The 55,120-nt window shown below is 73.3% G+C and carries 60 protein-coding genes and 1 pseudogene (2 of these 61 cut by a window edge); 31 read left to right on the forward strand and 30 right to left on the reverse strand.

Annotated features, from left to right (window positions below):
* Positions 1-508 carry the 5' portion of a GGDEF domain-containing protein gene (locus tag A6A27_RS40850; protein WP_198940670.1) on the reverse strand. Its footprint begins 1,706 nt before the window's first position, so only the first 508 of its 2,214 coding nucleotides appear in the window; the start codon lies at positions 506-508; the stop codon falls past the left edge of the window.
* Positions 509-591: 83 nt separating this feature from the next.
* Between A6A27_RS40850 and A6A27_RS40855 the strand changes: the two genes are divergently transcribed.
* Positions 592-1,221 (forward strand): 5-formyltetrahydrofolate cyclo-ligase, encoded by a 630-nt coding sequence (locus A6A27_RS40855; RefSeq protein ID WP_073840005.1) that lies wholly within the window; start codon positions 592-594, stop codon positions 1,219-1,221.
* A gap of 31 nt (positions 1,222-1,252) precedes the next feature.
* A pseudogene (locus A6A27_RS46710) lies at positions 1,253-1,459 on the forward strand (FmdB family zinc ribbon protein); the annotation flags it as partial.
* Between the two features lie 14 nt (positions 1,460-1,473).
* Here A6A27_RS46710 and A6A27_RS46715 read toward each other — a convergent pair.
* A complete protein-coding gene (locus A6A27_RS46715; RefSeq protein WP_241825713.1) occupies positions 1,474-1,641 on the reverse strand; it encodes a hypothetical protein in 168 nt (55 codons plus the stop codon).
* Positions 1,642-3,048: 1,407 nt separating this feature from the next.
* Here A6A27_RS46715 and A6A27_RS40870 point away from each other — a divergent pair.
* On the forward strand, positions 3,049-3,567 hold the full coding sequence (locus A6A27_RS40870) for a flagellar biosynthesis protein FlgA (protein WP_338013339.1): 519 nt from the start codon (positions 3,049-3,051) through the stop codon (positions 3,565-3,567).
* Between the two features lie 52 nt (positions 3,568-3,619).
* On the opposite strand, the gene A6A27_RS44025 is transcribed toward A6A27_RS40870, so the two are convergent.
* Positions 3,620-3,802 (reverse strand): hypothetical protein, encoded by a 183-nt coding sequence (locus A6A27_RS44025; protein ID WP_143194448.1) that lies wholly within the window; start codon positions 3,800-3,802, stop codon positions 3,620-3,622.
* A gap of 113 nt (positions 3,803-3,915) precedes the next feature.
* On the opposite strand from A6A27_RS44025, the gene A6A27_RS40875 reads away from it, so the two are divergent.
* Entirely contained in the window at positions 3,916-4,434 is a 519-nt protein-coding gene (locus A6A27_RS40875) for a hypothetical protein (RefSeq protein ID WP_143194441.1), read from the forward strand.
* Positions 4,435-4,636: 202 nt separating this feature from the next.
* Positions 4,637-5,458, forward strand: coding sequence for an IS5 family transposase (locus A6A27_RS40880; protein WP_073840008.1), 822 nt, complete (start codon positions 4,637-4,639; stop codon positions 5,456-5,458).
* Positions 5,459-5,479: 21 nt separating this feature from the next.
* Here the strand turns inward: A6A27_RS40880 and A6A27_RS40885 are convergent, their stop codons facing one another.
* Positions 5,480-5,962 carry a DUF2231 domain-containing protein gene (locus A6A27_RS40885; RefSeq protein ID WP_073840095.1) on the reverse strand — a complete coding sequence of 161 codons (483 nt, stop codon included), beginning with the start codon at positions 5,960-5,962 and terminating at the stop codon, positions 5,480-5,482.
* A gap of 204 nt (positions 5,963-6,166) precedes the next feature.
* Here A6A27_RS40885 and A6A27_RS40890 point away from each other — a divergent pair, with 204 nt between their 5' ends.
* Together A6A27_RS40890 and A6A27_RS40895 are read left to right on the forward strand one after the other, a co-directional pair.
* Complete coding sequence (locus tag A6A27_RS40890) at positions 6,167-6,595, forward strand: Fur family transcriptional regulator (RefSeq protein ID WP_073840009.1); 429 nt, start codon at positions 6,167-6,169, stop codon at positions 6,593-6,595.
* 93 nt (positions 6,596-6,688) lie between these two features.
* Entirely contained in the window at positions 6,689-7,543 is an 855-nt protein-coding gene (locus tag A6A27_RS40895) for an oxygenase MpaB family protein (RefSeq protein ID WP_073840010.1), read from the forward strand.
* An 85-nt stretch (positions 7,544-7,628) separates the two neighbouring features.
* On the opposite strand, the gene A6A27_RS40900 is transcribed toward A6A27_RS40895, so the two are convergent.
* Positions 7,629-7,931: a helix-turn-helix transcriptional regulator gene (locus A6A27_RS40900; protein ID WP_073840011.1), complete on the reverse strand. Its 303-nt coding sequence runs from the start codon at positions 7,929-7,931 to the stop codon at positions 7,629-7,631.
* Positions 7,932-7,998: 67 nt separating this feature from the next.
* On the opposite strand from A6A27_RS40900, the gene map reads away from it, so the two are divergent.
* Entirely contained in the window at positions 7,999-8,781 is a 783-nt protein-coding gene (gene map / locus A6A27_RS40905; RefSeq protein WP_073840012.1) for a type I methionyl aminopeptidase, read from the forward strand.
* Positions 8,782-8,819: 38 nt separating this feature from the next.
* Here the strand turns inward: map and A6A27_RS40910 are convergent, their stop codons facing one another.
* From A6A27_RS40910 to A6A27_RS40955, 11 genes are all read right to left on the reverse strand, one after another.
* Complete coding sequence (locus A6A27_RS40910) at positions 8,820-9,653, reverse strand: RecB family exonuclease (RefSeq protein ID WP_241825711.1); 834 nt, start codon at positions 9,651-9,653, stop codon at positions 8,820-8,822.
* Positions 9,654-9,822: 169 nt separating this feature from the next.
* On the reverse strand, positions 9,823-10,437 hold the full coding sequence (locus A6A27_RS40915; RefSeq protein WP_073840014.1) for a MarC family protein: 615 nt from the start codon (positions 10,435-10,437) through the stop codon (positions 9,823-9,825).
* A 31-nt stretch (positions 10,438-10,468) separates the two neighbouring features.
* Entirely contained in the window at positions 10,469-11,335 is an 867-nt protein-coding gene (locus A6A27_RS40920) for a PHP domain-containing protein (protein ID WP_073840015.1), read from the reverse strand.
* 55 nt (positions 11,336-11,390) lie between these two features.
* Positions 11,391-12,659: a hypothetical protein gene (locus A6A27_RS40925; RefSeq protein ID WP_073840016.1), complete on the reverse strand. Its 1,269-nt coding sequence runs from the start codon at positions 12,657-12,659 to the stop codon at positions 11,391-11,393.
* A 67-nt stretch (positions 12,660-12,726) separates the two neighbouring features.
* Positions 12,727-13,413: a SigE family RNA polymerase sigma factor gene (locus A6A27_RS40930; protein ID WP_073840096.1), complete on the reverse strand. Its 687-nt coding sequence runs from the start codon at positions 13,411-13,413 to the stop codon at positions 12,727-12,729.
* 102 nt (positions 13,414-13,515) lie between these two features.
* The gene (locus tag A6A27_RS40935) at positions 13,516-14,391 is read right to left on the reverse strand and encodes a PH domain-containing protein (RefSeq protein ID WP_073840017.1); all 876 of its coding nucleotides are present in this window, start codon (positions 14,389-14,391) and stop codon (positions 13,516-13,518) included.
* Positions 14,392-14,397: 6 nt separating this feature from the next.
* On the reverse strand, positions 14,398-14,556 hold the full coding sequence (locus A6A27_RS45485; protein WP_007455302.1) for a hypothetical protein: 159 nt from the start codon (positions 14,554-14,556) through the stop codon (positions 14,398-14,400).
* 114 nt (positions 14,557-14,670) lie between these two features.
* Entirely contained in the window at positions 14,671-15,369 is a 699-nt protein-coding gene (locus A6A27_RS40940) for a DUF6758 family protein (protein ID WP_338013340.1), read from the reverse strand.
* A gap of 62 nt (positions 15,370-15,431) precedes the next feature.
* On the reverse strand, positions 15,432-16,055 hold the full coding sequence (locus A6A27_RS40945) for a TrmH family RNA methyltransferase (RefSeq protein WP_073840019.1): 624 nt from the start codon (positions 16,053-16,055) through the stop codon (positions 15,432-15,434).
* Between the two features lie 49 nt (positions 16,056-16,104).
* Positions 16,105-16,566: a hypothetical protein gene (locus A6A27_RS40950; protein WP_073840020.1), complete on the reverse strand. Its 462-nt coding sequence runs from the start codon at positions 16,564-16,566 to the stop codon at positions 16,105-16,107.
* A gap of 93 nt (positions 16,567-16,659) precedes the next feature.
* Complete coding sequence (locus tag A6A27_RS40955; protein WP_073840021.1) at positions 16,660-17,175, reverse strand: MaoC family dehydratase; 516 nt, start codon at positions 17,173-17,175, stop codon at positions 16,660-16,662.
* 544 nt (positions 17,176-17,719) lie between these two features.
* Between A6A27_RS40955 and trxA the strand changes: the two genes are divergently transcribed.
* The 3 genes from trxA to A6A27_RS40970 all read left to right on the forward strand — a co-directional run bounded on the left by trxA (position 17,720) and on the right by A6A27_RS40970 (position 19,584).
* Positions 17,720-18,082 carry a thioredoxin gene (gene trxA / locus A6A27_RS40960; protein WP_073840022.1) on the forward strand — a complete coding sequence of 121 codons (363 nt, stop codon included), beginning with the start codon at positions 17,720-17,722 and terminating at the stop codon, positions 18,080-18,082.
* Between the two features lie 162 nt (positions 18,083-18,244).
* Positions 18,245-18,685 carry a hypothetical protein gene (locus A6A27_RS40965; protein WP_073840023.1) on the forward strand — a complete coding sequence of 147 codons (441 nt, stop codon included), beginning with the start codon at positions 18,245-18,247 and terminating at the stop codon, positions 18,683-18,685.
* Positions 18,682-19,584, forward strand: coding sequence for an MFS transporter permease (locus tag A6A27_RS40970; RefSeq protein WP_241825703.1), 903 nt, complete (start codon positions 18,682-18,684; stop codon positions 19,582-19,584). Before A6A27_RS40965 ends, A6A27_RS40970 begins: the two co-directional genes overlap by 4 nt.
* Here A6A27_RS40970 and A6A27_RS40975 read toward each other — a convergent pair.
* From A6A27_RS40975 to A6A27_RS40985, 3 genes are all read right to left on the reverse strand, one after another.
* Complete coding sequence (locus A6A27_RS40975; RefSeq protein WP_073840025.1) at positions 19,498-20,964, reverse strand: dynamin family protein; 1,467 nt, start codon at positions 20,962-20,964, stop codon at positions 19,498-19,500. The genes A6A27_RS40970 and A6A27_RS40975 overlap by 87 nt on opposite strands.
* Entirely contained in the window at positions 20,961-22,820 is a 1,860-nt protein-coding gene (locus A6A27_RS40980; protein WP_073840026.1) for a dynamin family protein, read from the reverse strand. Before A6A27_RS40980 ends, A6A27_RS40975 begins: the two co-directional genes overlap by 4 nt.
* 106 nt (positions 22,821-22,926) lie before the next feature.
* Positions 22,927-23,889, reverse strand: coding sequence for an IniB N-terminal domain-containing protein (locus A6A27_RS40985; protein ID WP_073840027.1), 963 nt, complete (start codon positions 23,887-23,889; stop codon positions 22,927-22,929).
* A gap of 289 nt (positions 23,890-24,178) precedes the next feature.
* Here A6A27_RS40985 and A6A27_RS44030 point away from each other — a divergent pair, with 289 nt between their 5' ends.
* The 6 genes from A6A27_RS44030 to A6A27_RS41015 all read left to right on the forward strand — a co-directional run bounded on the left by A6A27_RS44030 (position 24,179) and on the right by A6A27_RS41015 (position 31,666).
* Entirely contained in the window at positions 24,179-25,438 is a 1,260-nt protein-coding gene (locus A6A27_RS44030) for an Hsp70 family protein (RefSeq protein WP_073840028.1), read from the forward strand.
* A gap of 8 nt (positions 25,439-25,446) precedes the next feature.
* On the forward strand, positions 25,447-28,017 hold the full coding sequence (locus A6A27_RS40995) for a helix-turn-helix transcriptional regulator (RefSeq protein WP_073840097.1): 2,571 nt from the start codon (positions 25,447-25,449) through the stop codon (positions 28,015-28,017).
* The gene (locus tag A6A27_RS41000; RefSeq protein WP_158074149.1) at positions 28,014-30,062 is read left to right on the forward strand and encodes a sensor histidine kinase; all 2,049 of its coding nucleotides are present in this window, start codon (positions 28,014-28,016) and stop codon (positions 30,060-30,062) included. Before A6A27_RS40995 ends, A6A27_RS41000 begins: the two co-directional genes overlap by 4 nt.
* A 17-nt stretch (positions 30,063-30,079) precedes the next feature.
* On the forward strand, positions 30,080-30,505 hold the full coding sequence (locus A6A27_RS41005; RefSeq protein ID WP_241825704.1) for a roadblock/LC7 domain-containing protein: 426 nt from the start codon (positions 30,080-30,082) through the stop codon (positions 30,503-30,505).
* Complete coding sequence (locus tag A6A27_RS41010) at positions 30,483-30,863, forward strand: DUF742 domain-containing protein (RefSeq protein ID WP_073840031.1); 381 nt, start codon at positions 30,483-30,485, stop codon at positions 30,861-30,863. The genes A6A27_RS41005 and A6A27_RS41010 overlap by 23 nt, the downstream gene beginning before the upstream one ends.
* Before the next feature lie 62 nt (positions 30,864-30,925).
* Complete coding sequence (locus tag A6A27_RS41015; protein ID WP_073840032.1) at positions 30,926-31,666, forward strand: cellulose binding domain-containing protein; 741 nt, start codon at positions 30,926-30,928, stop codon at positions 31,664-31,666.
* 81 nt (positions 31,667-31,747) lie between these two features.
* Here A6A27_RS41015 and A6A27_RS41020 read toward each other — a convergent pair whose 3' ends face one another.
* The gene (locus A6A27_RS41020; RefSeq protein ID WP_073840033.1) at positions 31,748-32,128 is read right to left on the reverse strand and encodes a thiol-disulfide oxidoreductase DCC family protein; all 381 of its coding nucleotides are present in this window, start codon (positions 32,126-32,128) and stop codon (positions 31,748-31,750) included.
* Between A6A27_RS41020 and A6A27_RS41025 the strand changes: the two genes are divergently transcribed.
* The 3 genes from A6A27_RS41025 (at position 32,127) to A6A27_RS41035 (ending at position 35,212) form a co-directional block, all read left to right on the forward strand.
* A complete protein-coding gene (locus A6A27_RS41025; RefSeq protein WP_241825705.1) occupies positions 32,127-34,283 on the forward strand; it encodes an intein-containing Rv2578c family radical SAM protein in 2,157 nt (718 codons plus the stop codon). The two genes, A6A27_RS41020 and A6A27_RS41025, sit on opposite strands and share 2 nt — an antisense overlap.
* Before the next feature lie 211 nt (positions 34,284-34,494).
* A complete protein-coding gene (locus A6A27_RS41030) occupies positions 34,495-34,758 on the forward strand; it encodes a hypothetical protein (protein WP_198940671.1) in 264 nt (87 codons plus the stop codon).
* Positions 34,759-34,804: 46 nt separating this feature from the next.
* Complete coding sequence (locus A6A27_RS41035) at positions 34,805-35,212, forward strand: CoA-binding protein (protein ID WP_073840035.1); 408 nt, start codon at positions 34,805-34,807, stop codon at positions 35,210-35,212.
* A gap of 9 nt (positions 35,213-35,221) precedes the next feature.
* On the opposite strand, the gene A6A27_RS41040 is transcribed toward A6A27_RS41035, so the two are convergent.
* Positions 35,222-35,875, reverse strand: coding sequence for a TetR/AcrR family transcriptional regulator (locus A6A27_RS41040; RefSeq protein ID WP_073840036.1), 654 nt, complete (start codon positions 35,873-35,875; stop codon positions 35,222-35,224).
* 98 nt (positions 35,876-35,973) lie between these two features.
* Here A6A27_RS41040 and A6A27_RS41045 point away from each other — a divergent pair, with 98 nt between their 5' ends.
* Positions 35,974-36,630: a hypothetical protein gene (locus A6A27_RS41045; protein ID WP_241825706.1), complete on the forward strand. Its 657-nt coding sequence runs from the start codon at positions 35,974-35,976 to the stop codon at positions 36,628-36,630.
* A 107-nt stretch (positions 36,631-36,737) separates the two neighbouring features.
* A complete protein-coding gene (locus A6A27_RS41050) occupies positions 36,738-37,478 on the forward strand; it encodes a hypothetical protein (protein ID WP_143194442.1) in 741 nt (246 codons plus the stop codon).
* A 12-nt stretch (positions 37,479-37,490) separates the two neighbouring features.
* Here the strand turns inward: A6A27_RS41050 and A6A27_RS41055 are convergent, their stop codons facing one another.
* Positions 37,491-38,687 carry an acyl-CoA dehydrogenase family protein gene (locus A6A27_RS41055; RefSeq protein WP_073840038.1) on the reverse strand — a complete coding sequence of 399 codons (1,197 nt, stop codon included), beginning with the start codon at positions 38,685-38,687 and terminating at the stop codon, positions 37,491-37,493.
* 181 nt (positions 38,688-38,868) lie between these two features.
* On the opposite strand from A6A27_RS41055, the gene A6A27_RS41060 reads away from it, so the two are divergent.
* The gene (locus tag A6A27_RS41060; RefSeq protein WP_073840039.1) at positions 38,869-39,282 is read left to right on the forward strand and encodes a DUF4190 domain-containing protein; all 414 of its coding nucleotides are present in this window, start codon (positions 38,869-38,871) and stop codon (positions 39,280-39,282) included.
* Positions 39,283-39,285: 3 nt separating this feature from the next.
* On the opposite strand, the gene A6A27_RS41065 is transcribed toward A6A27_RS41060, so the two are convergent.
* Entirely contained in the window at positions 39,286-40,176 is an 891-nt protein-coding gene (locus A6A27_RS41065) for an SDR family NAD(P)-dependent oxidoreductase (protein ID WP_073840040.1), read from the reverse strand.
* Positions 40,177-40,292: 116 nt separating this feature from the next.
* Here A6A27_RS41065 and A6A27_RS41070 point away from each other — a divergent pair, with 116 nt between their 5' ends.
* Positions 40,293-40,862, forward strand: coding sequence for a DUF4190 domain-containing protein (locus A6A27_RS41070; RefSeq protein ID WP_073840041.1), 570 nt, complete (start codon positions 40,293-40,295; stop codon positions 40,860-40,862).
* Between the two features lie 46 nt (positions 40,863-40,908).
* On the opposite strand, the gene A6A27_RS41075 is transcribed toward A6A27_RS41070, so the two are convergent.
* On the reverse strand, positions 40,909-41,865 hold the full coding sequence (locus A6A27_RS41075; RefSeq protein WP_073840042.1) for an HpcH/HpaI aldolase/citrate lyase family protein: 957 nt from the start codon (positions 41,863-41,865) through the stop codon (positions 40,909-40,911).
* A gap of 126 nt (positions 41,866-41,991) precedes the next feature.
* Between A6A27_RS41075 and A6A27_RS41080 the strand changes: the two genes are divergently transcribed.
* Both A6A27_RS41080 and A6A27_RS41085 read left to right on the forward strand, forming a co-directional pair.
* Positions 41,992-42,816: an SDR family NAD(P)-dependent oxidoreductase gene (locus A6A27_RS41080; protein WP_073840043.1), complete on the forward strand. Its 825-nt coding sequence runs from the start codon at positions 41,992-41,994 to the stop codon at positions 42,814-42,816.
* A gap of 49 nt (positions 42,817-42,865) precedes the next feature.
* Positions 42,866-43,579: a GNAT family N-acetyltransferase gene (locus A6A27_RS41085; protein WP_073840044.1), complete on the forward strand. Its 714-nt coding sequence runs from the start codon at positions 42,866-42,868 to the stop codon at positions 43,577-43,579.
* Positions 43,580-43,582: 3 nt separating this feature from the next.
* Here A6A27_RS41085 and A6A27_RS41090 read toward each other — a convergent pair whose 3' ends face one another.
* Positions 43,583-45,763, reverse strand: a complete 2,181-nt coding sequence (locus A6A27_RS41090; protein ID WP_241825707.1) for an APC family permease — start codon at positions 45,761-45,763, stop codon at positions 43,583-43,585.
* 91 nt (positions 45,764-45,854) lie between these two features.
* Positions 45,855-46,820, reverse strand: coding sequence for a DMT family transporter (locus A6A27_RS41095; RefSeq protein ID WP_443190042.1), 966 nt, complete (start codon positions 46,818-46,820; stop codon positions 45,855-45,857).
* Positions 46,821-46,916: 96 nt separating this feature from the next.
* On the opposite strand from A6A27_RS41095, the gene A6A27_RS41100 reads away from it, so the two are divergent.
* The gene (locus A6A27_RS41100; protein WP_073840047.1) at positions 46,917-47,621 is read left to right on the forward strand and encodes an HAD family hydrolase; all 705 of its coding nucleotides are present in this window, start codon (positions 46,917-46,919) and stop codon (positions 47,619-47,621) included.
* 3 nt (positions 47,622-47,624) lie between these two features.
* Here the strand turns inward: A6A27_RS41100 and A6A27_RS41105 are convergent, their stop codons facing one another.
* A complete protein-coding gene (locus A6A27_RS41105; RefSeq protein ID WP_073840048.1) occupies positions 47,625-48,140 on the reverse strand; it encodes a hypothetical protein in 516 nt (171 codons plus the stop codon).
* A 44-nt stretch (positions 48,141-48,184) separates the two neighbouring features.
* Positions 48,185-49,054: a PhzF family phenazine biosynthesis protein gene (locus A6A27_RS41110; RefSeq protein WP_073840049.1), complete on the reverse strand. Its 870-nt coding sequence runs from the start codon at positions 49,052-49,054 to the stop codon at positions 48,185-48,187.
* 32 nt (positions 49,055-49,086) lie between these two features.
* Between A6A27_RS41110 and A6A27_RS41115 the strand changes: the two genes are divergently transcribed.
* From A6A27_RS41115 to A6A27_RS41125, 3 genes are all read left to right on the forward strand, one after another.
* Positions 49,087-50,373: a magnesium transporter MgtE N-terminal domain-containing protein gene (locus A6A27_RS41115; protein ID WP_073840050.1), complete on the forward strand. Its 1,287-nt coding sequence runs from the start codon at positions 49,087-49,089 to the stop codon at positions 50,371-50,373.
* Positions 50,366-50,971: a DUF1003 domain-containing protein gene (locus A6A27_RS41120; RefSeq protein WP_073840051.1), complete on the forward strand. Its 606-nt coding sequence runs from the start codon at positions 50,366-50,368 to the stop codon at positions 50,969-50,971. The genes A6A27_RS41115 and A6A27_RS41120 overlap by 8 nt, the downstream gene beginning before the upstream one ends.
* 211 nt (positions 50,972-51,182) lie before the next feature.
* The gene (locus tag A6A27_RS41125; protein WP_073840052.1) at positions 51,183-52,328 is read left to right on the forward strand and encodes an Mrp/NBP35 family ATP-binding protein; all 1,146 of its coding nucleotides are present in this window, start codon (positions 51,183-51,185) and stop codon (positions 52,326-52,328) included.
* A gap of 170 nt (positions 52,329-52,498) precedes the next feature.
* Here A6A27_RS41125 and A6A27_RS41130 read toward each other — a convergent pair whose 3' ends face one another.
* Positions 52,499-52,921 carry a preprotein translocase subunit TatB gene (locus A6A27_RS41130; RefSeq protein WP_073840099.1) on the reverse strand — a complete coding sequence of 141 codons (423 nt, stop codon included), beginning with the start codon at positions 52,919-52,921 and terminating at the stop codon, positions 52,499-52,501.
* 73 nt (positions 52,922-52,994) lie between these two features.
* Positions 52,995-54,413, reverse strand: coding sequence for a S1C family serine protease (locus tag A6A27_RS41135; RefSeq protein ID WP_443190045.1), 1,419 nt, complete (start codon positions 54,411-54,413; stop codon positions 52,995-52,997).
* Between the two features lie 213 nt (positions 54,414-54,626).
* On the opposite strand from A6A27_RS41135, the gene A6A27_RS41140 reads away from it, so the two are divergent.
* Positions 54,627-55,120 carry the 5' portion of an O-methyltransferase gene (locus A6A27_RS41140; protein WP_274534635.1) on the forward strand. 157 nt of this gene lie beyond the right edge of the window, so only the first 494 of its 651 coding nucleotides appear in the window; the start codon lies at positions 54,627-54,629; the stop codon falls past the right edge of the window.

Consider the following 55,120-nt stretch of genomic DNA (forward strand, 5'->3'; position numbering starts at 1 on the left):
GGGTGACCGCGACCCCGGTCACCGCGGCGAGCCGCGCGACGAAGGCCGGGTCGACGGGCTGCGCGGCGGTGACCGTGCCCAGGTCGGCGCCGGCCGGGTCACGGAGCTGGACCTCGGCGGCGAGGGCGCGGACCGAGCCGGCGGCGGGCGGCTCGCTGGAGCACTCCTGCCAGGGCCGCGCCGGACCGCCGGGGGTGGCGTAGCTGGTCGTGCCGGCGCTGTCGATGGTCAGCACGGCGGCGGCCAGGCCGCGGCCCACCACCTGGTCGGCCGCGCGGTGGCGGGCGGCGGGGTCGGTGACCAGCGCGACCGCGTCGGCCGCGGCGCGCAACTGCTGGCAGAGGGCGTCCACCGAGGTACGCACCCCGGCGGCGGCCAGGCCCAGCCGCTCGGCGGCGCGGCTGTCATCGACCGCTGCCATCGTGGCCCCGACGAAGAAGGCGCCGAGCAGGACGGGGCCGAGCACCACCGCGAGGAAGGCCGCCGTCAACCGCCCGCGTAGCGTCAAGCTTCCCCCCGGAAGTTCTGCGCCCCTTGCTGCGATGCTGACACAGAGCGACGGGGAGACAAGCGTTGCGTCAGGAGTGTTGCGTGCCGGAATTTACGGATGAAGTGGATGCGACGCATGCTGCGAAGCGAGAGCTGCGGGTCACCCTGCTCGCCCACCGCCGGTCACTACCGGCACCGGCCCGGGCGGCAGCGGCGGCGCGCGTCCAGGCCGAGCTGACCTCCCTGGTACGCCGGCTCCGCCCGGCCCGGATGACCGCCTACGTGCCGGTCGGCTCGGAGCCGGGCGGGAGCGATCTGCCGGCGGTGCTGCGCGCCGCGCTGCCGCCCAAGGCGGAACTGCTGCTCCCGGTGCTTCGCGACGACCTGGACCTGGACTGGGCCGGCTACACCGACCCGGGGTCGCTGCGGGCCGCCGGGCGGGGCCTGCGGGAGCCGGCCGGGCCCCGCCGCGGCCCGGACACGGTGGCCGAGGCCGCTCTGGTGATCGTCCCGGCCCTGGCAGTGGACCGCCGGGGGATCCGGCTAGGCCGGGGCGGCGGCTCATACGACCGGGCACTCGCCCGGGTGCCGGCGGACACCCTGACCGTGGCGCTGCTGCACGACGGCGAGCTGGTCGAGGCGCTGCCCGCGCAGCCGCACGACCGACCGGTCCGCGCCGTGATCACCCCCACCGACGGCCTGCGTACGCTGGCCCGGGCGACGGTTGTCTGACGGCACACTTCCGCTGGACGAATCCTCGCCGATGACGCACCATTGGCACTCGGAAGCGTCGAGTGCCAACCGACCGTGCCAAGATCCGGAGGAGAACGTGCCCACGTACCAGTACGCCTGCACCGCGTGCGGCCACCAGCTCGAGGCGGTGCAGTCCTTCTCTGACGAGCCGCTGACCGAGTGCCCGGCGTGTGAGGGGCAGCTGCGCAAGCTCTTCAACTCGGTCGGCATCGTGTTCAAGGGCTCCGGCTTCTACCGCACCGACTCGCGATCGTCGGGTTCCGACACCGGCACGAGCAGCACGAGCAAGCCGGCCACGTCCGAGTCGTCGTCCAGCAGCTCGACCAGCTCGTCGAGCACGTCGAGCACGTCGAACGGCTCGAGCAACGGCTCGTCCGCCAAGACCCCGGCCGCGAGCACCTCTTCTTCTTCCTCCTCCTGACCCGAGGCGCCGCCCTCCCGTGGGGCGTCGCGGGGCCCAAGATCCGCAAATTCCCCGAAAGAGTGGCGTTCCCGCGGGAATGGCCACTCTTTCGTGACTGGGCCGCCGGGGTGGGTGGTGGCTCGGCCGGGCGCTAGCAGAGCCGGGCGAGGTTCGGGGGTTATCCACCGGCGGGTGAGTTTTCCACAGGGCGGCCTGCGGAGACTGCCGCTGCGCACATCGGGTTCCTAGCGTCTCTGGTCAGCTTAGTGATCCTGAGTCGGATTGAGTTTCCGGGATCGTTTCCCACCGTGGTGGGGATGCATGGGCGTGCAGGTGAAATCCTGCGCCCAAGGCGGCTCCTCGTGGCCGGTGGCCGGTGGTGGGTGTGCTGATCGTGTTCACGACCTGGTGTCGGTGGGCTGCGCGGGGCAGCCGGGTCCGGTCCGTTGGTGCGTGTCCCTCCGGACGCTTTCCCGCTCGGCTTTGGGGCCGGGTGGGGGAGGGTGCCCTGCGTCGCCTGGGCGCGGGGCGTGTTGCCTTGTGCCGGGTAGGGCCGGTCTTCGACCGGTCCCCCCGACTGGTCCTGGTGATGACGGCTGTGGCTTCGACCTCGGCGACGACCGAGCGGATGACCATGTGCCCGCTGGTCTTGTCGATGACGGTCTTGCCCTGGTGGGTGAGGCCGCGGGCGGCGATCCGGCGCCAGGCGCCCTGGTCGCGGTCGCCCTGCCAGCCGCGGTGCGCTTGCGTGGATCGGCCGGCCAGGTCGCCAGGACCCCGGCGGTTACATCGGCACGCCACCCCGCCGAGCGAAGAGCACGCCCGGCCTGCTCCTGGACCATCCGCACGACCCGGTCATTGACCTTCACACCCACAGGGGCGGCGACGGTCCACCCCAGGCGCCGCAGCGCCATCCACGCGTGCGACGGAAGTTTCCGGCCGCCCGCGTCCTGCCCGGAGGCCAACACCTCCACATCCGCGGCGTTCCAATGCTCACCGACCAGAGCGCCCACCATGCCCGCCACCAGATCGGCACACCAACCGATCCGTTGCGCAAGCACCGCCGGGGACAGCACCTCACCGGCCGTCTCGTCCACACCCCCACGCACCAGAGTGCGGACACCCGCGGTCCGGGCAACCTCGCCATCGGCCAGCGGCAGCCTCCCACTCACCGGCCCACCGCCTCAACACCAATCCACGAGAACCGGCGCTCACGGTCGACCCAAGCCACCGGAATCCTCCCCGACCCAACCCAAAGACCAAGCGTCACCAGGTGAACACACCCAGACGCTTCACGACCTTTGAAAGCCGAAGAAATTCCACCTATATGATCACTAACGATTCCTAATCAAGTTGGTGAGCCTGCGGCAAGTTGGTGAGCCTGCGGCATCTGATCGGGTGTCGTGCGGGTGGGAGGGGCGCGGGTGGCGGCGGGCGAGGAATCACTGCAGCCGGTGCGCTGGCGCGGGCTGCCGCCCGGCAGGACCCTGCTCCGGGTGGCGCTGGTCGCGGTGCTGCTCGGCCTGGCCGCCGCCGTCCTCCAGACACCCGTTGGCTGTCCGCCCGGCAGCGCTCCGGCCGGCCCCACCCCGGCCGCGAGTCCCGCGAGCCCTGCCGCAAGGCCGTCGAGCGTGGCGCTGCCCCTGCCCAGCGGGTCGGTCGGCGTACCGGTCCGGCTGGCCGAGCCGGCCGCCCTCGCCGTGCTCCGCCCGGGTGCCCGGGTGGACCTGCTGGTCATACCGGCCGATGGAGCCGGCAGGGAGGCGACCCTCCTCGCGCCGCGGGCGCTGGTGCTCGACGTGGTCGGTGCCGGTTCGGTCGACGGCTCCTCCGCGCTCTACCTGGCGCTCCGGCCGGAGCAGGCGCAGCAGGCCGTCGGCGTGCCCGAAGGCAGCCGCTTCGCGGTGGTGGTACGCGGATGACGGCTCGGCAACCCGTGCCGGACGTCACGGCGCCGGTCCTCGAAGAGGCCGGTCAGCCCCAGTGCGGCGGCCGCTCGGCCAGCAGCCAGTCGTCGTTGCCGCTGGGCCGCTCGCCCCAGCCGCGGTCCGTGTCGTCGGTGGTCTGCTCGGGCAGCACCACGAAGTCGTCGCTGAGGTCGACCACGCGGTCGTCGTCGCCGCGCGCACCACGCATCCCGGGATCCTCCACGAGCAGCAAGGATACCGGCGAAATCGGCACGGCTCGACCAGCCCGCGCACCACCCGGGCGTGGCTCGCCCGTCGCGTCCGGCGGGCCGAGCGGCCGGGGCGTTGGTAGCGTCGGACGGCGTGACGACGCCGAGCGGTGGCAGCCCCGAGGACGAGTTCTGGCGACGCCCGACACCGGACCAGACAGTTGGCGAGGTCAACGGCGGTCAGTCCGGCGATCCGGCGTCGAGTTCCGGGCCGTCCGCCGGGGCGGGCACCCCCGAGTTGACCGGCGCGAGCCCGGACGGCAGTCCCTGGTCCGGCGCGTCGGCAAGTCCGTGGTCCAGGCCGGCCGCGACCGGCGAAACAGGCCCGGCGCCGGCCGGCAGCAGCGGCCAGCCCGGTGCGGGTGGCTGGCCCGCGAGCAACGCGGCGGCCGGCGGTTACCCGGGGCCGCCGCCGACCACCCCACCCCCACCCGGTTGGCGACCCCCGATGCACGTGCAGCCCGCGCCGCCCCGGCGGCTGCCTCCCCAGGACATGGCCGCCATGGATCAGGGGGAGCAGCAGGCCCAGCGGCTCACCTACGGCATCGGAGCGGTCGCCGGGGTCGTGCTGGTGATCCTCATGTGCCTGCTCTGCTCGCGGGTGATCTTCTGACCCGGCCGTCCGGTGTCAGTGAGCGTCCGGGAACTCGGCAGGGCGCATGGTCACAAGGCGATGAAGCACGGCGTGTAGTGGATCGATATGGAGCGAGCTCCTGGTAGATCGGCGGTTGTCTAGGCCAACCGTTCACCAGGAGCTCGCTGTGTCATTGTCGCCTGCGTGTGTCTGCTCGTCATGCCCAGCCCACCCGGTGGGCGTGTCAGCACCGCCAACCTGCGGGTTCTACCCGTCTTCGTCGCTGACCGACGCCCAGTGGGCGATCATCGAGCCATTGCTGCCCGCGCCGGGCAACACTGCCGGGCGGGGCGGGCGGCCGGAGAAACATCCTCGTCGCCTGGTGTTGGACGCGATCTTCTACCTGGTGCGGGGCGGGATCGCGTGGCGGCAACTGCCGGTCGGGTTCCCGCCACCGACCACCGTCTACGACCGGTTCCGCGCCTGGGCCAAGGCCGGTGTGTGGCAGGGCATCCATGACGCGCTACGCGACCTGGTCCGCCTCTACGAGGGCCGGGACCCGCAACCGACCGCCGCGATCATCGACTCCCAGTCGGTGCGTGCAGCGGACACCGTGCCCCGAGCCGGCCGAGGATACGACGCCGGCAAGAAGATCAACGGAACGAAACGGCACCTCGCCGTGGACACCGGCGGCCTGCTGCTGGCCGTGATCGTCACGATGGCCGGACTGCAAGACCGCGACGCCGCCCACCGACTACTGGCCGGACTCCGCGAACGCTTCACCACCATCGCCCTGGTCTGGGCCGACGCCGGATACGCCGGACGGCTGCTCGTCTGGGCCCGCAACGTCCTGCACCTGACCGTCCAGATCGTCAAACGCACCGAGCCGGGCTTCGTCGTCCTGCCCCGCCGGTGGGTGGTAGAGAGAACGTTCGCCTGGATCAGCAAGCATCGGCGCTGCGTACGCGACTACGAGACCAAGCCCGGCCACCACGAAGCCATGATCTACATCGCCATGATCATGACCATGTCACGCCGACTCGCCCGCACCGGCAACTGGTAACCCAAGTTCCCGGACGCTCACTCAGACCTGGCCGCTCCACACCAGTTGGGCACCGCTGTCGCCGGTCAGATAGACGTAGACCAGCGCGAACACGGACAGCACGAGCACGACACCGGTCACCAGCCAGCTGAGCCAGGAAGGCAGCCGGGCCGCCCAGGGGGTGTTCCAGGTCACCGCCAACAGCACCAGGGCCGCCACCGCGAGGCCCAGGGTGAACCAGAGCAGCGTGTCGCCGTACTCGGAATGCTCGCGGATCTTCTGGAGGAATTCCCCAGCCACGCCCCTCGTCCGCTGGACTTCCTCGAACGCCTCGCCCGATTCGGTGGCGAGGAAGGTCGCGATCGGGGCCACCACGGCGAGGGCCGCCACCGCCCACCCGAAGCGGGACCGCCACCGGGGCAACAGCCCGTAGGCGGAGGCCAGCAGCGCCAACAGCGGGACGAACACCACGACGGCGTGCACGATCAGGACGTGGCCCGGCAGACCGTTGATTTCCTTGAACACCGACACCTCCGGCAGTGGATGCGGCTTCCGCGGCAGCCAGCGTACGTCGGTCAAATGTGCGTGACGGAGCTGACGAACCGGTACACGCGCAACCCGTCCGACCGGTTCAGTCCACCCCGGCGGCGTCTCCGCCCGGCCTGTGGTCGCGGCCACCCCTACGAGACTTCACTTGTCGGCCGTCGGGGCCCGTGCTGTCATTGCTGCATGTCCAGCGGTGAGGAACTGCTCCGGTCGAAGGGCCTGCGGGTCACCCGACCGCGGCTCGCCGTGCTGGAGGTGCTCGCCGCCGGCGGTCACCTGGAGGTCGACGAGATCACCCGTCGGGTCCGCGAGCGGCTCGACTCGGTGTCCACCCAGGCGGTCTACGACGTGCTCGGCGCGCTCTCCCGCGCGGGGCTCTCCCGCCGGATCGAGCCGGCCGGCAGCCCGGCCCGGTACGAGGCCCGCGCCGGCGACAACCACCACCACGTGGTGTGCCGGGGCTGCGGCGAGATCGCCGACGTCGACTGCGCGACCGGCCTCGCGCCCTGCCTGGACCCGAGCCCCGCACACGGCTTCGAGGTGGACGAGGCGGAAGTGACCTTCTGGGGGCTCTGCCCCGCCTGCCAGGCCCGCCGCTCCGCCGACGACTGACAGAGACGCACCCTCGTCGGGCCGCCGCCCCTGTTGTTCGGCGACTGCGGCCCGGGACCGCGAGGGCGGCCCGGAGCGTGGCACTCTTGGGCGGTGGACTCGGATGACCTCGGCCTCTTCGGTCCCGGATCGGTCACGTGGAAGGTGCACGAGGAGCCGGTCCTGATCGTCGCCGGCCTGCGCTCGCTCTACCTCCAGGCGCTGCACCCCCGGGCGATGGCCGGGGTCGCCCAGAACAGCAACTACCGCACCGACGCGTGGGGCCGGCTGGTGCGTACCGCCACCTACGTGGCCACGACGATCTACGGCACCACCGACGAGGCGGAGGCCGCCGGCCGGCGGCTGCGTACGCTGCATGCCCGGATGCGAGCCACCGACCCGTTCACCGGGGAGGAGTTCCGGATCGACGACCCGGAGCTGCTGCGCTGGGTGCACGTCACCGAGGTCGAGTCGTTCGTCAGCACCGCCCGGCGGGCCGGGCTCGCCCTGACCGATGCCGAGATCGACGGCTACTACACCGAGCAGCGCCGGGCGGCGGCCCTGGTCGGGCTGGACCCGACCGACGTGCCGGGCACCGCCGCCGAGGTGGCCGACTACTACCGGCGGATCCGTGCCGACCTGCGGATGACCAGGGAGGCGGCGGAGACGGCCCTCTTCCTGACCGCCCCGCCGATCCCGTGGAAGCTCAGCCTGCCGGTGAAGCTCGGCCTGCATCTCGGACCGGCGCGCTGGGCGTACCTGGGGATCGCCGGCACCGCGATGGCGCTGCTGCCGGCGTGGGCCCGCCGGCTGTACGGCGGCCTGGGCCTGCCCACCACCGCGCTCTCGGCGGATCTCAGCGTCCGCGCGCTGCGGCTCGCCCTGGCGGCACTGCCGCGCCGCTACCGGGTGGGGCCGTTGCAGCAGGCCGCGAAGGAACGTGCCGCCCGCCTCGGCCTCGCCGCCTAGTTGTCCGGACCGGGGACGTTGGTTGCGAACGGCGCCCAGGTGATCTCCATCGTCGGCAACGGCAACGTCGCTGCGGGATCGAGCCTCACGAGGCCAACCGCTCACCTTCGTAGCGACCTGATCTTGCGAGTTCGACCCCGCCGGCCGACTGGTTGATCTCCGACCACACCGCATCGAGGGAAAGGCCGAGGACGTCGGCGATCGCAGCGATGGTTGGGAAGGCAGGGGTGGCTACGCGACCGGACTCGATCTTCCGAAGAGTCTCCGGCGAGACACCTGCGTCCAGCGCGGTGCCGAGCATCGAACGCTCTCCCCTGGCTCGACGCAGGAGGGCGCCGAGGCGCTGTCCGCGTTCGACCTCCGCGGGAGTGAGCGGCAACCTGACCATGGCCCCGATTCTAGTACCGGGATAATATGGCCGGGATATTTATTGGTTGCACGAGTGAAGGCGCCCCGTGATCGAGATCCTGAACCCCACCGAACTGCCCCGAGCCAGGGAGGCAGGCGCCCTGGTCGCCGGCATCTTGCAGACGCTGAGGAGTCGCTGTGAGGTCGGCACGAACCTCCGGGACATCAACCGGTGGGCCCAGGCCATGATCACCGAGGCCGGAGCGCAGTCCTGTTACGTCGACTACGAGCCGTCCTTCGGACGTGGGCCGTTCGGCCACTACATCTGCACGTCAGTCAACGACGCTGTGCTCCACGGACTGCCGTACGACTACCCGCTTGCCGACGGCGACCTGCTGACGCTCGACCTCGCCGTCTGCAAAGGCGGAGTTGTCGCTGACTCCGCCATCAGCTTCATCGTGGGCGACTCGAACCCCCCGGAGAGCGTTGCGATGATCAGCGCGACCGAACGCGCATTGAGCGCAGGGATTGCCGCGGCCGGCCCAGGGGCTCGCATCGGTGACATCTCCCATGCCATCGGCTCGGTCCTCAGCGAGGCGGGATACCGGATCAACACCGAGTTTGGCGGTCATGGCGTCGGATCGACGATGCACCAGGACCCGCACGTCCCGAACACGGGGCGGCCAGGTCGCGGATACCGGCTGCGCCCTGGGCTGTTGCTGGCATTGGAGCCCTGGGTCATGGCGGACACCGCCGAGCTCGTCACCGATGCCGATGGCTGGACACTCCGAAGCGCGACAGGCTGCCGGACAGCGCACAGTGAGCACACCATCGTCATCACCAACGACGGAGCCGAAGTTCTCACCTTGCCGAAGCAGGCGCAACCGTGAGGTGACCGCCCTCCGCGTCCCCCGCGCCCAGCAATTCATCACCCGTCGCTGGAGTGGCGGTCCATGGCCGCCCAGGGGTCCTTGCCCGGGGTCTGCGCGCCGGCTGGGCAGGTGCGCCGGTAGTCGCACCAGCCGCAGCGGGGCCCCGGGGTGGCCGGGAACTCCTCGTCGGCGTCGGCGCCGTCGGCGACCGCCCGCTCGGCGGCCATGATGTCCCGGGCGGCCTCCTCGGCCCGGGTCAGCTGCCGCTGCAGCGACTCGGGCGTGTGCTCGTGCGCGGCGACCGTGCCGGTGGGCAGGTGGTGCAGCTCGACCCGGTGGCACGGCCGGCGGAACACCCGCTCGGCCGCGTACGCGTAGAGGGCCAGGGCCTGCGAGCCGCGGGCGTCGTCGGCGTCCAGCCCGGTGCGGCCGGTCTTGTAGTCGACGATGACCAGCTCGGGTCGCCCGTCGGGGCCGGGACGCGAGTCGATCCGGTCGGCGCGGCCGTTGAGCGCGAGCACGGCGGTCTTCACGGCGACGACCCGCTCCACCCCGACGGGCTCGTCAGCCGGGTCGAGGCCGGCGATGTACGACTCCAGCCAGGCCAACGCCCGGCGGAACGCGTCCCGCTCCTGCTCCTCGTCGCGGTAGCCCTCGCGCACCCAGGTGCCCTTGAGCAGGGTGGCCAGCACCTCGGGGCGGCGGCGGTCCGGCGCGAGCGCGTACCAGTTCTTCAGGGCGGTGTGGACGCTGGCGCCCAGCGAGTTGTGCGCCCACGGCGGCCCCTTGGGCGGCGCGGGCCGGTCGACGTACGCGTAGCGGTAGCGCCGGGGACAGTCCACATACGCCCCGAGCTTGCTGGGGGTGCAGACGAAGAGCCGCTCCGGCATGCCCTCGAAGCCGAGCTGCTCGGCCTGCTCGGCGCGGGGCCGGGGCGGGTGGCCACCGGTCGGTCGTCCGGTCGGGGAGGGTCGTCGCACGCCTGCGATCCTGCCATCCCGGTACGACAAGCCCGCCGCCGGCGGCCCGGGGACGCAGCCGGCAGCAAGGCGCCGGGGGTCAGCCCGTGGTGATGAAGTGGGTCACGAATGCGGCGATCGCGTCAGCGATGAGCTGCACCGCGATGGCGGCCAGCAGCAGGCCGGCGATCCGGGTGAGCACCTCGATGCCACCCGGCCGCAGGATCTTGACGATCACGCCGGAGAAGCGCAGCGCCAACCAGACCGTGACCATCACCGCGACGATCGCGAGGGCGATCGCGAGGTAGTCGGTGGGCCCGCCGGCCCGCTGCACGAAGAGCATGGTGGCGACGATGGCGCCCGGTCCGGCCAGCAGCGGGGTGCCCAGCGGAACCAGGGCGATATTGGACGTGGCCGGCTGGCTCGGGTCGTCGGCCTTGCCGGTCAGCAGCTCCAACGCGACCAGCACCAGCAGCAGCCCGCCGGCGGCCTGCAACGCCGGCAGGGAGACGTGCAGGTAGGCCAGGAGTGTCTGCCCGGCCACGGCGAACACCACGATCACCCCGAGCGCCAGCGCCACGGCCTGCCAGGCGGCCCGGTTCCGGTCCCGGGCGGCGAGCGGGCCGGTGAGCGCCAGGAAGATCGGCAACATGCCGGGCGGGTCGACGATCACCAGCAGGGTCACGAAGACCTCGCCAAAGAGCTTGAGATCCACGCGGACACGGTAGCCGCGCCGCCCGGAGGCTTCAGCCTGAAGCGATCGGGGTCACTCCGGTGGCAGCGGCCACGATCCGCTCGTACGCCTCGGGACCGGTGGTGTGCGCGCCGAGCCGGACCGTCTTGTGCGTCCCGTGGAAGTCCGACGACCCGGTGACCAGCAGGCCCAGCTCGGCGGCGAGCCCGCGGACGTGGGCGCGCTCGGCCGGCGTGTGGTCCTCGTGGTCGGCCTCCAGGCCGGCCAGTCCGACCGCGGCCAGCTCCGCGACCAGCTCGTCCGGCACGATCCGGCCGCGCCGGCTCGCCCGGGGGTGGGCGAAGACCGGCACCCCGCCGGCCGCCCGGACCATCGCCACCGCCCGGAACACGTCGATGTCCTCCTTGGGCAGCCGGTACCGCTCCCCCAACCAGTCCGGCCCGAACGCCTCGCTGGTGGTGGCGACCAGCCCGGCCCGGATCAGCGCCTGGGCGATGTGCGGTCGGCCGACGGACCCGCCGGCCGCGCCGGCCAGAATCTCCCGCCAGCTCACGTTGATCCCGTCGGCCTGCAGCAGCCGGACGATCCGCTCGCCGCGCTCCTCCCGGGCGCGCCGGACCCGGGCCAGCTCCGCGACCAGTTCCGGCTCCGCCGGGTCGAAGAGGTACGCGAGCAGGTGCAGCGGGAGCGCCGGCTCGACGCCGTGCCAGCGGCAGGAGAGCTCCGCGCCCCGCACCAGGGTGAGCCCGGACGGCAGCGCGCGAGCCGCGGCTTCCCAGCCGGCCGTGGTGTCGTGGTCGGTGATCGCCACGACGTCGAGACCGGCCTCGGCGGCGGCCCGGACCAGCTCGGCGGGGCTGAGGGTGCCGTCGCTGGCGGTGGAGTGCGCGTGCAGGTCGATCCGGGCGGCCGAGGTCACCCCGCCGACGCTACCGCCCGACCACGCCGCCCGCCGCCGTGGGCGGCACGCCGGGTCAGGGGCGGGTGTCGGCCACCACCACCGGGCGCTCGCCCGCGCCGACCCCGTCGACCGGCAACCCGGTGGGGCGCTCGCCGGCCAGCACCCGGTCCGGTCGTACCCGGACCAGTTGGCCGGTGGCGTCGACGTGCAGGGCCACCCCGGCACGGCTCCACGCCACCGCACCGGCCACCGCCGGCCCGGCCGGGCGGCCCGACACAGCCGCGCCCAGGGTGTTCAGGTCGACCAGGAGGGCGTTCTTCCGCGTGCCGTTCACCAGCAGCCACCGCCCGTCGGCGGAGACCCCGCCGAGGCCGTCGGTGGCGAGTGCCGGCCCGCAGCCGGTGCGGACGGTGCTGAGGGCGCGGGCCGGGTCGAGCAGGGCCAGGCAGGGGCGTCGGGGCGTACCGGCGGAGACCTGCCCGACCACCCGGCCGTCGGGCAGCGCGCCGTAGACGTTCAGCACGTCCCGGTTCGCGGCGCCCGGCACGCCGCCGGCCGCCCGGCGCCAGACGCTGAATCCGCCCGTGCCGGGCTGCCGGATGAGGACCGCGTCGCCGGCGAAGCCGACCGGCACCGCCCCGTCCGGGGCCGCCGCCCCGGTGGTCGCGACGAGCTGGCCACCGACCAGGCCGGCGGCGCGGAGTTCGGCACCGTCGCGCCAGGCCACCTGCCGCCCGTCCACCGCGACCGCGACGGCGTCCGCGCCGGCCAGCAGCACCTGCGGAGGGCTGCCGTTGGGCGGCAACCACCAGAGGGTTCGGCCGGCCGCGGTGGCCGCCGAGGTGATCAGCCAGCCGCCGTAGTCGGGGACGCGCTGCGCCCGTTCGATCGGGCCCGCGCCGGTCAGCTCGCGGCGCTCGCCCCCGCTGGTGTGCAGCCAGGAGCCGATGAGCAGGTCCAGTTCGGCGCGGACCGGATCCGGCGGGGCCGGCGCGACGGTGGACGCGGTCGAAAGCGGGGAGGGCGTGAAGCCGCGCGGGTCGCCGAGCACCACGGTGGGGGTGGTCCCCTGGCCGGCCGGCCCGCCGAGCTGTGCCATGCCGGTGGTGACCAGCACCGTGGCCATCCCGGCCAGGGCGAGGCCGGTCAGCGCGCGGCGCCGGCCGGTCCGGCGGGCCCGCCGGATGGCCAACCCGGCCGGATCGGCGGCGAGCGGGCGCGGCGTCTCGGCGCGACGGGTGAACGTCTCCCGCAGCGCCCGCTCCAGCTCGTCCTCGCTCACGGGGAATGAACGCTCCAGGCCGCCCGTCCGGTTGTCGCAGGAGTTCGGCGTACTGCTCATGACTTTTCCTCGCCGCGCTGGGGAGCGCCGTGCGGCACCACCGCGCTGAGCCTGATGGATCGCTCGCTCATCGGGTCTCCACCGGGACGGTGGCGGCACGGCGGACGGCGGCCGGGCCGCCGGAGAGCGGCGCCGGCCGGACCACCGGCGGGTGGCTGGCCGCCGGTGGTTCGACCGGCGACGGCTGCACCGGCGCGGCGGCGGTACGCGGCGCGGGCCGGGCCGGTGCCTCCGCCGGCTCGGCGGGCAGGCCCAGGGCCGCCTCGGAGCCCAGCCGGCGGCGCAGGGTGTTCAACGCGCGGGAGGTCTGGCTCTTCACGGTGCCCGGCGAGATCTCCAGCAGTGCGGCGGTCTGCGCCTCGGACATGTCCTCGTAGAAGCGCAGCACCAACACAGCCCGCTGCCGGGCCGGCAGCGCCTGGAGGTGTCGCCAGAGCGCGTCCCGGTCGAGCTGCTGCTCGATCTCGTCGACCCCGGCCCGTTCGGGCAGCACCTCGGTCGGGCGCTCACCGTGCCACCGGCGCCGCCACCAGCTCGTCGAGGTGTTGACCATGACCCGGCGGGCGTACGGCTCGATGGCCTCGATCCCGCCGAGCCGCTTCCAGGCCAGGTACGTCTTGGTCAGCGCGGTCTGGAGCAGGTCCTCGGCCGTCGCCCAGTCCCCGGTCAGCAGGTACGCGGTGCGCAGCAGAGCGCCGGAGCGGGCCGCGACGAACTCGCGGAACTCCTCCTCCAGCGGATCCCTGCTCGCCACGCTCACCTCCGCGCCCCGTCCTGCCTCGCAGGTTGCCACGTGCCGGGGTGTCAGGTCGACGGCAAAAGGTGTGCAGTTCATCCGATGTTCGGACGAAAACTTTCAGGCGCCGTCGTCGGCCTTGGCCTCGTCCGCCTCCTTGCCCAACCGGGCCTCGACGGCCTGCGGCTCGTACATCTCCTCGACGACGCGCAGGTAGAGCTCGTTCGGGTTGGGCAGGCTCTTGATCTCACGAAGCGCCTGCTCCTGGCCAGCCGACTCCAGCACGAAGGTGCCGTAGTTGAGCGCCCGGCCGGCCGGGGACTGCTCATACTTCATGTCGGTCACCCGGACCAGCGGCATCATCGCCACCCGCCGGGTGACGATGCCGTCCACCACCATCACCCGTTTGTTGGTCAGGATGAAGCGGTTGTACCACCATTCGGCGACCTGCCAGGCGACCCAGCCGATCACGAGGAACCAGAGCAGCACGGCGACGGTGGTCAGCGCGCCGGTCTGCCGCCCGGCGAGGAAGCCGGAGAGGTAGCCGAGGATGAAGGTGGCCAGGATGCCGATGATCAGCGGCTTGGCGATGTAGACCCAGTGCCGCTTCCACTCGCCCCGGAACCGCTCGGTGGGGAACAGGTAGCGCGCGGCCAGCGGGCTCGGCTCGTCCTCCAGCGGCAGCACCCGGCGGGGTGCCCCGCCGGAGGCGTCGCCGCGCAGGCCGGCCAGCTCCTCCTCGCTGATCGGGGGCGGCTGGTAGCCACCCTCGGGGTCGCGGATCCAGGCGCGGCCGGAGCGGCCTTCGCCGGCGTAGCCGGGGCCGTCACCGAAGGCGACGCCCTCCGAAAGGGAGGGGCCCTCGCCGTAGCCGGCCCCCGCGGCGAAGCCGGGACCGTCGTCGGGGTCGATTCGGGGGATGGGCTCGGTGTCGTGTTCCCGGCGCTCCCGATCGGGGTCGTCGGGGTCGAAGGGCGGACCGGAGGGGTTTCCCATCGGTGGCTAGGCGACCAGGCTGGTGAAGAAGTCGCCGAAGCCCTGGGCGATGTCCATGATGCCGCCGCCGAGGGACTTGAAGACGTCGGCGGCGGAGTTCGGCCGGTAGGCAACAAAGAAGATCAAGAATGCGATGCCGGCCCAGGTGAGGACCTTCTTGACCATGGCGGGCCATCCTCTCGCGCGGCGCCGGGTTTACCGCAGTGGCACCCAGAGTATCAGTATGGTGTCGTACAGTGAATATCTGCGTACGTTCCCCGACCCGTCCGTGCTGGCCGGTCAGGCCCGCCCGTGCAGGTACGGGGATGGTGCGCCGTACACGAGTTCGGGCGGAGTCCACTCGGTGAGGTCGCGCAGCACGACTTCTTCCGCGAGGAGGTGACCCGCACTCGCCGGCCAGGCTATCGCATGCAGCCACATTCCCCGAGCCTCGCCGGCGTACGCACTTCGATCCGTGGGGGAATTCACGAGCCACAGTGGAGTGGGGTGGCCGCCCACCCGGATCTTGGCGTGCGGCACGCGTTCGGGGTGGCCCGGGCCGGGGTCCGTGAGTGCCTCCGCGACCTGCGGCCCCGGATCAGGCCCAGGCAGCCCGGCGAAGCGGGACCCGAGCCCGACGCCCGGCTCCTCGGCCACGAAGAGCAGGTCGGCCGGTCCACCGTCGAGGGGAGCCGGTCCGGCACAGGCCACCGCCGTGGCACGCACCCCACTCCGGTCGTCCCCCGCCCAGGCCACCCCGGTCAACGTCCACCCGGCCGGCAGCGGCCACGGGCACCACAGCGGCACCCCCCGCCGGTCGGTCGACTCACCGTCGGCGGCCACCCGCTCCACCACGCTGGTCAGGATCCCGGCGCCGATGTGCTCGGGAACGTGCAGCGGCGGCACGGGACCGCAGCGCAAGCACCGGGACTCACCGTGCATCAGGTCCGGCTCCCGGACCGGGCCCGCGCACCTCGGACAACTCACCGCGACACTCACGTTCCCACCGTCACCCCAGGGCGGCGGGGCGTCAAGCGGAGCGGCGGGATCCGGGAAACCGGTCAGTCCGGCGGCGGCCCGGCGTATGAGCGGATCCACGCGTGCATGGCGATGCCGCTGGCCACTCCGGCGTTGATCGACCGGGTCGAGCCGTACTGGGCGATGGAGAAGAGCTGGTCGCAGGCGGCACGGGCGACGTCGGACAGCCCCGGCCCCTCCTGGCCGAAGAGGAGGACGCAGCGACGCGGCAGGGTGCTGGTCTCCAGCGGCTTCGAGCCGGGCAGGTTGTCGATGCCGACCACCGGCAGGCGCTGCGCCGCCGCCCACCCGACGAACTCGTCGATCGTCGAGTGGTGCCGGACGTGCTGGTAGCGGTCGGTCACCATGGCCCCGCGCCGGTTCCACCGCCGCCGCCCGACGATGTGCACCTCGGCGGCGAGGAAGGCGTTGGCGTTGCGGACCACCGTGCCGATGTTGAAGTCGTGCTGCCAGTTCTCGATGGCCACGTGGAAGTCGTGCCGGCGCCGGTCCAGGTCGGCCACCACGGCCTCCCGCCGCCAGTAGCGGTAGCGGTCCACCACGTTGCGCCGGTCGCCCTCGGCGACCAGCTCCGGATCGTACCGCGGGTCCTCCGGCGGGTCGCCGGGCCACGGCCCCACACCCACGTCGAGCTGGTCGTCGGTCACGGTTTCCAGAGCGTACGGCCCGGACCGGCCGCGCCGCCGGTGACCCCGGTCAGCGCAGGTCGAGCGCGCCGGCGAGCCGGTCGAGGAAGCGCCGGTCGGCGGGACTCGCCCCGGCGTCCCCGGCCCGGCAGACCCGGGCCGCGACGGACTCCACCCACTGCCGGTAGGCCGCCCCGTCGGCGGGATCGGCGCGCCGCCGGAGCACCCGGACCGCGGCCCGGCAGGCGGCGAGCAGGTCGACCAGGTCGGTGAGGCGTTCGTCGCGGTCGGCGGCGCCGTCGTGGCGCGCGTAGATCGCGGAGACCACGGCCCGGACCAGGTCACTGTCGAAGGCCCGGCCGGCGGCCACGGCGTCCAGGCCGGCGAGCCCGGCGGCGACCCCGCGCGGCGGGCGTCCGGGCCCGGGCGAGGCGGCGGCGACGAGGACCCGACCCGGCAGGTCGGTCAACAGGTCCCACTCCGCCGTGGAGTAGACGGCGGTGGTCAGGATTCGCGCGCTGCGCTCGCTCATCGGGGGACCTCCGGCGCCAGCATAAGCCCCGGAACGGGAAAAGGACCCCTTCCCCACGGATCGGAAAGGGGTCCTTCGCCGTACGTCGGCAGGTCAGCGCGGCTCGGGGAAGCTGGGCCGCTCCGGATCGACGCCCTCGGGCACGGCGGCGGCCGCGTACTCCTTCTTCGGGACCATGACCTTGCGGCGGAAGACGCAGACCAGGGTGCCGTCCTGGTTGTAGCCCCGGGTCTCCACCGCGACCACGCCGCGGTCCGGCTTCGAGGAGGACTCCCGCTTGTCCAGCACCGTGGTCTCGCCGTAGATGGTGTCGCCGTGGAAGGTCGGGGCGACGTGCCGCAGCGACTCGATCTCCAGGTTGGCGATCGCCTTGCCGCTGACGTCCGGCACCGACATGCCCAGCAGCAGCGAGTAGATGTAGTTGCCGACCACCACGTTCCGCTTGAACTGGGTCGCCGACTCCGCGTAGTGGGCGTCCAGGTGCAGCGGATGGTGGTTCATGGTGAGCAGGCAGAAGAGGTGGTCGTCGTATTCGGTGACCGTCTTGCCCGGCCAGTGCCGGTAGACCGCACCGACCTCGAACTCCTCGTAGTAGCGGCCGAACTGCATCCTTGTCCCCTTCGACGGGCGGCGATGGAGTTCGGCACAGCATGCCTTACCGCTTGTTAAGGCGGCGACAGGGGCGCTGGCGGCGAAGTAATGTCACACCGGGACCACCCGGGGGGAGACGCAATGAGCGGCGGGGCCCTCCCCGGCACCCGCCGCCCACGCTCTGATGCCCAAGATTCTGCCGTACGGCAATGCCGCGCCGACAGAGACCGCCGTCACATTTACCTTTTTGTAACAACACCGTGCGTGACCGACGTACGCTCCGGAAGCGATCTCTGCACGTCGGATAGCTCCTTGTCAAGCGGCAAATTGCTGATTCGCGCGGCCCGATCGTGTCGATCTCTTTGGAAGCGCTCCCATTACGCGTGGTCACGCAAGTGCGACGTGCACTTGCGATCCGCACGGCCGATGGAAGAGATTGGGTTCGTTATCCCCAGGGTCACCGAGGCACTGCGCTGCGTTTCGTCGCGTACGTCACGGGAATGGAAGGACGTCCGCCCTGGTTCCACCGGACGTAGGCAATCCGCGCTGATCGGAGAGTGCAATGGCAACGGTTGAGCTGACCACAGCCAACTTCGACGAGGTGACCGAGAGCGACGGCATCGTCCTGCTCGACTTCTGGGCAGACTGGTGCGGTCCGTGCAAGCGCTTCGCCCCCGTCTACGAGCGCTCGTCCGACACGCACCCGGACATCGTCTTCGGCAAGGTCGACACCGAGGCGCAGCCGGAACTCGGCGCCAAGTTCAACATCCGCTCGATCCCCACGGTGATGGCGATCAAGGACGGCGTGATCGTCTACGCCCAGCCGGGCGCGCTGCCGGAGTCCGCCCTGGAGAACCTGATCGAGCAGGTCGAGAAGCTGGACATGGACGAGGTTCGCAAGCAGATGGCCGAGCACAAGCACTGACCCACCGCTGACTCCGGTGAGGGCCGGGTCCCGGAACGGGGGCCCGGCCCTCGCCGTCTCGCGGCACCCGGCGCGGGTACGACAGGCAGCGACACGGCCAGCGAGGACTGGACGACGGACGGAGGCCCCGGAAGGGTCCCGATCCCGTATCGTGACCAGCCGATGGAGACCTTGACCACCCGCGGGCGCGCCGTCCGGCTGGGCGCCACCGTGCTCGGGTTGGCGCTGCTCCTCGCCGGCACCGTTCGGGGCACCGACGACGACTTCCCATTCGGGCCGTTCCGGATGTACTCCACCTCCGACCCGCCGGACGCACCCGCGCCGGACACCCGGGTCGAGGGGGTCGACCGCACCGGCGCGCTGGTTTCGCTCGGCCAGGACGCCACGGGCATCCGCCGCGCCGAGATCGAGGGCCAGCAGGATCGCTACGCCGCCGACCCGAGCCTGCTGCGCCGGGTCGCCGACGCGTACGCCGAGCGGCACCCGGCCGCCCCCGCCGTGGTCGAAGTCCGCATCGTGATCCGCTGGTACGACATCCAGGGCGGCCGCCCGACCGGCCGCTGGACCGACCAGACCGCCGTCCGCTGGCAGGCCAACCCGTGACCCGCTGGCTGACCGAGGCGGTCCCGCGCGGCCGGATCGCCGCCTTCCGGACCCTCGTCTACCTCTTCGTCGCCGCCGACCTGGTCGTCTTCACCCCCTGGGTACGCACGCGGGTCGACGTGCCCGGCGACCTCTACCAGCCGCTGCTGCTCGGCCGGCTGCTCCCGCTGCCCACCCCCACCCCGGCCCTGGTCGGCGTGATCTTCTGGGTGCTGCTGGTGGGCTCCCTGCTCGCCGCGACCGGGCGGGCGCCGCGACTACTCGGCTGGACGGTCTTCGCCCTCTATTTCGAGTGGATGATCGTGGCGATGAGCTACGGCAAGGTCGACCACGACCGGTTCGGGCTCCTCGTCGCGCTGGCCGCCCTGCCCACCGCCGGCCGGGCCCGGCACGGCGACCCCACGCGTACCCAGGCGGGCGGCTGGGCGCTACGGGTCACCCAGATCGCGGTGATCTGCACGTACTTCCTGGCCGCCTGGGCCAAGTTCCGCTTCGGCGGCCTCGACTGGGCGACCGGCTCGGTACTGGCCCGGGCGATCATCCGACGCGGCACCGACCTGGCCGACCTGATCGCCCAGGTGCCGCACCTGCTGATCGTCGCCCAGTTCGGCATCCTCGCCTTCGAGCTGCTCAGCCCGCTGGTCTTCGTGCTGCCGGAGCGGTGGCGGCTGGCCGTGGTCGGCTTCTTCTACTCGTTCCACCTGGTGACCATCGCGACGATCACCATCTCGTTCGCGCCGCACCTGGTGGCGATGACCAGCTTCCTGCCGCTGGAGCGGGTCCGACCGGTCAGCCTGCTGCGCCGCCGGCGGTCACCGGCCTCCCTCGGCCAACTCGGCGATCATCCCCTCGCAGCTGCGGACGACGACCTGAGCGCCGCGCCGCTGGCCCAGTCGTAGCAGCGGGTCCTCCGCGCGTTTCCGCCACCGCCACTGTGCCTCGGCGGCAACCTCCCAGAGCCGCTGCACGGTCGCGTCGTGCTCCACGCCGAGCCGGGCCGCCAGCCCGACCCCGTCGCCGCCGACCAGCCGCTGCGCCTCGGCCGCCAGCTCGGTGTCGAAGCCGAGCCGGTTGGTGCGCAGCGTGGCCAGCAGGCGCAGCTCACGGAACTCGTGCGCCCCGGCGAGGATCTGCTCGACCCGGCCGAGCAGCTCGTCCGCGCCCCGGACGGGCTCGGCCCGCAGCAGCGCCTCCACGGCGGCCAGCGCCGAACGCGCCTTGAGCGTGTCCCGGCGGTCGATGAGGGAGCGGGCCATCGACTCGCGCAGCTCGGTCAGGCCGCTCCGCCGGATCAGCTCGGCGGAGAGCTTCGCCCGACTGTCGCAGCCGGTACGGACCAGCGTGGTGGCCAGCCGGAGCCCGAAGAGCCCGAGCCGGTCCAGCAGCGCGGCGCGTACCCCCGGGTCCAGCCGGATCGGCAGCTCGCCGCGGACGAAGCGGTCGGCGGAGAGCAGGTGCGGGTCCAGCTCCGGACGAGCCACCCGGGCCAGCCCCGCGAGCACGGCGTAGTCCGACTCGCTGAGGATCCGACCGGCCAGGCCGAGCAGGCCGCTGCACGGCACGACCTGCACACAGAGCGCGTTCACTCGCGGGTCGCGCTGCTGCCGCCGGGCGAGCTGGCGGGCGGTGAGCAGCCCGTCGATCCGCCCGCCGCCGGTCTCGTCCACCCGGGACAGCACCATCACGACGTTCACGGCGGCGGCCTGCCCGACGGCACTCTCCCGGCTGGTCTCCAGCGCCCGCAGGTCGCTCTCGCGGCCGTCGCGGGTCAGGTACAGCACCGCGTCCGCGTCCCGCAGCACGCGCTCCATCACCGGCGCCCGGCCCTGCTCGTCGAGGCCGGTGGCCGGCGTGTCGATCAGCGTCACCTGGCGCAGGGTCCGGGTCGGCCACTGCACCACGATGTCCCGCAGCTCGCCCGCCCGCCAGCCGACGAGGTCGACCCGCATCCCGGTGGCCGACTTGGCGATCGCCAGCTCCTGCGGCGGATGGCTGGTCGAGTACGCGGTGGCGCTCGGCTGCGGTCCGTCCTCGTACCAGGTGAAGACGGTGCTGCCGTCCACCCCGTCGACCGGCGCGACCTCCTCGCCCATGATCGCGTTCAGCAGCGTCGACTTGCCGGACCGCCACGGGCCGACGACCGCGATCCGCAGCGGTTCCTCCAGCCGGGCCAGCTGGTGCCGGAGATGGTCGACCGCCCGCCGGTCGTCACCGTAGAGCTGGAGGGCCTGGTTCAGCAGCCCCCACACCGCCTCGTCCAACCGCAGCCCGACGGTCATGCCCGGGGCCCCAGCGACGCCGGGGCGGGCCGCCCGCCGGTCAACTGCTGGGCCTGTTCGAAGAGCGTGGCCAGCCGGGTCATCTTCAGCCGGATCTCGCGCTGCCGCTGGTCGCGGGCGGCCGCGTCGGTATCGGCGGCCTGCTTGGCGCTGCGGAACGACCGGATGATGGCCTCCTGCAGCTCCTCGGTGAGCGCGCTGAAGTGGTCCCGCAGCATCCGCTGCACCTGCCGGGCACCGTCCCGGCGCTCCTTGGTCACCCGGACGAAGAAGTCGTCGACGTGCCGCTGGATCGCCGTCTTGACGGTCGCCTGGCGGCGGCGGAGCAGCTGTCGACTCTCGTCGTGGATGCTCTTGCCACCGAACAGCGCACCGACGCCGATCGAGAGCGGATTGATCATGGGCATCCCGGCCAGCGTCGTCGCGAGACCGACCATCAGCAGGCCGCCGTACGAGCCGCGCATGCCGGTGATCAGCTTCTGGCTCGGGGTGAAGCGGTCGATCTGCGGCCGTTCGATCTCCGGCAGCCGGTCAGCGAGGTCCGGTGGTGTCGCCAGGGACCACGGCGGCAGCACGTCACCGCCGTACCGGGCGAAGGTGTCGGCCACCCGGCGGGCGGCCCAGTCGCAGCGCTGGACCAGCCACTCGTGGTTCGCCTCCGCCGCCTCCACCAGGCTGCGCTCCAGCCACTCCTGGAAGGCGTCCCAGCCGACCAGCGGGTCGGCCTCGTCGAACGCCTCCTCGACCTGGCGCAGGACCTGCCGGGTCCGGTCGCGCAGGTCGTACTCGATGTCGGAGAGCAGGTCGGCCATCTCGTCGGCGAGCGTGTTCTGCCACCTCATCGAGCAGCGACGCAGCTCGTCGACCTCGCGCTGGGCCGCGTGCAGCCGGGAGATCGGACCGGACTGCTCCTCGGCCTCCTGGCTCGCCAACTCGGCCCGCAGCGGCGCGGCGAGCTGCTCCACCACGGTCCGGGCGACCACGCCGACCGCGGTCCGGGCCAGGCGGTCGGACTTGCCGGCAAGGTCACGCTGCAACCGGGCGATCAGCACGGGGAAGCCGGACTCGGCATTGAGCTCCCGGTCGTCGACGACGGCCGCACGCAGCCGCAGGACCGCCGAGACCGGGATGACCGGCGCCGGCACACCCGCGTCGGCCAGGTGCTGCCGGTTGCGCTCGGCGACCGCGCGCCAGTCCGGCACGAGATCGGTCTTCGTCTGCACCACCACCACGTTCGGGTGCGACCGGGCCAGGTGCAGCAGCATGGTCAGCTCGCCGGCCGAGAGTTCCCGGGTGGAATCGGAGACCAGCAGGACGGTGTCCGCCCAGGCCGGCGCGGCGGTCGGGCCGGCCGCGCCGAGCGCGGCGACCTCGTCGGTGCCCGGCGTGTCCACCAGCACCAGTCCGGTGCCGAGCAGGGCCCGGGGCAGTCCGATCTCGACATGCGCGGGACCGCCGCCGGCCCGGCGGCCAAGCGTGCCGGCAACCCCCGCGGCGGCCTTGTCCAGCGGTACCGGGATCCGCTCGGTGGTCACCGGGACCGCGCCGCCGGCGGACCGACCCGGGGTCGCCAGCGGGGCCTGGACCACGGCAGCCGACGGCACCTCGGCGTGCTGCACCACGGTCGGCAGCACGGTGGTGCGGCCGTCGCCGACCGGGCAGGCCGGCGCGTTGATGATCGCGTTGATCAGCTGGCTCTTGCCCTGGTGCGACTCGCCGATGATGAGCACCCGCAACCTGGGGTCCAGCAGTTGGACCCGCTTCTGCCGCACCGTCTGGAGCAGGTCACCTCGCCCGTGTGCGCTGCACGTACGGGCGATCTCGTCGAGCACGTCCAGCCAGATCGCCGCGATCACCGCACCAAGTGTGCTGATTTCGGCTCAATTATCAAGAGGGGCCCGAACCAGCACAGGAGCGGAAGGCCGGCCAGCCGGCCTTCCGCTCCTGCTCGGGAGCCCTGCGTCAGAGCAGACCGCCCAGCAGACCGCCGTCGGAGGAGGCGTGCACGTCGCCGTGGACGGTGGCGCTACCGTGGGCCCCGGCGTCGCCGGTCACCCCGGCGGTGAGGCCGCCGACCGTGCCGGAAACCCCGTTGACCGTGCCGGTCACGCCGGACAGCGTGCCGTTCACCTGCTGCGTGACGCCGTCCACAGTGGTCGGCACGTGGACCGGCGGGACGACCCCGCCCGCGCCGTCACCGAGGCCGAGCCCGCCCAGGGTGTGGTCGACGCCGAGCGAACCGACCACGCCGTTGACCTGGGCCTGGGTGCCGGAGAGGACGCCCAGGTCACCGCCGAGCACGCCGTCGCCGGACAGCACACCGGTGCCGGTGGCGGTGCCGAGCGGGTCGCCCGCCGTACCGGCGAGGTCCCCGACGACCGGGTCGACGGCGGTGTTCACCGCGCCCACCACGTCGGAGTCGAGAGTGTGCGCGACGTCGTGCGCCCCGGTCAGGTCGGTCGCGAGGCCGCCCGGCCCGATACCCAGTCCGATCCCCGGCAGCACGGCCGCCCCGGCGTACAGGCCGGCCGGGTCGACCGCGATGGCGCCCAGCGCACCGGCCGAGACGTCCACCCCGGCGTACGTGCTGTTGACGCTGATCTGCTGCGGCGCGGCCGCGAGCTGGCCGACCACGTCGGTGGCGTCGCTCGCCAGCGGGTCGAGCCCGAGCTGCCCGGCCACCGGGGCCAGCGGGGCGAGCCCCGCCCCGGGGGCGGCGTAGTCGACCACCAGCGGCACCACGTCCTGCACGTCGGCGGCGGTGACGTCGGTGAGCCCCGCGGCCTGCAGCGCACCCTCCGGGTCGAGGTCGAAGGCCGACCGGGCGTCCGGGTCGGTGAGCAGGTTGAGCACGAAGTCGTGCAGCGTCTGGGACGAATCCACCGACTGCTGCGAGTTGACGTGCAGGCTCTGTTGCGAATCCATGGGGGAGTTCTCCTCGAACGTAGCGTCAGCACCGTCGTGCTTCGACAGTGACGCTATGAGCGGGGGCCGCTGTGGTCATCGGGGAGCGACCCGAAACCGACCGGGAGCGGATTAGGGCCTTCCCCCCCTCGTTCGTTAGGGGGAGAGGGGGAGCCGGGCCGGCCAGAGTTAGGGTACCGGGACGGAAGCGATCTCTGGTACGAAAGTAGGAGCCCACGGGCTCCCCGGGGGTGGGTCGCCACGGTGCCGACACCGTCGCCAGGGCCACTCACGGTGGAGGAAGAAACACATGCCGTACGTCCTCGGGATGGACATCGGAAGCACCAGCACAGTCGCAGCAGTCGCCCGACGGCGGAATGAGACCTGGGCCCGACCTGAGGTGGTCGCGCTGGACGCCGGGGAACCCGTCGTACCGTCGGTGCTGCACCTGTCGCCGGACGGGTCGCTCACGGTCGGCCAGCCCGCCGTCGACGACCCCGGCCGCACCACCCGGGACTTCGTCCGCCGGATCGGCGACGACGTGCCCCTGCTGCTCGGCGGCGAGCCGTGCCCGCCGGAGAACCTGATCGCGGAGCTCGCGGCGTGGGTGGTGGAGCGGGTCGCCGCCCGGGAGGGCGGATTCGCCGAGGCGGTCGTGCTCAGCCACCCCGCCGGGTGGGGCTCACACCGGCGCGACCTGCTGCGCCGGGCGCTGTGGCACCTCGACGTGCGCAACGTGACGCTACTCCCGCACCCGGTCACGGTCGCCGAGAACCACGCGGCACGCGGCTTCCCGGGCACCACCGCCGCGGTCTACGCGCTGGGCGGCAGCACCTTCGAGGCGGCGCTGGTCCGCCGCAACCCGCAGGGCACCTACGAGGCGTTCGGCCTTCCCCAGGGCCTCGACCCCCTCGGCGGCACCGACTTCGACGAGGCGCTCGCCGAGCACGTCCGTACCGTGCTCGGCCGGGATTTCGCGGGCACAGCCCGCCGGGAGACCCACCCGACGCCGCACGGGCTGCTACGCGAGTGCGACCGGGTCAAGCGGGAGCTGGCCGTCGGTACGGAGACCGACGTCATGCTGGCCCTGCCGACGGGACCGGTCCGGGTGCCGGTGACCCGGACACAGTTCGAGGACCTGATCCGGCCGGCGGTGCGCGCGACCGTCGACCTGCTGGTGCGGGCCGTACACTCCGCCGGCCTTACCCCCGCGCAGCTCGACGGGGTCCTCCTCGCCGGTGGCTCCGCCCGGATCCCGCTGGTCCGCGAGCTGCTCGCCGCGGCCTTTCCGGTCCCCGTCGAGGTGGAGCCGGATCCCCAGCTGACCGCCGCCACCGGGGCGGCCCTCGCCGCCTGCCAGGTGGTGTCCCCGCGCCGCCGGCCGGTGCCGGCGCCCCCGTCCACGCCGGTCAGCGGCGCCGGGACGGCGGCTTTCCCGGCCCGGCACAGCGAGCCGCATCACGCCCCCCACGGCGAGCCACCACCCCGCCCGCCGATCCGGATCGCCCCGCTGAACCTGCCGAAGCCGTCCCGCCTGGCGCTGGCCCGGGGCCGGGGACGCGAAGGATGACCATGATCATGAGTAGCGTGACGGAGGCCCGGCTCGTGCTGGGCAAGCGGCCGACGGCCCTGCTCGGGGCGGTCGCGGCGGACCCGGGTACGCCGCTCGCCGTCAGCGTGACCGGTCCCGGCGGCCATGGCAAGACCGCCCTGCTCACCGAGCTGGCGCGGGCCCACCAGCGAGCCGGGGTCACCGTGCTGGAGGGCGTCCCGAGCCCGGCCGGCCAGGTCGACCCCGAGGCGGTACTGCTGGTCGACGACGCGCACCTGCTCGACGACGCGCGGCTGGAGACGCTGCGCCGACTGGTGGACGCCCGCCGGCACCGGCTGCTGGTCGGCTACCGCCCGTGGCCCCGGTCGGCGGCGCTCGCCGACCTGGCCGACGCGTTGAAGCGGGACGGGCAGCAGATCGCGCTCACCCCGTTCACCCCCGAGCAGACCGGCGCGTACCTCGCCGGCGTGCCCGAACTGGGCCGGCGGAGCGATCTGGTCGCCTTCGTGCACGCGCAGACCGGCGGCGTCCCGCGCGACGTCGAGCGACTGGTCCGCGGGCTGCGCGGGCAGGAGGAACCGGTCACTGTCTCGGCCGAACCGCCCCGGCCGGCCGTCCTCCAGTTCGGGCCGGACCTGGAGGAGCTGCCGCCCGACGTCCGGCGGCTGCTGCTGGCCCTCGCCGCCGGCGTACCGCTCCCGGTGGACCTGCTCGGCGCGCTGCTCGATCGGCCGCCCGAGGCGGTGGACGAGCTGGTCACCGCCACCCGGGCCGCCGGCCTGCTCGGCGCCGACGGCCGGCTCTCGCCGCTCGTACGGCGAGCCGTCGTCGCGCTCAGCCCGGCCACCGAACGCACCGCGGTCTGGCGCCGGCTCACCGAGCTGCAGCTCAACCGCGGTGCCGCGGTGCTCCCGCTGGTCCTGTCGCTGCGCGCGGCCGGCGTACTCGGCGACTGCCCGGCCCCGGCGCTGCGGGCCGCGGCCGAGGAGGCGCTCAGCGGGGAGCCCACGCTCGCGGCCGAGCTGTTCGCGGCGGCCACGGCGGCGGGGCTGCCGGCCGGCGCCCGGCAGGCGCTCGCCGCGGCGCTCGCCGGCGACCTGGACGCCGCCCTGCGGCTGGCGGACCGGCTGCTCGCGACGGCCGTCCCGGAAGAGCGGGTGGCGGCGGCGACGGTGGCCGCGACGGCCCTCGCCCACCGCGGCCAGGTGAGCCGCAGCGTCGAGCTGTACCGGTGGTCGGGCAGCCCCTCGGCCGCCGCGTTCGCCGCCGTCGGCGCGCTGGCCGTCGGCCGCCCGACCACCGCCGGGGACGGGCCCGGCGACGACCGGGCCGGCGGGCCGCCCACCCTGCACGCCAGCGCCGCCCGGCTGATGGCCGAGGGGGTACGGGAGAGCCTCACCGGCCCGCCAACCACCGCCCTGTCCACTCTCGTGCAGGCGGCCGCGCTGCTGGAACCGGACGGGCGGGCGGTGCTCCTGCCGGACAGTCCGGCCGCGCTCGCCGCGCTGACCGCGATCCACTGCGCCGAGCTGGACATCGCCGAGGGAGTGCTGGACCGGGCCGTCGCGACCGGCATCGGGGGCCCGCTCATGGCCCGCCGCCACCGGCTGTTGCAGGCCTGGATCCTGATGGTCCGGGGCCACACGGCCGCCGCGGCCGAGTGCCTCGCGGCGGTGGACGCCGACCAACGCCCGCTGGAGTCCCGCGACCTGCTCCTGGCCAGCGCGCTCCGGCTGGGCATCGCCCGGCGCAACAGCGACCTCGGGGCGCTCCACCAGGGCTGGGTACCCGCGCTGGAGGCGGTGGTCCGACACCCCGTCGACCTGTTCACGTTGCTGCCGCTCGGCGAACTCGCAGTCGTGGGCGCCCGGTTGGGCGACCTGGCCCGGCTGGAGCCGTACCTGCGGGAGGCATGGTCGCTGCTGGACCGGCTCGGCGGCCCGGCACTGTGGAGCGCCCCGCTGCACTGGACCGGGCTGCACGCCGCGATCCTGACCGAGGAGCCGGTGGTCGCCGACGAGCACGTCGCCGCCCTGCTCGCCGCAGCCGACCACAGCCGGTACGCCGCGGTGGTCGCCGCCGCCGCCGCGAGCTGGGTCGAGGTGCTCCGTGGCGTGGTCGACCCGGTGCGGGTGGAGGCCGCCGCCCGCGGGCTGTACGACGCCGGACTGTGCTGGGACGCCGCCCGCCTCGCCGGGCAGGCCGCGATCCGCACCTCCGACCGGCGGGCGATGACCAGCCTGCTGGAGTGCGCCCGAGTGCTCCAGGGCCGGCCCACCACGCCCCGGGGCGGCCGGCCGCCCACGTCGGGCGACGGCCCGGCCCCGGTCGCCGACGCTGTCACCGGCCCCGCGCAGCACCGGCTCAGCGACCGGGAACACGAGGTGGCCGGGCTGGTGCTGGCCGGCCTGACCTACCGGGAGATCGGCGACCGGCTCTTCATCTCCGCCAAGACGGTGGAGCACCACGTGGCGCGGATGCGGACCCGCCTGAACTGCGCCAACCGGGCGGAGCTGCTGGCGCTGCTGCGCACCGTCGTCGCGGACCGGTCGAGCACCGCCGGCCGGCAGCCGTGGCCGGAACGGTCCGCCCGGTGAGCCACCCGGTGGACCGGGCGGAGCGGGGCGCCCGGCAGCCCGGTGACGGGCGGATCCGGCTCAAGCTCGCCGCGCTGGCGGCCGTGCTGCTGACCCTCTGGGCGTACGCGGCGTTCCTGACCGGCCGGGAAGCGGCCGAGCTGGTCCGGGTCCGGGTCCTGACGGAAACCCTCGGCCAGCCCACCGACCTGCTGATCCTCAACCTGCAGGCCGAGCGCCGGCTCACCGCCGAGGCGCTGGCCGGGGCTGGCCGGGCCCGCGCCGATCTGGCCGGGGCGCGCGATCGGACCGACCGGGCCGCCGCCCCGGTGCATGCGTTCACCGAAGGTCACGACCTGCGGCTGCTCACCGCGGGCACGGTCCAGGGCCGGGCCGGCGAGCTCGCCCGTCGGATGGCCGGGCTGGCCGCCCACCGGTCCGAGGTGGACGCCGGGCGGCTCGACCGGGTCGGCGCGGTCGCCGGTTACGACCAGCTGATAGATGCCGCCTTCGCCGTGTACGGCCCGGAGTGGGGCGGGCGCGAGGGCGCGCTGGCCGACGAGACCCGGGCGGTGATCGCGCTGGCCCGCGCCCGGGAACTGCTCGCCCGGGAGGACACCCTGCTCACCGCCGCCCTGACCGGCGGACGGCTCAGCGCCGACGAGCGGCACCAGCTGGCCGAGCTGGTGGCCACCCAGCGGTACGCCCGCACGACGGCCGCCGCGGAGCTGCCGGCCACCGGGCGGGACCAGCACCGACGGCTGGTGGAGGGCCCCCGGTTCGCCGGTCTGCTCGCACTGGAGGACCGGCTGCTGCGGACGGCGGACGCCGGCGCCACGACGGGAATCAGCGCGCAGAGCTGGCGGGCCGCGGTCGACCCGGCGCTGAGCGGCCTACGCGAGCTGGTGATCGCCGCCGCCCACAGCAGCGCCGAGCGGGCCGCGCCGGGCGCGGCACTGGTGGTCGCGCGGACCGGCGCGGTGGTGGGCCTCGGGCTCGTCGCGGTGCTCGTGGTGCTGATCGGCTGGCCCGGCACGATACGCCGGCTCATCACCGGGCCGGACGACCGGCCGGGCGAGCTCCGCCTCGCCGACGCCCCGACGATCCAGCTGCCGCCGGTCGCCGCCGGGCACCCCGACGCCCGCCCGACCGGCCAGTACGGCGTGCCGGGTCCGGATGCCGCCAACCGGCATGCTCCGGGGCCTGAAGCGGCCACCCGGGAACTGTTCCTGCGGCTCACCCAGCGCAACCAGGCCCTGCTGCGCGACCAGCTCGACCTGCTCGACACGATGGAGCGGCGCGAGCGCACGGCGGAGGAGACCGCCGATCTGTTCCGGCTCGACCATCTCGCCACCCGGATCAGGCGCAACGTGGAGAAGGTGGTCACCCTCGCCGGCGCGACCCCGGCCCGCCGCTGGCGACGACCGCTGCCGCTGCTCGACGTGGTACGCGGGGCGGTCGCCGAGGTGCCGGACTACCACCGGGTCCTGGTCGCACCGCACTGGCCGTGGTCGCTCGCCGGGGCCGCCGTCACGGACGTCGTCCACCTGCTGGCCGAGCTGATCGAGAACGGGCTGGCCTGCTCGCCGGAGCACGCCACCGTACGGGTCGCCGGTGAGCCCGGTCGGCAGGGCTGCTCCGTGGTGATCATCGACGACGGGCCCGGCCTCACCGCCGCCGGACTGGCCGACGCGAACGAACTGCTGGCCCAGCCGCCACCGGACGGCCCGCCCACCGGCCGGGCCGGGCTGTACGTCGCCGCCCTGCTCGCCGCCCGCTGCGGCGCCCGGATCTCGCTACGTCCCGGCCCTCGCGGCGGGACCGCGGCCGTCGTACTGTTTCCGGTCGGGCTGGTCACCGGGGCCGGGCCCGAGGATGGCAGGCTTGCCGGGGCGGGGCACCGGGTGCCGGGCGGCCTCCCGTACCCACGGACCTCGCCGGAGGGCGCCGACGGCGGCGGGCTGCCGACGCGGGTCCGCCGCCCCGGGGTGAGCCGGCCCGCACCCGGCACCGGCCCCGACACCGCCGGGATCCCGTTCGGGGAACGCAGCGAGAGGACGAGATGACACATCCAGTGGTCACCATGGACAGCCTGACAGTCGCCCTGGACGGCCTGGTCGACCGGGTGCCCGGTGCCGAGTTCGCCGTCGTCCTCTCCCCCGACGGGCTGCTGCTCGCCCGGTCCCGTGCCGTGTCGGACGAGGTGGCCGAGCAGCTCTCCAGCGTGGTCAGCGGCCTGTACGCGCTGGGCCAGGCCGCCACCCGGGTGTGCGCCACCGGCACGCTGCGGCAGGTCGTCATGCAGATGTCGCGCGCGTTCGTGTTCATCGCCACCACCCGCGGCGGGGCAATCCTCACCGTCCGGATGGGCGGTGACGCCGAGGTCGGCGACATGGCGTACGAGGTGGCGCTGTTCGCGGCGCAGGCCGAGCGGAACCTGCCGGTCTATCTTGAGCCGGCCCGGGTGGCGACAGGCGGGGACAGCGGTGCGGACCACTGGGGACCATGACGAGGCGTGGTACGACGACGAGGCCGGACCGGTAGCTCGCCCGTACACCATGACGCGCGGGCGGACCACGTCCGACCACGGCCAGCTCGACGTCATCTCCCTGGTGGTGGCCCGACCGGCGGTCCGCGCCGCCGCGCAACTGTTTCCCGAGCAGGCCCGGATCCTCGAGCGGTGCTGGCGTCCACTGTCGGTGGCGGAGGTCGCGGCCGCACTGGACCTGCCGTTGGGTACCGTCCGGGTGCTGCTCGGCGACCTGTTGGGGACCGGGCTGATCGAGATGCACGAGCCGCCGACGCTGTCCGGGCGACCGTCCATGGAACTGCTCGAGGCGATTCTCGTCGGGCTCCGCGCGCTCTGAACCGGCGGGACCGGAGGGCGCGGACGCCGGCCCGCCGGACGATCTGAAGGGGGAACGGTCCAGTGCCGGCACCACCGTCCCAGCCACGGCGGACCGCGGCGATCATTCTGTTGGACGGGATCGTCGCCACAGCCCGGGCCGCGCGACGCACCCTCGCCAGCCGGGGGAACGGATCGCGGCTCGCCCAGGTGGCCGGCGTCGCCGCACTGGGGGTGCTGCTGGCGACGGCGTACTCGGCCGTCACGGTGCTGCGTACGCCGGATCGGCTGACCCCGGTGGCCGTCGAGCCGCCACCGGACCTGGTGGCGCCCGCGGCGCCGGCCACCGGGACACCGGGCCGGCAACCCGAATCGGTCAGCGCCACACCCCGCGCGTCCACGCACTCCGCGACCACCGCACCGACCGCAACGCCGCCGGCCGCCCCGCCGCCGGCCGGCGCACCGTCGGCGCCCACCACGCCGCCACCCGCACCGGCCGCGCTGCGCGCCGACTTCGCCGTCGAGGACAACGCCCTGCTCAGCTACGGTGCCAGGGTGACGATCACCAACCCGGGTACGGCCGGGGCGACGGACTGGCAACTCGTCATCGTGCTGCCCCGGGAGTCGCTCGAGGTCGGTTCCGTAACCGGGGCCAGGGCCAGCCGGGACGGCGCGACGTGGACGTTCACCCCGGACGGGAGCAACGCGACGGTGCCCGGCCGCGGCTCGATCCGGGTGACGTTCCGGGTGAGCGGCGCGGCGATCAGCGCCACCCCCAGGGCGTGCACCATCGACGGCGCCGCCTGCACCGGTCTGCCGAGCTGACCGGCCGGCCCGGTGCCGACGGGCGGGTCGGCCCGACGGCGGGCGCACGAGCGGCGGCCGGCGGCAGGCTCGGCGGCGCGGTCAGGGCCGGTTGGCGGACGGCACGGCGCAGGCCGCGGTGCCGCCGGGCAACCGGTGGCGGTTGCGGGCGACCCAGCGGTACGCCGGCCAGGCGGCGGCCCGGACCGGGGGGAACCGCAGGCCGGCCCCGGCGATCCGCCACAGCGGGCCGCTCTCCCCGAGCAGCCGGGCGATGGCGTCCGGCCCCGCGGCGCGCACGCCGTCGGCGCCGACCCACTGGACCGCCTCCTCGCACTCCGCCTCGGTCAGGCCGAGCGCGGCGAGGTCGGCGAACTGCCACGGCAGCACCCGCGCGCGGGTCGGGATCCGGCGCTCGATGAACTCCGCGCAGCGGGTGCAGAACGCGCAGTCGCCGTCGTAGACGAAGGTCGACGTCTCCATGCCTCCATCCTGCACCCGCCGCCTCGGGTTCGGGCCCCGGTGTCCGGCGAGTCACTTGCGCTCCCCTCGTACACATGTTCGAATAGTGCCTGTGCGCTGGGACAACCTTTCCGCTCCCCCGGACGAGGAGGTCCCTGGTCGGGCAGCGCCAGCGACTCCACCCCTGCCGCTGGCGCTGCCCGGCGCGGTTGCCCGCACCTTCGACACCCCCGGCTTCGCCGGGATGACCTTCTACGAGGTGCAGGCAAAGTCGATCATCAACCGGGTGCCCGGCGCGTCCCGCATGCCGTTCGAGTGGACGATCAACCCGTACCGGGGATGCAGTCATGCGTGTGTCTACTGCATGGCTGGCGACACTCCGATCCTGATGGCGGACGGCCGCACGAGGCCGATCAGCGAACTGGAGCCGGGCGACCGGATCTACGGCACCGAGCGGCGGGGCGCCTACCGGCGGTATGTGATCACCACCGTCCTTGACAAGTGGTCGACGGTGAAGCGGGCCTACCGGATCACGCTGGAGGACGGCACCAGGCTGGTCGCCAGCGGGGACCATAGATTCCTGTCCGACCGGGGCTGGAAGTACGTGACGGGCGCGATGAACGGTGCTGGGCAACGTCCCTACCTGACCACCAACAACCGCCTGATCGGCACCGGCCGCTTCGCGACCCCGCCGAAGCCCTCGGCCGACTACCGCCGGGGCTACCTCTGCGGAAGGGTGCGGGGTGACGCCCACCTTGGTGCCCACTCGTACGCCTATGGGACGGTGCACCAATTCCGGTTGGCCCTCGTCGACGGCGAGGCGCTGGACCGCACGCAGCGATTCCTGACCGATGCGGGCGTCGAAACCAAGAGCTTTTCCTTCGCCCCCGCCAGTGCAACCCGGCGGGCGGTAACCGCCATCCGGACGTCGAAGCGGCGCGACATCGAGGCCATCACGGAGCTGATCCGGTGGCCGGACGCCCCCGGTGACGACTGGCGGCTGGGCTTTCTCGCCGGCATCTTCGACGCCGAGGGCAGCTGCAGCAGGGGCATCCTCCGGATCAGCAACGGCGACGACCGGATCCTCGAGGAGACCGGGGCCGCCCTGAACCACTTCGGGTTCACCTGGGTGCTCGAGGATCCGGGCCTGCCGAACCGAGTGCGGCAGATCCGACTGACCGGCGGTCTCACCGCCCGGCTGCGCTTCTTCCACCTGACCGACCCGGCCATCACCCGCAAGCGTTCCATCGAGGGGGCGGCGCTCAAGTGCCAGGCGGCGCTGCGGGTGGTGAGCATCGAGGACCTCGGGCTGGAGCTGCCGCTGTGGGACATCACCACGGGCACCGGCGACTTCATTGCCAACGGCGTGGTCAGCCACAACTGCTTCGCGCGTAACACCCACACCTACCTCGACCTCGACGCCGGGGCGGACTTCGACCGGAAGGTGATCGTCAAGGTCAACGCCGGCGAGTTGGTCCGGCGCGAGCTGGCCGCCCCGCGCTGGCGCGGCGCGCACGTCGCGATGGGCACCAACGTGGACTGCTACCAGCGGGCCGAGGGGCGCTATCGGCTGATGCCGCCGATCATCGAGGCGCTGCGCGACTTCGCGAACCCGTTCTCCATCCTGACCAAGGGCACCCTGATCCTGCGGGACCTGCCGCTGCTCCGCCAGGCCGCCGAGGTCACCCGGGTCGGGCTCTCCTACTCCGTGGGCTTCGTCGACGAGGCGCTGTGGCGCGCGGTCGAGCCGGGCACGCCCAGCCCCCGCCGCCGGCTGGACGCCGTCCGGCAGCTCACCAACGCCGGGTTCGAGGTGGGGGTGCTGATGGCGCCGATCCTGCCGGGGCTCAGCGACGACGACGAGTCGATCGAGGCGACCGTGTCGGCGATCGCCGCGGCCGGGGCGACCAGCGTGACGCCGCTCGCCCTGCACCTGCGCCCCGGTGCCCGGGAGTGGTACGCGCACTGGCTGGCCCGGGAGTTCCCCCATCTGGTCCCCCGCTACCGCCAGCTCTACCGGGCGGGCGCGTACGCGCCGCAGGCGTATCAGCGGGAGCTGACCGCGCGGGTCCGGATCGCGTCCCGCCGGCACGGGCTGCACCGGGGCGAGCAGGGCGACAACCGTCGGTCGCCCGAGCCCCCACCGCCCCCGGCGGAGCAGTTGACGCTGCTCTAGGTATATCCGGCCACGACGTGGTTCGGATCGCAGCGATTGGGCCGGATTCATGGACCCAACTTGACCCTCACGTCGCGTGAGACCGGAGGGTGGGGTGCATGAGTGATTACTACAACGCGTTTGAGATGAGTCCCGTGCCCGCTCCCGGCCCGGATGTTTCCAGGATGTACTCCTCGTCCCGGCGGCGAGCGTTCCGGCGCACGCACCAGCGATGAGCTTCAGTTTCGCGTGCGTGCTCAGCCAGGTCGATTCCCTTGTCGAGGCCTGTCGTGCGTTGCTCCCGAAGTCGGTCGATGGCCCACGGGATACTCCCTGGAACACCCGCGATGTCACGGTGATCACCCCCGAGAACGCACGGATCGTTTTCACTGCGGCGAAGCCCTTTGATCCGGCCAGTCAGGAGGCGCGGAACCTTGAGGCCGTCGGGATCACCCCACCGGGCGTCGGTCGCGGCGACAATGCGGAGCGTGCCTGACACTGACGCCGATGGCCTGATCGCCGGTCAGGGTTAGGCTCGCCTGGTGCGCTCAGCCCAGCAGATCCTCGCCGACTCCGCCGTGATCGCCGTCGTGGGCGCCTCCCGCGACCCGCACAAGGCCGCACACCAGATACCGGCCGAGATGCAGCAGTACGGCTGGCGGATCATCCCGGTGAACCCGATCGTGGACGAACTCTTCGGCGAGAAGGCGTACCCGTCGCTGGCCGACATCCCGCACCCGGTCGACCTGGTCGACGTGTTCCGTCCCGCGGAGGACGCGGTCGACGTGGTCCGGCAGGCGGTGGCGGTCGGCGCACCGGCGGTCTGGTTGCAGCTCGGGATCGTCTCGGCGGAGGCGCGGCGGATCGCCGAGGAGGCCGGGATCGACTACGTCGAGGACCGCTGCCTCATCGTGGATCGGGCCGCGGCGGGGCTGACCCGGCTCGGCTGACCAGCCAGGTCAGGGCGCCGGCGAGCGCCGGGGCGGCGCTGCACGGCCGCGCTGTGCCGCGGGCTCGGGGCCGAGCAGCAGGTCCAACTGGGCGTCCAGCGCGGCGAGCGCCGTCTCCGGCGGGTAGTGCCCGCCGAGCAGGTAGACGCCCAGCCCTTCCATGACGGCGAGCAGCGCCACCGCGGCCCGGTCCGGGTCGACGCGGGTCTGCGTCGCGCCGGCGGCCTGCGCGGTGCGGATCTGCCCGGCGATGAAGGCCAGCAGCTCGGCGGACTCCTGATGCAGCCCGGCGGCGACGGCGGGGCGTACCGCGGTGAAGGCCAGGAACGCCAGCGCCACCCGGCCGTCCGCCCGGCGCGCCTCGTCGAGCGGCAGCAGCTCGGTCAGCATGGTCCGGAGCAGCGTACGCGGGGACGGTTCGTCCCCCAGTGCGGAGACGGCTCGGGTCACCCGGGCTTCGCTGCGGTCGCGCACCACCGACAGGGCGAAGGTCATCATCTCGTCCTTGGTGCGGAAGTAGTGCTGCACCATCCCGGAGGAGACGCCGGCCTCTGCCGCCACGTGGCGCAGGCTGACCGCCTCCAGCCCGCGTTCCGCGGCCACCCGCATCAGCGCGTCGGCGATCAGCTTCCGCCGCTCCCCGTGATCAACCCGCTTCGGCATCTGCCCATGCTTTCACAGTGCGACTGCATTGACACGCCCCCGGCCAACCGATTACGTTGCAACTGCAATGCAAAAACGATGTGAAGGGCGGGTGAGCCGTGCGGAAGCAGAGTCCTCCGGTCGCGTTACTGCGTCGCGTGCTCGCGTACGAGGTGGGGATGTGGCTCAGCCTCGCCCGCTGGCTGCTCCGGCGGCCCCCCGCGCTGGAGGCCGGGGCGGCGGCGTTCAGCTACGTCGGCGTGGTGCAGCCGATCCTCGTCGCCTTCATCGCGCTCTCCGCGATCGAGATCCCGATCTTCGACCTGATCCTCCGGCACACCGTTCCGTGGCCGTCGGTCCGGCACACCGCGCTCGTGCTCGGCATCTGGGGACTGCTCTGGATGTTCGGTCTCTTCGCCAGCCTGCGGATCCACCCGCACGTCGCCGGCCCGGCGGGGCTGCGGCTCCGCAACGGCATCTCGGTCGACTTCGTGGTGCCCTGGTCGGCCGTGGCCCGGGTCGAGCACCGCTACCGGTCGCTGCCGTCCAGCCGCGCCGTCCAACTCGAGCAGTCCGATGAGGGGACGATCCTGAACGTCGGCGTCGGCAGCCAGACCAGCATCGACGTCGTGCTGCGCGAGCCGCTCTCGGTCCGGCTGCCGAAGGGCCCGAGCGGGCCGGTGCACGAGATCCGCCTCTACGCCGACGACCCGGCCGCCCTGGTCGCCCGGGCCCGCGAGCACCTGGCGGTACGGCTGCCCGGCTCCAACGGCTGACCCCACCCACCACCGCTGTCCCGCAGAGCGACCGCCTGTGTGCCGGTTGGTCGCGGCGCACGGGGCGGGTGATGCTCAGGGTGGCGGAGGGCTTGTACCGTGCGCTGGTGCCCCTCCCCCTGCTGGGTCGGCTGCCCGCACCCGGCGACGGCCTCTGGGCACGCCGACTGCTCGCCCTCGGCGCCGCTGCGGCGGTGGCGGTGCCGGTCGCGGCCGGGCTGTTCCGCGTGCCGCCCCGCGACGACTTCGACCTCAGCTGTTTCGTCTGGCTGCTCCTGGGTGCACGGTGGCTGACACAGCGGTGGTGGCCCCGGCGCGACGGCCGCCTGGTGTGGCGATCACGGGTGGCGGGCCGGCGCTCGGTGGAGCCCGGCCTGGTGGCGCAGCGGTCCCTCGCCGGCTGGGCCGACCTGGTGACCGAGACGATCGCGACGGCGGCGATCGCGGTGGGACTGATCGGCACGCTCCCCGAGGAGTCGTGGTGGGGCGTGCCCCTGCGGCCGCTGCTCGCGGTCGGCGCCGCCGCCTGGATCGGGCGGACGGTCCACGAGGAGGTCCGGTTCACCGGGCGGCTCGCGCTCACCGCGAGCGGCATCCGGCACGGCCGCCAGACGTACGCCTGGACGAACATCGACCGGGTCAATCCGAAACGGCAGGACGGCCGGGTGGACGGCGTTCGGCTGCGCCAGATCGTGCGGCAGTCGCTGGAGCCGGAGCCGGTGGTGGGCGGCCGGGACACGGCGGTGCCCGAGGAGCGGCTGGTCGCCGCGATCGAGCACTTCCGGACCCGGTCGGAGATGCTGGCGGTGGGGTTGCCGGTCACCGCACCGGAGCCGGCCGGCGGGTGACCGGGGCGCCGGTTAGAGCTTGTACTCCTTGAGCAGGCCCCGGGAGATGATGGTCTTCTGGATCTCCGAGGTGCCCTCGCCGATGAGCAGGAACGGGGCCTCCCGCATCAGCCGCTCGATCTCGTACTCCTTGGAGTAGCCGTAGCCGCCGTGGATGCGGAACGCCTCCTGGACGACCTCGGCGCAGTATTCCGAGGCGAGCAGCTTGGCCATGCCGGCCTCGACGTCGTTGCGCTGGCCGGCGTCCTTGAGCCGGGCGGCGTTGACCATGAGGGCGTGCGCTGCCTCGATCTTCGTACCCATCTCGGCGAGCTTGAAGGCGATGGCCTGGTGCCGGGCCAGCGGCTGGCCGAAGGTGCGGCGCTGCTGGGCGTACGCGACGGCCAACTCGAAGGCGCGGATGGAGATGCCGCAGGCGCGGGCGGCCACGTTGACCCGGCCCACCTCGATGCCGTCCATCATCTGGTAGAAGCCCCGGCCGACCTTCGCCTCGCCGCCGAGCACGGCGGAGGCGGGGACGCTGACCCCGTCGAGCACCATCTCGGTGGTCTCGACGCCCTTGTAGCCCATCTTGTCGATCTTGCCGGGAATGGTCAGGCCCGGCGCCGTCTCGCCGAATCCGGGCTCCTTCTCCAGCAGGAAGGTGCTCATGTTGCCGTACACCGAGTCGGCCCCGGTCTCGGTCTTGACCAGGGTGGCCACCACCGACGAGTACGCCCCGTTGGTCAGCCACATCTTCTGGCCGTTGAGGACGAAGGTGTCGCCCTCGCGGACGGCCTTCGACTTGATCGCCGAGACGTCCGAGCCGCACTCCGGCTCGGACATGGAGAAGGCTCCGCGCACCTCGCCGGTGGCCATCCGGGGCAGCAGCCGGGCCTTCTGCTCCGCCGAGCCGTGCTGCGAGATCAGGTACGCCACGATGAAGTGGGTGTTGACGATGCCGGAGATCGACATCCAGCCCCGGGACAGCTCCTCGACCACCAGGGCGTAGGTCAGCAGAGACTCACCCAGGCCGCCGTGCTCCTCGGCGATGGTGAGGCCGAAGAGGCCCATCTCGCGCATCCCGTCGAGGATGTCGGTGGGGTACTCGTCGGCGTGCTCCAGCCGCTGGGCGTGCGGGATGATCTCCTTGTCGGCGAACTCCCGGACGGTCTCCAGGATCGACCGCTGCACGTCGGTCAGGCCGGGCGTCTGGGCGAGTCGGGCCATCTCAGCCTCCGGGGGGATCGGAGCATTACTCGTGGGTAACTGAACGCTCGGTCAGTATCGGTCCCGCGACCGGCGGAGCCAAGGTGACCAGTCCACACAACCGCTGTGAAAAGGTTCACCGCTGCGGGTAGCGTCCGCAAGAGAGAGGGTCGTTGACCTGCGACGGAGGGGACGAGCGGCCGTGAGCCAACCACCCGGTGAGCCGGACCAGCCGCCGTCGCCGTACGAGCCGCCGGCCTACGGCCAGCCGTACGGGCACCCGCAGCAGCCACCGTGGGGCCAGCAGCCGCCGTACGCCCCGCAGCCCCCGTACGGCCAGTACGGGCCGCCCGGGCAGGGGCCCCGACCGCGCGGCGGCGGGCCCAACCTGCTGGCCATCCTGTCGCTGGTCTTCGCCTTCGTCTTCGCACCGGCCGGGATCGTCCTCGGTCACCTCGCCAAGCGGCAGATCCGGCAGACCGGTGAGGAGGGCGACCAGCTCGCCACCTGGGGACTGATCCTCAGCTACATCTTCACCGCGCTCGGGCTGCTCGTCTGCTGCGGCTGGATCGGCCTGGCCATCTGGGCCAACTCCGACAACGGCAGCTACCGCTGACGGTCAGCGGAACTGCGCCTCCCGGACACTGTTGCCGCCGTCGACCACCAGCATCTGCCCGGTGATGTACGAGGCGGCCGGCGAGCAGAGGAAGGCGATCGCGGCAGCCACCTCGTCCGGCGTGCCGGGGCGCCCGACCGGGGTGCCCAGCCCCTGCTTGATCTCGGTCATGGTGGACGCCGCCGTGTGGATGATGCCGGGCGCGACCGCATTCACTGTCACCCCGTCGGCGATCATCTCCATCGCCAGCGCCCTGGTCAGCCCCACCACGCCCGCCTTCGCCGCCGCGTATCCGGCCTCGGTGGGCAGCGCGTTGACCGGGCCTGCGGTGGCGGCGAGGTTGACGATCCGCCCCCAGCCCCGCTCGGCCATCCCGCCGATGAACGCGCGGCTGCACAGGAACGCGGTGCTCAGGTTGCGGTCGATCTCGCCGCGCCACTCGTCGTAGCTGAGCTGGGCCACCGGCCGCAGCACCTCCGGGCTGGCCCGGCTGGCCAGGCCTGCGTTGTTGACCAGCACCTCGACGTCGCCGAGCTGCTCGGCGACCGCGTCGGCCAGCGCGCCCACCTCAGACTCGTCCGTGAGGTCGGCGACGAACCCGGTCACGCCCAGCTCACCGGCGCGCTCGTGGATCCGCCGGGTGGTGGAGACGATCGCCACCCGGGCGCCCAAATCGGCGAGGCGGCGCGCGGTCGCGTACCCGATGCCGTCCGGGCTGCCGGCCCCGGTGACCAGGGCGACCCGGCCGTCCAGGCGCATGGTGGCCGGCTCGGCGAGCGGCGCCGGCTGGTCCTGGTCGGCGGACCCGGCCGGGCCACCGCCGCGGTTGCGCCGCACCAGCCCTGGACGGCTCACGTCCCGTCGCGACCGACCGCCGCGCGCGTCAAGTGCCATGCCGAGATCCTGCCCGCTGTGGACGTTGCGGGCAACGCCGGCACCCGGAAAGGGGGTCTTCGGCGCGGCGGCCCGCTGACTACCCTGACGACACCACGTCTACGGAGATGATTCTGATGAGCTATCCCCCACCGTCAGGTGGCTGGCAGGACCCGTCGGCGTCGGGTCAGCAGTCGAGCCCACCGGCCGACCCGACGCTGCCGATGGGCAACCCGATCCCGAGCCAGCCGACCCCGGCCGACCCGTACGCGGCGCCCGGCTACCCGCCCGCCGGAGGCGACCCGTACGCGGCGCCCGGCTACCCGCCCGCGGGAGGCGCCCCGTACGCCGCGCCCGGCTACCCGCCCGCCGGAGGCGCCCCGTACGCGGCGGCCGGCTACCCGCCGCCGGCCCACCCCGCGTACGGCCAACCGTCGAGCAAGACCAACACCCTGGCCATCGTGGCGCTGGTGCTCTCGCTGGTGGGCTTCACCTCCTGCATCACCGCCCCGATCGGCGCGATCATGGGACACGTGGCCCGCAAGCAGATCCGGGAGACCGGTGAGCAGGGCGAGGGCATGGCGAAGGCCGCCATCATCATCGGCTGGATCCTCACCGTGCTGATGGTGCTGCTGATCGCGGTCTATGTCGTGATCATCATCATCGCCATCGGCTCGGACACCGGCGGCAGCACGCCCACCTTCTGACCCGCGGTGCCGCCCCGGCTCCCGGGGCGGCACCGGCGGTCGGCCGTCAGTCCGTGGGCGGGGTGAAGGACGAGGTGCGCGTCATCCCGGCCGCGCGGCCCTTGGCGGCGATCACCAGCGCCATCTTCCGGGACGCCTCGTCGATCATCTCGTCGCCGAGCATCACCGCGCCGAGCTTGCCGCCCGCCTCCGACGTGTACCAGTCGTACGCGTCGAGGATCATTTCGGCGTGGTCGTAGTCGGCCTGGGCCGGGGAGTAGACCTCGTTGGCCGCGTCGATCTGCCCCGGGTGCAGCACCCACTTGCCGTCGAAGCCCAGCGCCGCCGAGCGCCTGGCCACCTCGCGGAACGCGTCCACGTCCCGGATCTGCAGGAACGGGCCGTCGATCGCCTGCTTGTCGTACATCCTTGCGGCCATCAGGATCCGCATCAGGATGTAGTGGTAGGGGTCGCCCGGGTAGTCCGGGATCAGCGCGCCGACCACCAGCGACTTCATGTTGATCGAGGCCATGAAGTCGGCCGGGCCGAAGATGATGGTCTCGACCCGGGGCGAGGCGGCCGCGATGGCGTCCACGTTGACCAGGCCGGCGGCGTTCTCGATCTGCGCCTCGATACCGATCCGGCCGACCTCCAGGCCGAGGGTCTTCTCGATCTGGGTGAGCGTCAGGTCCAGCCACTGCACCTGGGCGGCGTCCTGCACCTTCGGCAGCATGATGCAGTCCAGGTTGGCGCCGGCGCCCTCGACGACCTCGATGACGTCCCGGTAGGTCCACGGCGTGGTCAGGTCGTTGACCCGGACCACCCGGGTCTTGCCCGCCCAGTCACCCTCGTTCAGCGCGGCGACGATGTTCTTCCGGGCGTCCGGCTTGGCCAGCGGAGCGACCGCGTCCTCCAGGTCGAGGAAGACCTGGTCCGCCGGGAGCCCCTGGGCCTTGCCGAGCATCTTGACGCTGGAACCCGGCACGGCGAGGCAGGACCGGCGAGGGCGACCGACAGCGGCCATGGATGCGCTCCTTCCAGCGTCTGCGGGCACGCCGACGCGACCAGACGGAAATCCGCGAACTTAACGATCCCAAAGGGCGTAGTGACGCCACGGTAACCTCGTGCCGTGACCGGGGTGAATGAACCTGTGGAAGATCTCACTGGGCGTCGGACCGTGGTGGTGACGGGCGCCAGCTCGGGCATCGGACTGGCCGCGGCGCTGGACCTGGCACGACGCGGTGACCAGGTCGTGCTGGTCGGCCGGGACCCGGCCCGGCTCCGGGCCGCCGGCGACCGGGTACGCGAGTGCTGCGGCGAGCCGCCCGAGCTGTTCCGCGCCGACTTCGCCGTGCTGGACGACGTACGCCGGCTCGCGGAGAAGTTGCGTACGGCGTACGACCGGATCGACGTGCTCGCCAACAACGCCGGCGCGATCGTGCTCCAGCCGGTCACCACCGTCGACGGCTTCGAACTGACCGTGCAGGCCAACCACCTCGCCCCGTTCCTGCTCAGCAACCTGCTGCGGGATCGGATCGGGCGGATGGTGGTGACCGCCTCCGGCGCCCACCGCAGCGGCGTGCTCGACCCGGACGACCTGAACGTGGTGCTGCGCCGCTACCGGCCGATGCGTGCGTACGGCACCAGCAAACAGGCGAACATCCTCTTCGCCGCCGAGGCGGCCCGGCGCTGGCCGGACGTGCCGGCGTACTCATTCCACCCGGGCGTGGTGCGCACCCGGTTCGGCAACGAGAGCCCGCTGGTCGCCCTCGGCATGCGGCTGCTGCCGTTCCGCAGCCCCGAGCGGGGCGCGGAGACCCTGGTCTGGCTGGCCAATCAGGACCCGTCCCGGCTGGTCGACGGCGGCTACTACCACGACCGGCGGCTCCGTCGGCCGCTGCCGAAGGCGGCCGACCCGGCGCTCGCCGCCCGGCTCTGGACCGCCAGCGCGCAGGCCGTCGGCCTCGACGGCTGAGGCGTTTTCCGCTGTCGCGCCGGCCGGGTCCGCGGGGATACTGCGCCGCATGACCGAGGACGAGGCAACCCTGCAGGTTGGTGGCACGGACGACGATCTGGCCGCCCAGGTCGAACGGGAGCTCACCGCGTACAACAACGCGGCCACCGGCGCCGACGACGAGGCCGACATCTCGATCCGGGTCACCGGCGCGGACGGCGAGTTGATCGGCGGGCTGACCGGCTGGACCTGGGGTGGCCGGGCCGGGATCAACACCATCTGGGTACGCGCCGACCAGCGACACCGAGGCTGGGGCGGACGCATGCTGCGGGCCGCCGAGGCGGAGGCCCGCCGGCGGGGCTGCACCGAGATCTCGGTGGCGTCGTTCTCGTTCCAGGCGCCGGCGTTCTACCGTCGGCACGGCTACACCGACACCGGGATCCGGGACGGCATCCCGGGCGGACAGGTCGACCACCAGTTCTGGAAACCGCTGGTAGACGACCCGGCGGGCGTGCTCCGGGTGGTCGCCCTGGTCGACCTGGGCACCGACGCCGAGGCCGGCCGACGGTACGAGGACGGGGTGCTCGCGCTGCTCGGACGGCACGGCGGACGGCTGGAACGGCGGCTGCGGACCGGGGACGGGCGGACCGAGGTGCACGTGATCCGGTTCGCCGCCCGGGCCGGCTACGACGGCTTCCTGGCCGACCCGGAACGGGCCGCGCTCCGCGCCGACCTGGGCGACGCCGCCCCCACCGGTCAGGTGCTGGAGGTCCAGGACGTGTGAGCCCTACTCGGCGACGTGAACCGGGACGCTGGTGACCACCACGCCGGGCAGGGCCCGCAGGGCGGCGCGCAGCCGCTGCTCGGCACGGCTGTGCAGCAGCCGGTGCCAGCGGTGGCGGAGCACCACCTCCGGCACGATCACGGTCAGGGTCAGCTCCGGCCGGGTGGCGTGCAGCGCCTCCAGGTAGTGCGCGAGCGGCCCGATCACCGCCCGGTACGGCGACACGATCGTCTCCAGCCGCAGATGGTCGCCCCAGGCCCGCCACTGGTCGCGGAACCGGTCCGCCTCGGCGTCCTCGGGGGCGATGTGCACGGCCAGCGTCGGCTGGCCCAGCGACGCCGCGTACGCCATGGCGCGCAGCGACGCCCGGTTCAGCCGGGCCACCGGCACCACCACGAGATGGCGTACCTCCTGGGGCAGCCGCTCGCCCTCGGCCGACCCGCCGGGTCCCCGCGGCGCGTTACCTGACGTGGGCCCGGGGGACGACGGTTGGTGCAGCGCCAGGTTGTCGTCCAGCCGGGCGTAGTGGCGATGGATCCCGCGGCTGAGCAGCACCAGGGTGGGTACCGCGATCACCACCAGCCAGGCACCCTGGGCGAACTTGCCGATCGCGGCGGTCACCAGCACCAGCCCGGAGAGGGTGGCGCCGACCGCGTTGACCACCAGTCGGCGTCGCCAGCCGCGGTCCCGGTGCCGGCGCCAGTGCACCACCATGCCGGCCTGCGACAGCGTGAAGGCGAGGAACACGCCGACGGCGTAGAGCGGGATCAGCGACGCGGTGTGCCCGCCGAAGGCGACGAAGATGAGCGCCGCGGCGACGGCGAGCGCGACCAGGCCGTTGTTGAACGACAGCCGGTCCCCCAGGTGCAGGAACCGGCGGGGGGCGTGGCCGTTGCGGGCCATGAAGAAGAGCAGCCGGGGAAAGTCGTTGAACGCGGTGTTCGCCGCCAGCAGCAGGATCAGCGCGGTGGCGGCCTGGAGAAACGCGTACCAGGGCCCGGTGGGGAAGGTGAGCCGGCCGAGCTGGGACAGGATCGTCTGGTCCGGCCGGGGCACCAGGCCGTTCAGGTGGATCAGGCCGATCAGCCCGGCGAAGAGCACCACCAGCATGGTGACCATCCAGCCGAGCGTGGTGCGGGCGTTGCGCCACTCCCTGGGCCGGAACGCCGGGATCGCGTTCGACACCGCCTCGATGCCGGTCATCGACACCGCCCCCGAGGAGAACGCTCGCAGCACCAGCAGCAGGCCCAGCCCCTCCGTCACCGGCACGGGCGGCGGCGGCACGGGCGCGAAACCCCGGGCCGCCGCGCGCGCGTAGCCGACCACCAGCACGGCCAGGACCGCGGCCACGAAGGCGTACGTGGGCAGCACGAAGATGTTGCCGGCGGTACGCACCCCGCGCAGGTTCCCGGCGAGCAGCACGGCGATCACCAGCACCCCGAGCGGCACGGTGAACGGGGTGAGTCCGGGCATCGCCGAGGTGATCGCGCTCACCCCCGCCGCGATCGACACCGACACCGTGAGCACGTAGTCGAGCATCAGCCCGGCCGCGGCGGTGAGTCCCGCCGTCGTCCCGAGGTTGTCACCGGCCACGATGTACGACCCGGCGCCGTGCGGGTACGCGGGGATGGTCTGCCGGTACGACAGCCCGACCGCGATCATGAGCACCACCAGCACTGCGGCCAGCGGCAGGGAGAGCCCGAGCGCGCCGCTGCCGGCGAGCACCAGCACGACCAGCATCGCCTCCGGCCCGTACGCCACCGAGCTGAGCAGGTCGGAGGAGAGGATCGGCAGGGCGACGAGTTTCCGCATCCGCTCGTAGAGCACGGCGGAGCTGGACAGCGGTGGGCCGAAGAGCGTCCGGCGCAGCCGGGTGAGCACCCGCCCGGTCCGGGAGCCGGGCTCGTGGGCCGGCCCGGTGGCGCACAGCTCGTCCGGTTCCTCGACGGTGAACATGTTGATCGGGGCCAGCCGCCCGAACCGGCTCGGCGACGGACCGGGCCGGTTGCGGCCCAGGGTCGGGTCAACAGGCAGTTCGTCGACGTGCCGGGGGGTGTGCCAGCGTTCCCCGATCCGGCCCAATGCCGCCTGCTCCTCGGGGCCCAACGGCGGGAACTCGGCCGAGGGGGTGACGAGTGTGCCCCGATCGGGCTCGTCACCCTGCCGCTCCGTCTGCGCCCCCACCCTCCGCACTTTCATCGAAAGCGGCGGCTCGGGAGGCGGAATCGCCACACTCCCCGGGAAAGTGTGGCCGCCGCGTCACGGCCGGCCGGTGTCAGTCGGTGAGCGGGGCGGCGTCGGCGGGGATCGGAACCGGCTCGGCGCGGCGGCCGGCCCGGGCGCCGCCGAGCACGACCACGGCCACGCCGGCCAGCAGCAGCGCGAGCCCCGGCAGGGCGAGCGGGCGGGGCAGTTGGCCGAGCCAGACCCAGGCGATCAGGGCCGCGCCGGGCGCCTCCAGCAGGATCAGCACGCTGACCGTGGTGGCGGAGACCCGGTGCAGGGCGTAGTTGAACATCGAGTGGCCGAGCAGTTGGGCACCGGCCACCAGGCCGAGGATCGCCAGCCAGGTGCCCGCCGGGTAGCCGTGCAGACGTACCCCGCCGAGCAGGCAGACGACCAGCAGGATCGCCGCGCAGACCCCGTAGCAGATGGTGGTGTAGGTGGTGGTGCTGATGGTGGTCCGGGCGCGCTCGCCGAAGGCGGTGTAGATCGCGACGAACAGGCCGCCCGCGACGGCGAGCAGGTCACCAGCGAAGGCCCGGCCGGAGACGGCAAAGTCGGCGCCGGTGGCCAGCACCGCGCCGAGCACCGCCACCGCGATCCCGGCCCAGACCGCCCGCGGGAGGCGGCGGCCCTGCCAGCGGGCGATCAGCCCCTGCCACACCGGCTGGGTGGCGACCAGCGCGGTGGCCGCAGCGACCGTGGTGAGCTGCACGCTCGGCATCCAGGTGGCGAAGTGGGCGGCCAGCGCCACCCCGGAGAGCACGCAGTACAGCCCCTCGCGCCGGCCGGCGCCCACGGTCAGCGCCCGGAACTCGGACCGCCGCCGGGCCAGCGAGAACGGGCCGAGCACCGCCACCGAGAGCAGGTTCCGCCAGAACGCGATGGCGAGGGCCGGCGCGGCGGCAAACGCGACCAGTGGGGCGGACGACGAGACGGCGGCGACGGCCAGCACGAGCGCGCCGAGAGTCAGCGCATCGGGCGGAGGGCGGTACGGAGCGGACGACACGGAGAGCAATCCTCACACGAACAGGGGACACCACGGATCGTCAGCACTCCGTTACGATCATGCGCGTCCCGGCGACTCCCCCTCGACGTCCGGAGGCACTCCCCCATGCCCAGCTACCAGGCGGTGCTGTTCGACTTCTTCGGCACCCTGACCCGCTGCGTCCAGCGTGGCTCCGCCCACCAGGCGGCCGCCGAGCTGCTCGGCTGTCCGGCCGACACGCTGTTCCAGGTACTCGACCGCACCTACTACCAGCGCGCCAGCGGCCAGTTCGGCAACGCCGAGGCGACCCTGCGCTGGGTCTGCGACCAGGCCGGTGTCCACCCCACCGACGCGGTGGTACGCGCCGCCGTCGCCTCCCGCCACCAGGCGATCCGCGCCGACACCCGGCTGCGGGACGAGGCGGTCCCGGTGCTGGCCGCGCTGCGTCAGCGGGGCATACGCACCGGGCTGATCAGCGACTGCACCCACGAACTGCCCGCCTTCCTGCCCCAGCTCGCGGTCGCGCCTCTGCTCGACGTACGGGTCTTCTCGGTGCAGGTCGGGTGCTGCAAGCCGGACCCGACGCTCTACCTGGCCGCCTGCCGCCGGCTCGACCTCGCCCCGGCCGACTGCCTCTACGTGGGCGACGGAGGCAGCCAGGAACTCACCGGCGCGGAGCGGGCCGGCATGACGGCGGTCCGGCTGGCCGCCCCGGACCTGGCCGGGCACATGGTCTTCAACGCCGACCGGCGCTGGGACGGCCCGGTGCTGACCTCGCTGACCGAGGTGCTGGACCTGCTCGACCCGGTCCCCTGCGCCGTTACGGTCTGAGGTTCAGCGGCGGCGCACCTTGTGCAGCCGGAACGGCTTGCGGGTGGCCCGCACCACGGGGGCCTCCCGGGGCGGCTCGGCCAGCGACTCGGCCGGCAGGTCGGCACCCGCCACCGGGGTACCCGCCGGCGCCAGCCGGTTCAGCGCGCAGCCCTCGGTGGCCCAGCGTCCGATCAGGTCGGCGGTGGGGCCGGAGGCGTTGAGCCGCTTCGCCGCGACCAGCGGTGCGGCGGCCTCCCACTCCTCGGTACCCGGTTGCAGCCGGGTGACCCGGGCCGGCCAGGTGACGATCCGGCCGCCATGGTCGCCGCGCAGGGTCACCTGCGCCGCGTCGGCGTCGGCCAGCCCGGGAGCGGACTGCTCGCCGGGGCCGCTGACCACGAGCAGCGTCCCCTCCAGCGGCAGGCACCAGAGCGCCACCGCCGGGCCCTTCCCGACGCTCACCCAGCAGACGGCCGCCTTCTTCACCGCCTCGTCCACCAGCGGCGTCACCTCGCGGCTGTCCAACTCGTCCGTCACACCGGCATCCTCTCGTACGCGCGCCCGTCGGCGGTGGGCGCTGGTCAGCCCACGAAGGGCGGGACGGCGATCTCGCCGCGGGCCACCGGCATCACCTGGCCGGAGACCGTCGCGCCCACGGCCACTCCACCGGCCGCGGTCACCGTGCAGGCCAGCGCCGACGGGCGGTTGATCTCGATGCCCTGGCGGACCGCGTACGCCGAGCGCCCCTCGCCGGGCAGCAGCCCGCTGGCGACCAGCCAGACCCCGAGGCCCAGCGCGGCCGAGCCGGTGGCCGGATCCTCCGGCACGCCGAGCCCCGGCACGAACACCCGCGCGTGCGCGGTCTGGGTGGCCGGGTCCCAGGAGAAGACGCTCACGTGCTCCACGCCGTACCGCTCCGCCGCCGGCGGGTTCAGCTTGGCCCGGGCCACCACGTCGGGGCGTACCGGAAGGTAGGGGAACTCCAGGCCGCAGCCGGCCACCCGCGGTGCCGGGCCGGCGTGGTCGGCGGCGGTGAGGCCGACCATCTCCAGCAGCGGCTCCGGGTCGAGCTCGGGGCCGAGGGTGGGCGTGCCGCCGGTGAGGGTCGCGCCCGTCGCGGTCACCTCGATCGGCAGCACCCCGGCACCGCACTCCTGGCTGACCTGGCCCGCGTCGAACATGCCACGTCGGCTCGCGGTCACCGCCGCGCCCACGCTCGGGTGGCCGGCGAACGGCAACTCCTCGGCCGGGGTGAAGATCCGCGCCCGGTACGTCGCCCCGACCTGTGTCGGCGGCAGCACGAACACCGTCTCCGACAGGTTGAACTCCAGCGCGAGCGCCTGCATCTGTTCGGTGGCCAGCCCTTCCGCGCCGAACACCACGGCCAGCGGGTTGCCGGCGAACGGGCGGTCGGTGAAGACGTCCACGATCTCGTAGGCCAAGGTCGACATGTTGATAAACACTAGGCCCTTAGGCTGGTGCTGTGAGCACGCCGAACCGGGTCTACCTCGCTCGACTCGCCGGAGTCGCCGTCTTCGACCCGAATGGCGACCAGGTGGGCCGGGTCCGCGACGCGGTCGCCCGGCTGCGGCCGAGCCCGCAGTCGCCCGAGGTGGTGGGTCTGGTCGCCGAGATGCCGATGCGCCGGCGCATCTTCCTCTCCATCAACCGGATCACCTCCATCGACCCGGACGCCGTCGTCCTGGGCAGCGGCACCCTCAACCTGCGCCGCTTCGAGAAGCGCCCCAACGAGCTGCTGGTGCTGCAGGAGCTGCTGGACCGGCGGGTGCAGTTGGAGAACGGGCAGCCCGGCACGGTGGTCGACGTGTCGATGGAACGCAGCCGCGGCGGCGAGTGGCCGCTGACCCGGGTGGCCGTCCGCGAGCAGACCGGCCGGCTCACCCGCCGCGGCCACCTCCAGCAGGTCGAGTGGGACCGGGTACGCGGCCTCGGCGGGGTGGGCGACACCCGCGGTACGGCCAACCTCCTCGCCGTCCTGGAGGACATGCGCCCGGCCGACCTGGCCAACGCGTTGCAGGACCTGCCCGACGCCCGGCGCAACGAGGTGGCGGCGGCGCTGGACGACGAGCGCCTCGCCGACGTGCTCAGCGAGCTGCCGGAGCACGACCAGGTGGAGATCCTGGCCGCACTGGACCGGGAACGCGCCGCCGACGTGCTCGAGGAGATGGAGCCGGACGACGCCGCCGACCTGCTCAACGAGCTGCCGCCGCCGGAGCAGGACGTGCTGCTGGACCTGATGGAGCCGGACGAGGCAAACCCGGTACGCCAGCTGCTGCGCTACGCCTCGGGCACCGCGGGCAGCGTGATGACCTCCGAGCCGGTCATCCTGCCCCCCGACGCCACGGTGGCCGAGGCGCTCGCCCGGATCCGGGAGCCGCAGCTCTCCCCCGCCGTGGCCGCCCAGGTCTTCGTGACCCGCGCCCCGATGACCACCCCCACCGGCCGCTACCTGGGTATGGTCCACTTCCAGCGGCTGCTCCGGGAGCCCCCGGCCGACCTGCTCGGCGGGGTGGTGGTCAACGACATCGACCCGCTGCGGCCGACCACCCCGCTGCCCGAGATCACCCGCCGGATGGCCACCTACGACCTGGTCGCCATGCCGGTGGTGGACCGCAACAACCGGCTCGTCGGGGCGGTGACCGTGGACGACGTGCTGGACCACTCGCTGCCCCGCGACTGGCGCAACCGGGACGTCGTACCGGCCCCGGCCGCCGCCGAGGCAGAGACCCTGGACGGTGGCGATGGCTGACCAGCGACGGGCCGAGCGACTGGACCAGCCACGCGAACCCCGGGGCGTCCGGCTGCCCCGGGTCGACCAGGAGACCTTCGGCCGGTGGTCCGAGGGGATCGCCCGCGGCATGGGCACGGCCAACTTCATCGTCTACATGACGCTGGTCATCGGCGCGTGGTTCGCGTGGAACACCCTCGCTCCGCCGAGTTGGCGCTTCGATCCGTACACCTTCACCTTCCTCACCCTGCTCCTGTCCATCCAGGCCTCGTACGCGGCCCCGCTGATCCTGCTGGCCCAGAACCGGCAGTCGGACCGGGACCGGATCGCGCTGGAGGAGGACCGGCGGCGCGCCACCATGCAGAAGGCCGAGACGGAATACCTGGCCCGGGAGATCGCCGCGCTGCGGATCGCCGTGGGCGAGGTGGCCACCCGGGACTTCGTCCGCTCGGAACTGGCCCGGCTGGCCGAGGAGCTGGACGAGGCGGCGCAGCGGCGGCAGCGGCGGGAGCGCCGGCAGCCGGGCCGGGAGCCCCGGCGGCACGGCGGCGAGCCACTCGACGAGCCGCAGGACGAACTGGACGGCGACTACGCCCGGGACCGGCGCCCGGAGGGCTGAGCCGGGCGGTGACCGGCACCGCCGCCCGGGCCGCCGACAGCCGCGGGAAGTATTGAACGCCGCGCGCCTCAAGGGGCCAGGCGAGCGGCGTTCGTCTCGATCGTCCCACTTCGCGGCACGGCCCGTCCACCCCTCGGTCGCGTCATCGATTCGCTCACACCGGCCCCCGCCAGCGGCGGACGCCAATGACCAGCGACGTAGCATTGCGGGCATGTCAGCACCCGTCAGCACCGTCTCCGACGCGATCCAGGCCGCCCTGGCCACCGTCAACGACCCGGAGATTCGTCGGCCCATCACCGAGCTCGGCATGGTCCGTTCCGCCGAGGTCGGCGACGACGGCGTCGTCCGGGTCGAGCTGCTGCTCACCGTGGCCGGCTGCCCGCTGAAGGACAAGCTGCGTACCGACATCACCGCGGCCGTCGGCGCGGTGCCCGGCGTGACCGGCGTCGAGATCGAGTTCGGCGTGATGAGCTCGGAACAGCGCCAGGAGCTCCAGTCGAAGCTGCGCGGGGGCGGCGGCCAGGAACCGGTCATCCCGTTCGCCCAGCCCGGCTCCCGCACCCGGGTGTACGCCGTCGCCAGCGGCAAGGGCGGCGTCGGCAAGTCCAGCGTCACGGTCAACCTGGCCGCCGCGCTGGCCGCCCGCGGGCTCTCGGTCGGCGTGGTGGACGCCGACATCTACGGCCACTCGGTGCCCCGGATGCTCGGTGCCGAGGGCGCCCCGACCCGGGTCGAGGACATGATCATGCCGCCGCAGTCGCACGGCGTGAAGGTCATCTCGATCGGCATGTTCACCCCGGGCAACGCGGCCGTCGTCTGGCGCGGTCCGATGCTGCACCGGGCGCTGCAGCAGTTCCTCGCCGACGTCTACTGGGGCGACCTGGACGTGCTCCTGCTGGACCTGCCCCCGGGCACCGGCGACATCGCGATCTCGGTGGCCCAGCTGCTGCCGAACGCGGAGATCCTGGTCGTCACCACCCCGCAGACCGCCGCCGCCGAGGTGGCCGAGCGGGCCGGCGCCATCGCGCTGCAGACCCACCAGCGGGTGGTCGGCGTCATCGAGAACATGTCCTGGCTGGAGCTGCCGGACGGGTCCCGGATGGAGGTCTTCGGGGCCGGCGGCGGCGAGGCGGTCGCCGAGTCGCTGACCCGGACCATCGGCGCGCAGGTGCCGGTGCTGGGGCAGATCCCGCTGGACACCCGGGTCCGCGAGGGCGGCGACGCCGGCACCCCGATCGTGCTGACCCAGCCGGACGCACCGGCCGCCAAGGCGATCCTGCAGGTCGCCGACCGGCTGGCCGTCCGCCGCGAGTCCCTGCTCGGCAAGCCCCTGGGCCTCAAGCCCGCCGGCCGCTGACCCCCTGACCCACCTCACCGACCCTCCCCGGCCTCCCGCCCGGGAGGGTCGCTGACGTTCCGGCCCGCCTCGTTGATCATGGGGGTTGGCGGTGCGACACGCCGATCCGTGCGCCGCCAACCTCATGATCAACGGCACCGGGAAGTCGGGAAGCCCTGGGGGCAGGCGGGTCAGGTGGCGTCGTCGTAGCTGGCGCGGGGGGCCGGGGCGGCGGCCGTGCCGCCGGTGGCGGTGATCGGACGGGTGGTGTTCCGCACGTCGGCCGCCTTCGCGACCTCCTTCAGGTCGTCGTGCACGCCGCTGACGTCCGCGCGTAGGCCGTCGTACATGCTCTGCAGCGGCTTCCGGATGGCCTGCTCGTCCTCCTCGCTGAGCAGGTGCTTCCGGATGAACGCCTTCGGATGCAGGTCCTCCAGCTGGATGTCGGTGCCCAGCTCACGGCTCAGGTCGCCGGTGGCGTTCCGGGCCATGGCGCGCAGGTTACGGACCATCCGGAGCCCGTCGTTGATCACGGTGGGCAGCCGGTCGCCGAAGATCAGCAGCGCCAGGAGCAGCAGGGCGCCGATCTCCCACCAGTTCAGGTTCTCGAACACTCCGGCCTCCTCGTCCGCGTCCATGGCAAGACTACGCACGTCACCGGGCTGTCCGGGAGGGGGAGAGGGGTGCTCACTTCGCGTCCGCGGCGAGCGTTACCGAAGTGTTCTGCCGGGTTGTACCCCGCCGATACTCCACCGTCACCACCGATCCGGGGGCGTACTTGCGGACGAGTGCCACCAGATCGGTCGGGTCGGTCATCGGGTGCCGGTTGAGCCGGAGCACCACGTCCCCGGCACGCAGCCCGGCCGCCGCCGCCGGCCCGGACGGCTCGACGGCGTTGAGACGTACGCCACCGCCGGACACGCCGGTGCCGCCCACCTGGGCGCCGATCACCGTGCGCCGAGCCTTGCCGGTGCCGATGATGTCCTGGGTGATCCGCTTCGCCTGGTTGATCGGGATGGCGAAGGCGAGCCCGATGTTGCCGGCCTCCTGCCCGTCGGCGACCAGCGACTTGATGGTCGAGTTCACCCCGACCACCCGGCCGCCGGAGTCGACCAGCGGGCCGCCGGAGTTGCCGTGGTTGACCGCCGCGTCGGTCTGGATCGCCGCGTAGTAGCGCGTCGGGCCGCCCGGCTCGCCGGCCTGCATGGTCCGGTCCACCGCGCTGACGATGCCGGCGGTGACCGTGTTGGCGAGCGAGAGCGGCGAGCCGATGGCGAGCACCGGGTCCCCGACGGCGAGCCCATCCGAGTCGCCGAACTCCACCGGCCGCAATCCGGTACGCGTCACCTTGATCACGGCGATGTCCGACTCCGGATCCTGCCCGACGACCGTGGCCGGCGCGGAGCTGCCGTCGTTGAAGATCACCGTGGCCTTGCCGGGGCCGCCGGCGACGACGTGGTCGTTGGTGATGATGTGCCCCTCGGCGCTGACCACGAAGCCGGAGCCCTCGCTGGTGCCGCCCAGGCTGGCCACCCGGATGGTCACCACGCTGGGCAGCACCTTCTCGGCGACGCCGGCCAGGGACTCGGGCTTGCGCTGGGCGAGCGCCGGAGCCGACGGGGACGGCGCGCCGAGGGTGGTCACCGCACTGCCGTGCAGGAAGGCGTACGTCAGGGCACTGCCGAGCGAACCGGCCAGCAGGGCGGTGATGAGCGAGACCAGCACCACCTGCCGCAGCTTCGGCCGGCCCTGCGCGTCCGGATCGGTCACCGGCTCCGGTTCGCCGGCGCCGACCGGTGCGGCGGGGACCACCACCGCGGCGGGTGCGTACGGGTCGCGCCACGGATCGGCGAGTGCGTCGGACCACCAGGGCGAGGTCGTGCCGCCCCCGGCGCCCTGAACGCCCTGCGGCCAGCTCCCGGGGAGCGTGCCGCCCCCGGCGCCGGATGTGCCCTGGGGGCGCTGCGGCGGACTCCCGGGGGTCGTGCCACCCCCGGCGCCCGGTATGCCCGGGGGCGGACTCCCGGGCGCCGGCCCTCCCGCCGGTGCCGGGGTCCCGCCGGGCTGGCGCCAGTCCCAGCCGTCGGTCACGTCGGTGCCTCCCAGTCCGTCCCGCACGTCCCGTGGCGCGGGGCCGGCGAAGCCGGCCGTGCCGCACGGGACACCGTCCAGGATTGCACGAATGCCCCGAACGGAGTCAGGGGTTGCCCGGCCGTGATCGTCGCGCAGCACACTCGCGGCTGCGCGCCTTGGATCGCGCCTCTAGGCTCATAGCGCAAACCGACCCCTCGCACCACTCCCGCCGCCCGGAGGTGTCCCATCGCCACGGTCGCCAGCTCCGGCAACGCGACGGCCCAGGCGCTCCAGTTCGCCGAGTCGTACGTCACCGAGGATCTCGTGCTGCGGACGGCCCGCAGTCTCGCCCACGAGGTGGGCGTGGAGGCGGTGACGCCGGGGGCCGGGGCCGCGCTGCGACTGCTCGCCGCCGCCGGCAACGCCCGGGCGGTGGTGGAGATCGGCACCGGCACCGGGGTCAGCGGCGTCTGGCTGCTGCGCGGCATGCGGCCCGACGGAGTGCTCACCACCATCGACCTCGAGGTGGAGCACCAGCGGATCGCCCGGCGGCTCTTCGTGGAGGCGGGCTTTCCGTCCGGGCGTACCCGGATCATCACCGGCCGGGCCCTCGACGTGCTGCCGCGGCTCGCGGACGGCGCCTACGACCTGCTCTTCGTCGACGCGGAGGCGACCGGCTTCAGCGCCTGTGTGGACGCCGCGCTGCGGCTGTTGCGGCCCGGCGGGGTGCTCGCGCTCAA

It is taken from the genome of Micromonospora sp. CB01531, assembly GCF_001905095.1.
GTDB lineage: Bacteria > Actinomycetota > Actinomycetes > Mycobacteriales > Micromonosporaceae > Micromonospora.

Excerpts from the sequence above, each read along its gene's own strand:
- A6A27_RS40890 (WP_073840009.1), top strand. The coding sequence starts at position 6,167 with ATGTCCAGCGGTGAGGAACTGCTCCGGTCGAAGGGCCTGCGGGTCACC.
- A6A27_RS40900 (WP_073840011.1), bottom strand. The coding sequence starts at position 7,931 with ATGGTCAGGTTGCCGCTCACTCCCGCGGAGGTCGAACGCGGACAGCGC.
- A6A27_RS40910 (WP_241825711.1), bottom strand. The coding sequence starts at position 9,653 with ATGCCGGAGCGGCTCTTCGTCTGCACCCCCAGCAAGCTCGGGGCGTAT.
- A6A27_RS40925 (WP_073840016.1), bottom strand. The coding sequence starts at position 12,659 with ATGAGCAGTACGCCGAACTCCTGCGACAACCGGACGGGCGGCCTGGAG.
- A6A27_RS40935 (WP_073840017.1), bottom strand. The coding sequence starts at position 14,391 with ATGGGAAACCCCTCCGGTCCGCCCTTCGACCCCGACGACCCCGATCGG.
- A6A27_RS45485 (WP_007455302.1), bottom strand. The coding sequence starts at position 14,556 with ATGGTCAAGAAGGTCCTCACCTGGGCCGGCATCGCATTCTTGATCTTC.
- A6A27_RS40950 (WP_073840020.1), bottom strand. The coding sequence starts at position 16,566 with ATGAGCGAGCGCAGCGCGCGAATCCTGACCACCGCCGTCTACTCCACG.
- A6A27_RS40955 (WP_073840021.1), bottom strand. The coding sequence starts at position 17,175 with ATGCAGTTCGGCCGCTACTACGAGGAGTTCGAGGTCGGTGCGGTCTAC.
- trxA (WP_073840022.1), top strand. The coding sequence starts at position 17,720 with ATGGCAACGGTTGAGCTGACCACAGCCAACTTCGACGAGGTGACCGAG.
- A6A27_RS40965 (WP_073840023.1), top strand. The coding sequence starts at position 18,245 with ATGGAGACCTTGACCACCCGCGGGCGCGCCGTCCGGCTGGGCGCCACC.
- A6A27_RS40975 (WP_073840025.1), bottom strand. The coding sequence starts at position 20,964 with ATGACCGTCGGGCTGCGGTTGGACGAGGCGGTGTGGGGGCTGCTGAAC.
- A6A27_RS40985 (WP_073840027.1), bottom strand. The coding sequence starts at position 23,889 with ATGGATTCGCAACAGAGCCTGCACGTCAACTCGCAGCAGTCGGTGGAT.
- A6A27_RS44030 (WP_073840028.1), top strand. The coding sequence starts at position 24,179 with ATGCCGTACGTCCTCGGGATGGACATCGGAAGCACCAGCACAGTCGCA.
- A6A27_RS40995 (WP_073840097.1), top strand. The coding sequence starts at position 25,447 with ATGAGTAGCGTGACGGAGGCCCGGCTCGTGCTGGGCAAGCGGCCGACG.
- A6A27_RS41005 (WP_241825704.1), top strand. The coding sequence starts at position 30,080 with ATGGACAGCCTGACAGTCGCCCTGGACGGCCTGGTCGACCGGGTGCCC.
- A6A27_RS41025 (WP_241825705.1), top strand. The coding sequence starts at position 32,127 with ATGCCTCCATCCTGCACCCGCCGCCTCGGGTTCGGGCCCCGGTGTCCG.
- A6A27_RS41020 (WP_073840033.1), bottom strand. The coding sequence starts at position 32,128 with ATGGAGACGTCGACCTTCGTCTACGACGGCGACTGCGCGTTCTGCACC.
- A6A27_RS41030 (WP_198940671.1), top strand. The coding sequence starts at position 34,495 with ATGAGCTTCAGTTTCGCGTGCGTGCTCAGCCAGGTCGATTCCCTTGTC.
- A6A27_RS41040 (WP_073840036.1), bottom strand. The coding sequence starts at position 35,875 with ATGCCGAAGCGGGTTGATCACGGGGAGCGGCGGAAGCTGATCGCCGAC.
- A6A27_RS41055 (WP_073840038.1), bottom strand. The coding sequence starts at position 38,687 with ATGGCCCGACTCGCCCAGACGCCCGGCCTGACCGACGTGCAGCGGTCG.
- A6A27_RS41065 (WP_073840040.1), bottom strand. The coding sequence starts at position 40,176 with ATGGCACTTGACGCGCGCGGCGGTCGGTCGCGACGGGACGTGAGCCGT.
- A6A27_RS41070 (WP_073840041.1), top strand. The coding sequence starts at position 40,293 with ATGAGCTATCCCCCACCGTCAGGTGGCTGGCAGGACCCGTCGGCGTCG.
- A6A27_RS41075 (WP_073840042.1), bottom strand. The coding sequence starts at position 41,865 with ATGGCCGCTGTCGGTCGCCCTCGCCGGTCCTGCCTCGCCGTGCCGGGT.
- A6A27_RS41085 (WP_073840044.1), top strand. The coding sequence starts at position 42,866 with ATGACCGAGGACGAGGCAACCCTGCAGGTTGGTGGCACGGACGACGAT.
- A6A27_RS41100 (WP_073840047.1), top strand. The coding sequence starts at position 46,917 with ATGCCCAGCTACCAGGCGGTGCTGTTCGACTTCTTCGGCACCCTGACC.
- A6A27_RS41110 (WP_073840049.1), bottom strand. The coding sequence starts at position 49,054 with ATGTCGACCTTGGCCTACGAGATCGTGGACGTCTTCACCGACCGCCCG.
- A6A27_RS41120 (WP_073840051.1), top strand. The coding sequence starts at position 50,366 with ATGGCTGACCAGCGACGGGCCGAGCGACTGGACCAGCCACGCGAACCC.
- A6A27_RS41125 (WP_073840052.1), top strand. The coding sequence starts at position 51,183 with ATGTCAGCACCCGTCAGCACCGTCTCCGACGCGATCCAGGCCGCCCTG.